At 53.0% G+C, this 53,038-nt stretch carries 70 protein-coding genes and 3 pseudogenes (1 of these 73 cut by a window edge); 48 read left to right on the top strand and 25 right to left on the bottom strand.

Annotation, left to right across the window (positions count from 1 at the left end):
• Positions 1-17: 17 nt before the first annotated feature.
• From B4M48_RS18040 to rlmA, 3 genes and pseudogenes are all read left to right on the top strand, one after another.
• Positions 18-89 (top strand): annotated as a pseudogene (locus tag B4M48_RS18040) (DUF2627 domain-containing protein); the annotation flags it as partial.
• An 84-nt stretch (positions 90-173) separates the two neighbouring features.
• Positions 174-383: a transcription antiterminator/RNA stability regulator CspE gene (gene cspE, locus B4M48_RS10490; RefSeq protein ID WP_021510024.1), complete on the top strand. Its 210-nt coding sequence runs from the start codon at positions 174-176 to the stop codon at positions 381-383.
• 138 nt (positions 384-521) lie between these two features.
• The gene (rlmA, locus tag B4M48_RS10485; RefSeq protein WP_071668874.1) at positions 522-1,328 is read left to right on the top strand and encodes a 23S rRNA (guanine(745)-N(1))-methyltransferase; all 807 of its coding nucleotides are present in this window, start codon (positions 522-524) and stop codon (positions 1,326-1,328) included.
• Here the strand turns inward: rlmA and B4M48_RS10480 are convergent.
• Genes B4M48_RS10480 through manX form a run of 4 tightly spaced genes read right to left on the bottom strand, consistent with a single transcriptional unit; the run spans position 1,325 to position 4,500 of the window.
• Positions 1,325-1,783 (bottom strand): DUF986 family protein, encoded by a 459-nt coding sequence (locus B4M48_RS10480; protein WP_039384768.1) that lies wholly within the window; start codon positions 1,781-1,783, stop codon positions 1,325-1,327. The two genes, rlmA and B4M48_RS10480, sit on opposite strands and share 4 nt — an antisense overlap.
• A gap of 52 nt (positions 1,784-1,835) precedes the next feature.
• The gene (locus B4M48_RS10475) at positions 1,836-2,681 is read right to left on the bottom strand and encodes a PTS mannose transporter subunit IID (RefSeq protein ID WP_071668873.1); all 846 of its coding nucleotides are present in this window, start codon (positions 2,679-2,681) and stop codon (positions 1,836-1,838) included.
• Between the two features lie 14 nt (positions 2,682-2,695).
• On the bottom strand, positions 2,696-3,496 hold the full coding sequence (locus tag B4M48_RS10470; RefSeq protein WP_104085085.1) for a PTS mannose/fructose/sorbose transporter subunit IIC: 801 nt from the start codon (positions 3,494-3,496) through the stop codon (positions 2,696-2,698).
• Positions 3,497-3,543: 47 nt separating this feature from the next.
• A complete protein-coding gene (manX, locus tag B4M48_RS10465; protein WP_288656633.1) occupies positions 3,544-4,500 on the bottom strand; it encodes a PTS mannose transporter subunit IIAB in 957 nt (318 codons plus the stop codon).
• 493 nt (positions 4,501-4,993) lie between these two features.
• Between manX and B4M48_RS10460 the strand changes: the two genes are divergently transcribed.
• Positions 4,994-6,559 carry a TerC family protein gene (locus tag B4M48_RS10460; RefSeq protein WP_039384757.1) on the top strand — a complete coding sequence of 522 codons (1,566 nt, stop codon included), beginning with the start codon at positions 4,994-4,996 and terminating at the stop codon, positions 6,557-6,559.
• 47 nt (positions 6,560-6,606) lie between these two features.
• On the opposite strand, the gene B4M48_RS10455 is transcribed toward B4M48_RS10460, so the two are convergent.
• The 4 genes from B4M48_RS10455 to pabB all read right to left on the bottom strand — a co-directional run bounded on the left by B4M48_RS10455 (position 6,607) and on the right by pabB (position 11,875).
• Positions 6,607-8,166 (bottom strand): EAL domain-containing protein, encoded by a 1,560-nt coding sequence (locus B4M48_RS10455; protein ID WP_039384755.1) that lies wholly within the window; start codon positions 8,164-8,166, stop codon positions 6,607-6,609.
• A gap of 229 nt (positions 8,167-8,395) precedes the next feature.
• A complete protein-coding gene (locus B4M48_RS10450) occupies positions 8,396-9,760 on the bottom strand; it encodes an L-serine ammonia-lyase (RefSeq protein ID WP_039384754.1) in 1,365 nt (454 codons plus the stop codon).
• 188 nt (positions 9,761-9,948) lie between these two features.
• Entirely contained in the window at positions 9,949-10,515 is a 567-nt protein-coding gene (locus tag B4M48_RS10445; RefSeq protein WP_288656630.1) for a CoA pyrophosphatase, read from the bottom strand.
• A 1-nt stretch (position 10,516) separates the two neighbouring features.
• Complete coding sequence (pabB, locus tag B4M48_RS10440) at positions 10,517-11,875, bottom strand: aminodeoxychorismate synthase component 1 (protein WP_288656629.1); 1,359 nt, start codon at positions 11,873-11,875, stop codon at positions 10,517-10,519.
• Between the two features lie 111 nt (positions 11,876-11,986).
• Here pabB and B4M48_RS10435 point away from each other — a divergent pair, with 111 nt between their 5' ends.
• Positions 11,987-12,172, top strand: a complete 186-nt coding sequence (locus tag B4M48_RS10435; protein ID WP_039384746.1) for a YoaH family protein — start codon at positions 11,987-11,989, stop codon at positions 12,170-12,172.
• A 12-nt stretch (positions 12,173-12,184) separates the two neighbouring features.
• On the opposite strand, the gene B4M48_RS10430 is transcribed toward B4M48_RS10435, so the two are convergent.
• The 14 genes from B4M48_RS10430 to B4M48_RS10365 all read right to left on the bottom strand — a co-directional run bounded on the left by B4M48_RS10430 (position 12,185) and on the right by B4M48_RS10365 (position 21,138).
• On the bottom strand, positions 12,185-12,538 hold the full coding sequence (locus B4M48_RS10430; protein WP_288656627.1) for a RidA family protein: 354 nt from the start codon (positions 12,536-12,538) through the stop codon (positions 12,185-12,187).
• Positions 12,539-12,547: 9 nt separating this feature from the next.
• Positions 12,548-13,705, bottom strand: a complete 1,158-nt coding sequence (locus B4M48_RS10425) for a site-specific integrase (protein WP_233496271.1) — start codon at positions 13,703-13,705, stop codon at positions 12,548-12,550.
• Positions 13,588-13,938, bottom strand: coding sequence for a helix-turn-helix domain-containing protein (locus B4M48_RS10420; protein ID WP_113655105.1), 351 nt, complete (start codon positions 13,936-13,938; stop codon positions 13,588-13,590). Before B4M48_RS10420 ends, B4M48_RS10425 begins: the two co-directional genes overlap by 118 nt.
• An 80-nt stretch (positions 13,939-14,018) precedes the next feature.
• Positions 14,019-14,684: an MT-A70 family methyltransferase gene (locus B4M48_RS10415; RefSeq protein WP_288656625.1), complete on the bottom strand. Its 666-nt coding sequence runs from the start codon at positions 14,682-14,684 to the stop codon at positions 14,019-14,021.
• Between the two features lie 46 nt (positions 14,685-14,730).
• Positions 14,731-14,940 carry a hypothetical protein gene (locus B4M48_RS10410; RefSeq protein WP_288656623.1) on the bottom strand — a complete coding sequence of 70 codons (210 nt, stop codon included), beginning with the start codon at positions 14,938-14,940 and terminating at the stop codon, positions 14,731-14,733.
• Between the two features lie 262 nt (positions 14,941-15,202).
• Positions 15,203-15,487 (bottom strand): hypothetical protein, encoded by a 285-nt coding sequence (locus B4M48_RS10405; protein ID WP_288656620.1) that lies wholly within the window; start codon positions 15,485-15,487, stop codon positions 15,203-15,205.
• A 59-nt stretch (positions 15,488-15,546) separates the two neighbouring features.
• Positions 15,547-15,750, bottom strand: coding sequence for a hypothetical protein (locus B4M48_RS10400; RefSeq protein ID WP_288656618.1), 204 nt, complete (start codon positions 15,748-15,750; stop codon positions 15,547-15,549).
• Between the two features lie 71 nt (positions 15,751-15,821).
• Positions 15,822-16,508, bottom strand: coding sequence for a DUF4145 domain-containing protein (locus tag B4M48_RS10395; protein WP_288656617.1), 687 nt, complete (start codon positions 16,506-16,508; stop codon positions 15,822-15,824).
• Between the two features lie 563 nt (positions 16,509-17,071).
• Entirely contained in the window at positions 17,072-17,977 is a 906-nt protein-coding gene (locus B4M48_RS10390) for a RecT family recombinase (RefSeq protein WP_288656616.1), read from the bottom strand.
• A complete protein-coding gene (locus B4M48_RS10385) occupies positions 17,974-18,792 on the bottom strand; it encodes a PD-(D/E)XK nuclease-like domain-containing protein (RefSeq protein WP_288656615.1) in 819 nt (272 codons plus the stop codon). The genes B4M48_RS10390 and B4M48_RS10385 overlap by 4 nt, the downstream gene beginning before the upstream one ends.
• Entirely contained in the window at positions 18,792-19,109 is a 318-nt protein-coding gene (locus B4M48_RS10380) for a hypothetical protein (RefSeq protein ID WP_288656614.1), read from the bottom strand. The genes B4M48_RS10385 and B4M48_RS10380 overlap by 1 nt, the downstream gene beginning before the upstream one ends.
• A complete protein-coding gene (locus B4M48_RS10375) occupies positions 19,106-19,249 on the bottom strand; it encodes a hypothetical protein (RefSeq protein ID WP_288656613.1) in 144 nt (47 codons plus the stop codon). The genes B4M48_RS10380 and B4M48_RS10375 overlap by 4 nt, the downstream gene beginning before the upstream one ends.
• Positions 19,246-19,395, bottom strand: coding sequence for a hypothetical protein (locus B4M48_RS10370; RefSeq protein WP_158530705.1), 150 nt, complete (start codon positions 19,393-19,395; stop codon positions 19,246-19,248). The genes B4M48_RS10375 and B4M48_RS10370 overlap by 4 nt, the downstream gene beginning before the upstream one ends.
• A gap of 1,053 nt (positions 19,396-20,448) precedes the next feature.
• Entirely contained in the window at positions 20,449-21,138 is a 690-nt protein-coding gene (locus B4M48_RS10365; RefSeq protein WP_288656612.1) for an XRE family transcriptional regulator, read from the bottom strand.
• 129 nt (positions 21,139-21,267) lie between these two features.
• On the opposite strand from B4M48_RS10365, the gene B4M48_RS10360 reads away from it, so the two are divergent.
• From B4M48_RS10360 to B4M48_RS10285, 17 genes and pseudogenes are all read left to right on the top strand, one after another.
• Complete coding sequence (locus B4M48_RS10360; protein WP_094111407.1) at positions 21,268-21,498, top strand: transcriptional regulator; 231 nt, start codon at positions 21,268-21,270, stop codon at positions 21,496-21,498.
• Between the two features lie 109 nt (positions 21,499-21,607).
• The gene (locus tag B4M48_RS10355; RefSeq protein ID WP_286876726.1) at positions 21,608-21,910 is read left to right on the top strand and encodes a CII family transcriptional regulator; all 303 of its coding nucleotides are present in this window, start codon (positions 21,608-21,610) and stop codon (positions 21,908-21,910) included.
• A 34-nt stretch (positions 21,911-21,944) separates the two neighbouring features.
• On the top strand, positions 21,945-22,772 hold the full coding sequence (locus B4M48_RS10350; protein ID WP_286876725.1) for a ParB/RepB/Spo0J family partition protein: 828 nt from the start codon (positions 21,945-21,947) through the stop codon (positions 22,770-22,772).
• Complete coding sequence (locus B4M48_RS10345; RefSeq protein ID WP_288656610.1) at positions 22,769-23,689, top strand: replication protein; 921 nt, start codon at positions 22,769-22,771, stop codon at positions 23,687-23,689. Before B4M48_RS10350 ends, B4M48_RS10345 begins: the two co-directional genes overlap by 4 nt.
• Positions 23,686-24,387 (top strand): replication protein P, encoded by a 702-nt coding sequence (locus tag B4M48_RS10340; RefSeq protein WP_288656607.1) that lies wholly within the window; start codon positions 23,686-23,688, stop codon positions 24,385-24,387. Before B4M48_RS10345 ends, B4M48_RS10340 begins: the two co-directional genes overlap by 4 nt.
• On the top strand, positions 24,384-24,629 hold the full coding sequence (locus B4M48_RS10335; protein ID WP_288656604.1) for a hypothetical protein: 246 nt from the start codon (positions 24,384-24,386) through the stop codon (positions 24,627-24,629). The genes B4M48_RS10340 and B4M48_RS10335 overlap by 4 nt, the downstream gene beginning before the upstream one ends.
• Complete coding sequence (locus B4M48_RS10330) at positions 24,595-25,050, top strand: YbcN family protein (RefSeq protein WP_288656602.1); 456 nt, start codon at positions 24,595-24,597, stop codon at positions 25,048-25,050. Before B4M48_RS10335 ends, B4M48_RS10330 begins: the two co-directional genes overlap by 35 nt.
• A complete protein-coding gene (locus B4M48_RS10325) occupies positions 25,043-25,279 on the top strand; it encodes a hypothetical protein (protein ID WP_288656600.1) in 237 nt (78 codons plus the stop codon). Before B4M48_RS10330 ends, B4M48_RS10325 begins: the two co-directional genes overlap by 8 nt.
• Positions 25,254-25,454 carry a hypothetical protein gene (locus B4M48_RS10320; RefSeq protein WP_288656598.1) on the top strand — a complete coding sequence of 67 codons (201 nt, stop codon included), beginning with the start codon at positions 25,254-25,256 and terminating at the stop codon, positions 25,452-25,454. Before B4M48_RS10325 ends, B4M48_RS10320 begins: the two co-directional genes overlap by 26 nt.
• Positions 25,455-25,712: 258 nt before the next feature.
• Positions 25,713-26,354 carry a recombination protein NinG gene (locus B4M48_RS10315; RefSeq protein ID WP_288656596.1) on the top strand — a complete coding sequence of 214 codons (642 nt, stop codon included), beginning with the start codon at positions 25,713-25,715 and terminating at the stop codon, positions 26,352-26,354.
• Positions 26,351-27,118 (top strand): antitermination protein, encoded by a 768-nt coding sequence (locus tag B4M48_RS10310; protein WP_288656594.1) that lies wholly within the window; start codon positions 26,351-26,353, stop codon positions 27,116-27,118. Before B4M48_RS10315 ends, B4M48_RS10310 begins: the two co-directional genes overlap by 4 nt.
• A 246-nt stretch (positions 27,119-27,364) precedes the next feature.
• Entirely contained in the window at positions 27,365-28,204 is an 840-nt protein-coding gene (locus B4M48_RS10305; RefSeq protein WP_288656593.1) for a hypothetical protein, read from the top strand.
• 299 nt (positions 28,205-28,503) lie between these two features.
• Positions 28,504-28,818 (top strand): phage holin family protein, encoded by a 315-nt coding sequence (locus B4M48_RS10300; RefSeq protein WP_094111422.1) that lies wholly within the window; start codon positions 28,504-28,506, stop codon positions 28,816-28,818.
• Positions 28,815-29,447, top strand: a complete 633-nt coding sequence (locus B4M48_RS10295; RefSeq protein ID WP_288656591.1) for a glycoside hydrolase family 19 protein — start codon at positions 28,815-28,817, stop codon at positions 29,445-29,447. The genes B4M48_RS10300 and B4M48_RS10295 overlap by 4 nt, the downstream gene beginning before the upstream one ends.
• Positions 29,435-29,851 (top strand): DUF2570 domain-containing protein, encoded by a 417-nt coding sequence (locus B4M48_RS10290; protein ID WP_288656589.1) that lies wholly within the window; start codon positions 29,435-29,437, stop codon positions 29,849-29,851. Before B4M48_RS10295 ends, B4M48_RS10290 begins: the two co-directional genes overlap by 13 nt.
• On the top strand, positions 29,760-29,987 hold the full coding sequence (gene lysC / locus B4M48_RS18060; protein ID WP_422662154.1) for an Rz1-like lysis system protein LysC: 228 nt from the start codon (positions 29,760-29,762) through the stop codon (positions 29,985-29,987). The genes B4M48_RS10290 and lysC overlap by 92 nt, the downstream gene beginning before the upstream one ends.
• 168 nt (positions 29,988-30,155) lie before the next feature.
• Positions 30,156-30,686, top strand: a pseudogene (locus B4M48_RS10285) (KilA-N domain-containing protein).
• 53 nt (positions 30,687-30,739) lie between these two features.
• Here B4M48_RS10285 and B4M48_RS10280 read toward each other — a convergent pair.
• Positions 30,740-30,979, bottom strand: coding sequence for a hypothetical protein (locus tag B4M48_RS10280; RefSeq protein ID WP_288656588.1), 240 nt, complete (start codon positions 30,977-30,979; stop codon positions 30,740-30,742).
• Positions 30,980-31,063: 84 nt separating this feature from the next.
• Here B4M48_RS10280 and B4M48_RS10275 point away from each other — a divergent pair.
• The 5 genes and pseudogenes from B4M48_RS10275 to B4M48_RS10260 all read left to right on the top strand — a co-directional run bounded on the left by B4M48_RS10275 (position 31,064) and on the right by B4M48_RS10260 (position 33,094).
• Positions 31,064-31,282, top strand: a pseudogene (locus B4M48_RS10275) (hypothetical protein).
• A 110-nt stretch (positions 31,283-31,392) separates the two neighbouring features.
• Entirely contained in the window at positions 31,393-31,545 is a 153-nt protein-coding gene (locus B4M48_RS18010; protein ID WP_349681452.1) for a GIY-YIG nuclease family protein, read from the top strand.
• A gap of 438 nt (positions 31,546-31,983) precedes the next feature.
• The gene (locus B4M48_RS10270; protein ID WP_288656586.1) at positions 31,984-32,412 is read left to right on the top strand and encodes a cell envelope integrity TolA C-terminal domain-containing protein; all 429 of its coding nucleotides are present in this window, start codon (positions 31,984-31,986) and stop codon (positions 32,410-32,412) included.
• Between the two features lie 125 nt (positions 32,413-32,537).
• Positions 32,538-32,870 (top strand): hypothetical protein, encoded by a 333-nt coding sequence (locus B4M48_RS10265; protein ID WP_288656584.1) that lies wholly within the window; start codon positions 32,538-32,540, stop codon positions 32,868-32,870.
• 32 nt (positions 32,871-32,902) lie between these two features.
• Positions 32,903-33,094, top strand: a complete 192-nt coding sequence (locus tag B4M48_RS10260) for a hypothetical protein (RefSeq protein ID WP_288656582.1) — start codon at positions 32,903-32,905, stop codon at positions 33,092-33,094.
• Between the two features lie 12 nt (positions 33,095-33,106).
• On the opposite strand, the gene B4M48_RS10255 is transcribed toward B4M48_RS10260, so the two are convergent.
• Positions 33,107-33,376 (bottom strand): hypothetical protein, encoded by a 270-nt coding sequence (locus B4M48_RS10255; RefSeq protein WP_288656579.1) that lies wholly within the window; start codon positions 33,374-33,376, stop codon positions 33,107-33,109.
• 106 nt (positions 33,377-33,482) lie between these two features.
• A complete protein-coding gene (locus B4M48_RS10250) occupies positions 33,483-33,929 on the bottom strand; it encodes a hypothetical protein (RefSeq protein ID WP_288656576.1) in 447 nt (148 codons plus the stop codon).
• Positions 33,930-33,995: 66 nt separating this feature from the next.
• On the opposite strand from B4M48_RS10250, the gene B4M48_RS10245 reads away from it, so the two are divergent.
• The 21 genes from B4M48_RS10245 to B4M48_RS10145 form a co-directional block, all read left to right on the top strand.
• A complete protein-coding gene (locus tag B4M48_RS10245) occupies positions 33,996-34,595 on the top strand; it encodes a hypothetical protein (RefSeq protein ID WP_288656573.1) in 600 nt (199 codons plus the stop codon).
• A gap of 2 nt (positions 34,596-34,597) precedes the next feature.
• Positions 34,598-36,070 carry a terminase gene (locus B4M48_RS10240; RefSeq protein WP_288656571.1) on the top strand — a complete coding sequence of 491 codons (1,473 nt, stop codon included), beginning with the start codon at positions 34,598-34,600 and terminating at the stop codon, positions 36,068-36,070.
• Positions 36,071-36,081: 11 nt separating this feature from the next.
• A complete protein-coding gene (locus tag B4M48_RS10235) occupies positions 36,082-37,539 on the top strand; it encodes a DUF1073 domain-containing protein (RefSeq protein ID WP_288656568.1) in 1,458 nt (485 codons plus the stop codon).
• Entirely contained in the window at positions 37,478-38,440 is a 963-nt protein-coding gene (locus B4M48_RS10230) for a phage minor head protein (protein ID WP_288656566.1), read from the top strand. Before B4M48_RS10235 ends, B4M48_RS10230 begins: the two co-directional genes overlap by 62 nt.
• A 27-nt stretch (positions 38,441-38,467) precedes the next feature.
• Positions 38,468-39,205: a hypothetical protein gene (locus B4M48_RS10225; RefSeq protein WP_288656564.1), complete on the top strand. Its 738-nt coding sequence runs from the start codon at positions 38,468-38,470 to the stop codon at positions 39,203-39,205.
• Between the two features lie 60 nt (positions 39,206-39,265).
• On the top strand, positions 39,266-40,660 hold the full coding sequence (locus B4M48_RS10220; RefSeq protein ID WP_288656562.1) for a DUF2213 domain-containing protein: 1,395 nt from the start codon (positions 39,266-39,268) through the stop codon (positions 40,658-40,660).
• A gap of 3 nt (positions 40,661-40,663) precedes the next feature.
• Positions 40,664-41,095: a hypothetical protein gene (locus B4M48_RS10215; protein ID WP_288656559.1), complete on the top strand. Its 432-nt coding sequence runs from the start codon at positions 40,664-40,666 to the stop codon at positions 41,093-41,095.
• Positions 41,096-41,106: 11 nt separating this feature from the next.
• Complete coding sequence (locus B4M48_RS10210) at positions 41,107-42,174, top strand: major capsid protein (protein WP_288656557.1); 1,068 nt, start codon at positions 41,107-41,109, stop codon at positions 42,172-42,174.
• A gap of 10 nt (positions 42,175-42,184) precedes the next feature.
• Complete coding sequence (locus tag B4M48_RS10205) at positions 42,185-42,553, top strand: hypothetical protein (protein ID WP_288656554.1); 369 nt, start codon at positions 42,185-42,187, stop codon at positions 42,551-42,553.
• A 2-nt stretch (positions 42,554-42,555) separates the two neighbouring features.
• Positions 42,556-42,933 (top strand): DUF7370 family protein, encoded by a 378-nt coding sequence (locus tag B4M48_RS10200; protein ID WP_288656552.1) that lies wholly within the window; start codon positions 42,556-42,558, stop codon positions 42,931-42,933.
• A 168-nt stretch (positions 42,934-43,101) separates the two neighbouring features.
• Positions 43,102-43,449: a hypothetical protein gene (locus B4M48_RS10195; RefSeq protein WP_288656549.1), complete on the top strand. Its 348-nt coding sequence runs from the start codon at positions 43,102-43,104 to the stop codon at positions 43,447-43,449.
• A 2-nt stretch (positions 43,450-43,451) separates the two neighbouring features.
• Positions 43,452-43,820: an HK97 gp10 family phage protein gene (locus B4M48_RS10190; RefSeq protein WP_288656546.1), complete on the top strand. Its 369-nt coding sequence runs from the start codon at positions 43,452-43,454 to the stop codon at positions 43,818-43,820.
• Positions 43,817-44,200: a phage tail termination protein gene (locus B4M48_RS10185; RefSeq protein WP_288656544.1), complete on the top strand. Its 384-nt coding sequence runs from the start codon at positions 43,817-43,819 to the stop codon at positions 44,198-44,200. Before B4M48_RS10190 ends, B4M48_RS10185 begins: the two co-directional genes overlap by 4 nt.
• 67 nt (positions 44,201-44,267) lie before the next feature.
• Positions 44,268-45,017, top strand: a complete 750-nt coding sequence (locus B4M48_RS10180) for a phage tail tube protein (protein WP_288656541.1) — start codon at positions 44,268-44,270, stop codon at positions 45,015-45,017.
• Positions 45,018-45,069: 52 nt separating this feature from the next.
• On the top strand, positions 45,070-45,744 hold the full coding sequence (locus tag B4M48_RS10175; protein WP_288656539.1) for a DUF6246 family protein: 675 nt from the start codon (positions 45,070-45,072) through the stop codon (positions 45,742-45,744).
• A gap of 72 nt (positions 45,745-45,816) precedes the next feature.
• Positions 45,817-46,317 carry a type VI secretion system-associated protein TagO gene (locus B4M48_RS10170; protein WP_082032636.1) on the top strand — a complete coding sequence of 167 codons (501 nt, stop codon included), beginning with the start codon at positions 45,817-45,819 and terminating at the stop codon, positions 46,315-46,317.
• Between the two features lie 58 nt (positions 46,318-46,375).
• Positions 46,376-49,813, top strand: coding sequence for a tape measure protein (locus tag B4M48_RS10165; protein WP_288656536.1), 3,438 nt, complete (start codon positions 46,376-46,378; stop codon positions 49,811-49,813).
• On the top strand, positions 49,813-50,310 hold the full coding sequence (locus B4M48_RS10160; protein WP_113655402.1) for a hypothetical protein: 498 nt from the start codon (positions 49,813-49,815) through the stop codon (positions 50,308-50,310). The genes B4M48_RS10165 and B4M48_RS10160 overlap by 1 nt, the downstream gene beginning before the upstream one ends.
• Entirely contained in the window at positions 50,310-50,780 is a 471-nt protein-coding gene (locus B4M48_RS10155) for a hypothetical protein (RefSeq protein ID WP_288656531.1), read from the top strand. Before B4M48_RS10160 ends, B4M48_RS10155 begins: the two co-directional genes overlap by 1 nt.
• Positions 50,781-50,793: 13 nt before the next feature.
• Positions 50,794-51,159 carry an NlpC/P60 family protein gene (locus B4M48_RS10150; protein WP_288656959.1) on the top strand — a complete coding sequence of 122 codons (366 nt, stop codon included), beginning with the start codon at positions 50,794-50,796 and terminating at the stop codon, positions 51,157-51,159.
• Positions 51,146-53,038, top strand: partial view of a host specificity factor TipJ family phage tail protein gene (locus B4M48_RS10145; RefSeq protein ID WP_288656530.1) — the 5' portion only. 585 nt of this gene lie beyond the right edge of the window; only the first 1,893 of its 2,478 coding nucleotides appear in the window; its start codon is at positions 51,146-51,148; its stop codon lies off the right edge, out of view. The genes B4M48_RS10150 and B4M48_RS10145 overlap by 14 nt, the downstream gene beginning before the upstream one ends.

Genomic DNA, 53,038 nt, shown 5'->3' with positions numbered 1-53,038 from the left:
GAGGTACAGTTCTGTTTATGCATGGCATCTTCAGTAAAGAAGTTTTGAGTAAAGACGTTGACGTTGAATACCGCTTCCTTGCCGAACCTTAAATTAGTGCCTCATTCAGTAACGTCTCTGTTTCTCTGCAATACTGCCTTCGGGCAAAATAAACATTTAAAGGAATTTGCAAAATGGCAAAGATTAAAGGTCAGGTTAAGTGGTTCAACGAGTCTAAAGGTTTTGGTTTCATTACTCCTGCTGACGGCAGCAAAGATGTGTTCGTACACTTCTCTGCTATCCAGGGTAACGGCTTCAAAACTCTGGCTGAAGGCCAGCAGGTTGAGTTTGAAATTCAGGATGGCCAGAAAGGTCCTGCAGCGGTTAACGTTACCGCTATCTGATTTTCCGCTCAGCCCGGGTCACTGTACCTGCTGAAACGAATCGTAAGCCCTGCTCTCTGAGCGGGGCTTTTCTTTATGCTTTTTGTTACTCCTGCTTCAGGGTAAACTGCGCCGCTTATCGTTGAACCGGAGTCCGCTATGTCCCTGATCTGTCCCCTGTGCCGCCAGCCATTAACCCAGCAGCCGGGCGTGTTTCGCTGTGACGCTGGTCATCAGTTTGATCGGGCCAGAGAAGGGTATGTCAATCTTCTGCCGGTGCAGCACAAGGGGTCGCGAGAGCCGGGTGACAGCCTGGAGATGCTGCAGGCGCGCCGTGCTTTCCTGGATGCCGGGCACTATCAGCCGCTGCGCGATCGCGTGGCGGCGATACTGGCGCAACGCCTGACGCAGCCTGCGGCTCAGGTTCTGGATATCGGCTGCGGTGAGGGGTATTACACCAGCGCCCTGACCAGCGCGCTGCCTGACGCCGAAATCTATGGGCTTGATGTTGCCAAACCGGCTATCCGGATGGCGGCAAAACGCTATACGCAGGTACGCTTTTGCGTTGCCTCCAGCCAGCGGCTGCCGTTTGCCAGCGCGGTGCTGGATGCGGTGGTACGCATCTATGCGCCCTGTAATGAAGAGGAGCTTAGCCGGGTGGTAAAGTCAGGCGGTTATCTGCTGACCGTTACGCCGGGTCCGCACCATCTGCAGCAGTTCAAGGCGCTAATCTATTCGCAGGTGCAGCTGCATGCTGCAGAAGAGAAAACCTATACCGGCTTTACGCTCTGCGAGTCGCAGTCTCTCAGCTATGACCTGACGCTAAGCGGCGCTGAAGCGGTAAGCCTGCTGCAGATGACACCCTTTGCCTGGCGTGCATCGGAAGCGGTATGGCAGACGCTGGCAGCGGCAGAGCAGTTCCGCTGTGACGCGGACTTTACCCTCTCTCTGTGGCAGCGCGATTAGCGAGCGGTGAGGAGCGTATGCCAGATACGCTCCAGGTCATCCAGCGTATGAACAGCAATAAGCAGCCGGCGCCGCTCCAGCTGCATCATTAAAACCCCCTCCGGCGAGAGGTTAATCGCGGCAATGCGCGCATAGCGGATCCAGATCCCGTTATCAAACAGGCCCTCCTGCTTCATCAGCAGCACCGGACGGCGCAGCCAGAATACCCAGAGCGTCAGGGCGCACAGCACCATGATAAGCGTTGTCGTCAGCACCGGCCCTGCATTGCTGATATTTTTCCACAGCAGAATCAGCAGCAGTCCGATAAAAATCGCGCTATCGGGCAGGTGACGTCGTCGCAGTGCGACCCGCAGCAGGGTGACGCCTTTACGGCGCGGCAACACTACATCATGGTAAATAGCAAACAGCAGCAGAGCGGCGATGCAGAACATCAGCAGCAGATCGGTCAGCGCCATTATCGCTCCTTTTTACACTCTGCCCATATTACGCGTCCGGCCGGAAAGCGGCTTACAGTCCCAGCAGGCCAATCGAGTAACCAATAATCCCGATCGCAAAGAAACCGATGATGATCCACAGCGCGTTAACTTTACGACGCAGCAGCCACATACAGCCAAATGTCAGCAGCAGCGGGATCAGGCCGGGCATAAGCTGGTCAAGAATAGACTGAACGGTGGTTACCGTGGTTTTACCGGTCTGGTCGGTAATACTCGATACCACCAGCGGCACGTTAACGTGGGTCCATTTATTGACCAGTGCGCCCATCACAAACAGGCCGAGGATCGAGGCGCCTTCGGTGAGCTTCTGCAGAAAACCGCCGCCCATATCGCTGACGATATCAACGCCTTTGCGATAGCCGTAAGCAACGCCGTAATAGCGGGTCAGCAGGCGCACAACGTTAAACAGCACAAAAAACAGCAGCGGGCCCAGCAGGCTGCCGCTCATGGCGATCCCTGCACCAAGCGCGGCAAACACCGGCCGTACGGTGCCCCAGAAGATGGGATCGCCTACGCCTGCCAGCGGCCCCATCAGACCCACTTTAATGCCGTTAATAGCACCATCATCAATGGCGGCGCCGTTTGCCCGCTGCTCCTCCATCGCCATAGTGACGCCCAGTACCGGCGCGGCGACATAGGGCTGCGTGTTGAAAAACTCCAGATGACGCCGGATCGCCTGTTTACGTGCGTCGTCGTTTTCCGGGTAGAGGCGACGGATCACCGGCACCATGGAAAAACAGAAACCGAGCGCCTGCATACGTTCAAAGTTCCATGACCCCTGAAGCAGGTTAGATCGTATGAACACGGCGCGGACATCACCGGAGGTGAGCTTTTTAGCCATTCGCGTGCTGTCAACCATAGTGGCACCTGCTCCTAGTCAAGTTCATTATCAAGGTCGTTTTGCGAGGCACCTGCCGGTGCTGCGCCTGCGACCCGGTTATATTTCGGGGCGAGCTGGATATAGAGAATCGCCATCACGACGCCGATAACGCCCAGCGCAACCAGATTGAAGTCAGTAAACGCGGCGGTGACAAACCCGAGATAGAAGAACGGCATCAGATAACCGGCGCGCATCATATTGATGACCATTGCGTATCCCACTACCACAATCATGCCGCCGGCGATGTTAAGGCCGTTGGTGACTACCTCCGGAATGGAACTCAGTAGCGTATGCACGGCGCTGGTGCCGACAGAGATAGCGACAATCAGCGCCGGGATGGCAATGCGCATCGCCTGCAGCAGCAGGGCAGAGACATGGATCCAGGAGATAGCGGTGAGGTTACCTTTCGCGGCCGCGTTATCTGCCGCATGCTGAAACGCCACGGTCAGCGTTCGCACGATAATGGTCAGCACCTGACCCGCTGCGGCCAGCGGGATCGCCAGAGCGATACCGGCACCGACGCTCTGTCCGCCGGCAATCACCAGGATGGTGGATATAATGGAGGCGAGAGCCGCATCGGGTGCTACCGCCGCCCCGATATTCATCCAGCCCAGCGCGATCATCTCCAGCGTGCCGCCGATAATAATGCCGGTTTTCATGTCACCCAGCACGGCACCAATCAGGGTACAGGCCACCAGCGGACGGTGAAACTGAAATTCATCCAGGATAGAACCCATACCGGCAATACAGGCCACGATAAATATCAGCACAATCTGTAACGTGGTTATTTCCATTTTGCATCTCCTCAGCACGCCCGCCATTATTGCCGGGCGGCAACAAGTCAGGCGGTGGCCTTCGCAATCAGGTCCATCATATTAAGCTTTTGATCGGTGGAGACTTTGCGTACCTCAAGCTCAATCCCGTGGGCGTTGAGCTGACGAAAAGCGGCAATATCTTTTTCATCTACTGAAACCGCATTATTGACCTGCGTCTTACCCTGACGAAACGCCATGCCGCCGATATTCACAGAGGTAATATTGACGCCCTGCGCAACCACGCGCTCAACGTCGGTGGGATTAGTAAACAGCAGCATGACGCGTTCGCCCGCATATTTGGGGTTATTCCAGACGCGGATCATTTTTGCGATATCGACCACGTGTGCGGTTACGCCCGGCGGCGCCACCTGGGTCAGCAGGGTTTTACGCACGTGATCGTTTGCCACTTCATCACTGATTACAATAATGCGACTGACGCCGGTCTCTTTAGTCCAGCGGGTCGCTACCTGGCCATGGATCAGACGATCGTCTATGCGCGCCAGCCCGATTTTCATATGCTGGCCCGGCGCCAGCGGTGGCGGCGGCGGCGCAGCAGATTTAGCCGGCGCTGCGGCAGCGGAAACCGGGTTCGCCTTTAGCGCTTTAATGCCCTCACGGCCGGCATCGGTTGCGACCTGCACCAGCGCCGCCAGTTCAGGATTGTCATCGCGGGCCATCAGCGTTTCGACCAGCATCGGAATATTCACGCCAGCAATGACCTCCTGATCCGGGCGATCCGTGACGAGACGGCTGGCGGCATTAAACGGGCTGCCTCCCCATGTATCGACCAGAAACAGGACTCCCTGAGCGGTATCAAGCTCTGCCAGCCGGGCACGATACTTATCCATCAGGGTTTCGGCGTTTTCACCGGGTGCAAAATCGATACAGGCGACATTGTGCTGTTCGCCCAGCAGCATCTCTACTGTTTTCAGGAGCGGCTCTGCTGCCCAGCCGTGTGTACCAATGACTAATGCGATGGTCACCTGCTACCTCCGTTTATGACGAAACCCTGTCATTAAAGGACGTTGACAGGAATAAAGGATGCGGCCGGGCCCGTCAGGCAATATAAGCCTGAGCCGCTACGATGGAGCCCCCATCGGTTTGCGTTAAGGTCGCCGTTTATTTTAGTTAGCGAAAGAAGAAAGAGTGTGACGCCTGTCGGTTATCTGGTGTAACGGCGGTTCAGCGGACTTTTTTATGCCGTTTTTATGCGCCAGCGCAGCTATGTGTAAATGTAAGAAAATTTTTTGATCTTGTTGAGGTAACTGATACATTAACTTTCTGTTTATTACTCAGGAGTACCGGGCTCAAGCTCACCTTTATGGACCGTCACCGACGTCGCTTCTTATCCTTACTGTGCCAGCCGGCGCAGATCGCCACGCCATTCAGCGTTATTTCGCCTTCGACTCTTCAGCTGTCTCACTTACCGGTGCAGGCTGATTTTCGTGCGTCTACTTTCTTAGCAAGGAGTCACTAATGGAGTTTCTCTTGGATCCCTCGATCTGGGCGGGGCTGTTAACGCTGATCGTGCTGGAAATTGTGCTGGGTATCGATAACCTGGTCTTTATCGCCATTCTTGCTGACAAACTGCCGCCAAAGCAGCGCGATAAAGCGCGACTGATCGGTCTGTCGCTGGCGCTGGTGATGCGCCTCGGCCTGCTCTCCCTGATCTCGTGGATGGTCACGCTGACCCGTCCGCTGTTCAGCGTGATGGATTTCAGCTTTTCCGGTCGCGATCTGATCCTGCTGTTTGGTGGCCTGTTCCTGCTTTTCAAGGCCACGATGGAGCTGCATGAGCGTCTGGAAAATAAAGGCATGGAGCAGCAGGGTAATCGCAACTATGCCAGCTTCTGGGCAGTGGTCGCACAAATCGTGGTGCTGGATGCCGTCTTCTCACTGGATGCCGTGATTACCGCAGTGGGTATGGTTAACCACCTGCCGGTGATGATGACTGCGGTGGTGATCGCAATGGGCGTAATGCTGCTGGCATCGAAGCCGCTGACTAATTTTGTCAACGCTCATCCGACGGTTGTCGTGCTCTGCCTGAGCTTCCTGCTGATGATCGGTTTGTCGCTGGTAGCGGAAGGGTTCGGTTTCCATATTCCGAAAGGTTATCTCTATGCGGCGATCGGCTTCTCAATTTTGATTGAGCTGTTTAATCAGATCGCGCGCCGTAATTTTATGCGCCATCAGGCGCGCCGGCCAATGCGTGAGCGCACGGCAGAAGCTATTTTACGCCTGATGGGCGGGCGCAATCGTCAGCAGCAGCCTTCAACGGATGAGCATACGCTGAATAACGCTATGCCGCAGGAAGCGTTTAAGGATGAAGAGCGCTATATGATTAACGGCGTACTGACGCTGTCGCAGCGCTCTATTCGCAGCATCATGACGCCGCGTGGCGATATCTCATGGGTTGATGTAACGCGTCCGCTGGATGAGATCCGTATGCAGCTGCTGGATACGCCACACAGTCTGTTTCCGGTGTGCCGCGGTGAGCTGGATGAGATTATTGGCGTGGTGCGCGCAAAAGAGCTGCTGGTGGCGCTGGAGCACGGTATGGATGTGACCACGTTCGCATCAGGCTCGCCGGCGATTGTTGTCCCTGAGACGCTGGATCCTATTAATCTGCTGGGCGTGCTGCGCCGGGCGAAAGGCAGCTTTGTTATCGTAACCAACGAATTTGGTATGGTGCAGGGTCTGATTACGCCGCTGGACGTGCTGGAAGCGATTGCCGGTGAGTTCCCGGATGAAGATGAGACGCCGGATGTGATCGCCGATGGTGATGGCTGGCTGGTCAAAGGCGGCACCGACCTGCATTCGCTTCAGCAGCTGCTCGACTACCATGAACTGGTTAAACAGGAGGACGATCACGCTTCGCTGGCGGGCCTGCTGATTGAGCAGAAAGGTCAGCTGCCGCAGCCTGGTGAGGTAATCGATCTGCCGCCGCTGCACTTTGAAATTGTTGAGGCGACAGATTACCGTATCGACCTGGTACGGGTGACCAAAGATGCGCCTCACGATGAAGATGAAGAAAACGCGTAATCGCGCGTAGCTGTTCAATCAGGGCCGTCGTGAAGACGGCCCTTTTTTTAACCCGCTGTTTCCTGATGCTGAGCCAGCCATGCCGGAAAATCTTCGATCGGCATGGGGCGCGCATAGAAGTAACCCTGCAGATGATCTACCCCGCGCTCGCGCAGATAGGAGGCCTGTTCAGCGGTCTCCACGCCTTCGGCCACCAGCGCAATCTTCAGCCGCTGCGCCAGTGAAATCACCATATCGGTTACCGTGGCGTTGATCGCGTCAGTGCCGATCGCCGCGGTAAAAATCTTGTCAATTTTCAGCACATCCGGCTGCAGATCTTTCAGGTAGGCCAGCGAACTGTGCCCGGTGCCGAAATCGTCTATCGCCAGGCGTACGCCAATGTTATGCAGCTGCGCCACGACCGACTGATCGATAACCGGCAAGGCGTCACGCTCTGTCAGCTCCACAACCAGCTGCGGATGGGGGTTAGCAGGCCACCAGATCTGCTGCAGATCTTCCACAATGGCGCGATCGTGAAAATGGCTGGCGGCGACGTTAATCGCAATATGGAACGCGCTGCTTTGCGGCAGCTGCGGCAGCGCCTCTACGGCCCGGGCAATCACGAAGCGGGTAAGGGGAGCGATCAGGTTTTGCCGTTCCGCCAGAGGGATAAAGACGTCAGGTGCAATCCATCCCTGACGCGGATTATGCCAGCGCAGCAGAAGCTCAATACCCTCACACTGTTCGCTGCGGGCATTGATCAGCGGCTGACAATAAACCATAAACTCACTGGCGGTGATGCCGTAGCTGATTTGCCAGCTGAGGCTCATGCGATTGGCCGTTGCCAGCCAGACAATATAGCCAATCAGCAGGCTCAGCATCACCGCCAGCGGCAGCTGGGAAGGCAGCGTATTTAACGCCAGGCGCGCCGGAGAAGGGCCGTAGAGCGTAATGGTGAACGGGTAGCGTAAAGATGCCTGATCGTAAGCGACCTCGTCATCCGAGGGCACCGTGTGTTCAATCATCGGATTACCATACTCAAGGCTCTGACCGCCCACGTTGAAAATAGCCCGCTCTACCCACGGCAGCTGAGGCTCAAGCAGATAATTGCTCATCAGTTCAACATTCACCACCTGCAGCAAGCCATCGCGATTATCCAGCGACTTTGGCGTCCAGAGCAGCAACACCGGCGAGCCTTTAAGCAGATAATCATCTGTGGTCAGCAGCATGCGCTGATTATTGAGCGCCAGCTCCGGATAGGTCTGACTAAAAGAGATATCGCGGGCGCCATAGATGCTGGAGCAGTAGATAGTGTCATTTTGCACCAGCAGCACGGTGCGTACCGTCTGCAGCGCAGCGATCTTTTCAATCAGCGGATAACGCACCAGCGAACAGGGCAGGCCCACCAGGCCCAGCGTGTTATTGGCGGAGACGTCCAGCGGCGAGAACATACGGTCAAAGCGCTCAATGGCGCGGCTGGCAAAGTTAAGAGACTGCTGCTCAATACGTGACTTCTCTTCGATATAACGAAAAGTCAGGGTAAGGATCAAAACCAGCGTCGCGATCACTAACGCAATAAGCAGCCGCTTACGGCGAAATTGACCCACAAATTGCTGGGGAATGAGCATCAGTAACCACCTTGTTAAGACACAGACCAGGAGCAAATTAACGTGAAGGTTATCGGCATCGGGACGGCCAGGTTTAGCGCTGCCCGTTAAAAAAGCAGGCAATAAAAATTGCGTCCTGCCGGATCCGCGCAGGAAAATTACAATATCTGGTTTGGCAACGCCGAGGTAGGTAAAAAAGCAGAAATCAGTATGAGTGCGCTGATTTTAACCAGCGCACTCCGGACAGGTATCAGTCACACTGAACTTTGATGGCCAGACCGCCACGCGAGGTTTCGCGATATTTAGCGTTCATATCTTTACCGGTCTCATACATGGTCTCAATGACTTTATCCAGCGAGACGCGCGGGGCGCTGGTCCGGCGCAGCGCCATGCGCGCTGAGTTGATGGCTTTGACCGATGCAATAGCATTGCGCTCAATGCAGGGCACCTGCACCTGACCGGCAACCGGATCGCAGGTCAGACCCAGGTTATGCTCCATACCAATTTCCGCGGCCACGCAGACCTGCTCCGGGCTGGCGCCCAGCAGCTCCGCCAGACCCGCCGCCGCCATAGAGCAGGCCACGCCCACTTCACCCTGACAGCCTACTTCGGCACCGGAGATAGAGGCGTTCATTTTATAGAGAATACCGATAGCGCCTGACGCGAGAAAATAACGGATAAAGATATCGGGCGTGACGCTTTCGATAAAGTGATCGTAATAGGCAAGCACCGCCGGCACGATGCCGCAGGCTCCGTTAGTCGGGGCCGTTACCACGCGTCCGCCTGCCGCATTCTCTTCGTTTACCGCCAGGGCAAACATATTGACCCAGTCGATAACGTTCATTGGATCATTGGAGTGCTTGGTCGATGAGACCAGCAGGCGACGCAAAGAGGCGGCACGGCGCGGAACGCGCAGCGGCCCCGGCAGCACGCCTTCGGTGTTCAGACCGCGGTCAATACACGCCTGCATGGTCTGCCAGACATCGGTAAAATAGCGGGTGATCTCTTCACGGCTGTGCAGCGCCAGCTCATTTTGCATCACCAGTCCTGAAAGCGACATGCCGGTCTCGCTGCAGTGGCTGAGCAGCTCTTTTGCCGAGTGAAACGCATAAGGTACCGCGACTTCATCCAGCACCGGCTGGCCAAAATGCGCTTCATCCACGATAAACCCGCCGCCAATTGAGTAGTAGGTTTTCGTCAGAATCAGCAGATCGCCGGCAAACGCATACAGCGTCATACCGTTTTCATGCAGCGAAAGATTCTCACTGCGGAACACCATGCCGCCTTCGCGTGGAAAGTCGACCTCATGCGCGCCCTTAGCCAGCAGCAGGCGCTCACGCGTTTCCGTATCTTTAATAAATGCCGGGATCGCATCAATATCCACGGTGGCAGGTTCATAACCCGCCAGACCCATAATGATAGCGATATCCGTATGGTGACCTTTGCCGGTCAGCGAGAGAGAGCCATACACATCCACCGCTACGCGCGTGACATCCTGCAGTTTGCCCTGCTCAGCCAGCAGATCCACAAACTGTTTGCCCGCTTTCATCGGACCTACGGTATGTGAACTGGATGGGCCGATGCCCACTTTGAACATGTCAAAAACACTAATCAACGGTAACGCTCCTCACAAATACGGGGTTCTGCGGCCTGAGCCGTAATTGCGGCTAATAGTAATCGCCACGGCGGGCGAAAGAACAGCTTTTCGCATGAAATAATCTAATTATAAACCGCAGAAATAGTTATCAATCCATACCTTTGTGAAGTGGATCGATTTTTCAGCTATGAGTTTACACACGGCATTCAGGGCAGCGCGATCTGCTGACCAAGCGCACGAATAATTCCGGCCGTCATGCCCCAGATAAAATAATCGTTATACCAGGAGAGCCATATCCGGTGCTGACGCTGGCCGCGATATAACGTCAGCGGATGATAGCGGGCCAGATGCAGTGCTTCACGCAGCGGCATGGTAAAGGCGCTTTCGACTTCATCCGGGTTCAGACGGAGCGGCATGGCTGGCAGGATCCCCACCACCGGCGTGACGGCAAAACCGGTACTGCTGGTGACCGCCGGCAGTACACCGGCTATCTGCACCTGACGGGGATCGATCCCGATCTCTTCCTGCGCTTCACGCAGCGCGGTATCGATCAATGACGTATCGCTGGCATCCTGCATGCCGCCCGGAAAAGCGACCTGGCTGGCATGTTTACGCAGCAGCGCCGAGCGCCGCGTCAGCAGCAGTGCCGGCTCGGCGCTGTTGATAATCGGCACCAGCACTGCCGCATGACGTCCGGCAGGGGCCGGCAGGCGTGCGGGTGGCGGAGGCTGCAGCATAAAACGCGTCAGAAACTGGCTGAGTTCGGCAGTCATATTACTTCTCATCGCTGAGGCAGGGCAGAATGCGGTTAACCTTATGGAAGGTCTCTTCATATTCAGATTGCAGATCGCTGTCAGCCACCAGTCCGCCACCGGCGGCGCAGTAGAGGGTATTGTTTTCAGCGATCAGCGTACGAATGGTAATACTGCTGTCCATACGGCCACACAGGCTGATATAGCCTATGCTGCCGCACCAGGCGTTGCGACGATGCGGCTCCAGCTCTTCGATAATCTCCATCGCACGGATTTTTGGCGCTCCGGTGATTGAGCCGCCCGGAAAGCAGGCGCGCAGCAGATCGGTGGCGCGCAGCCTGTCGGGCAGACGGGCCCGCACGGTGCTCACCAGATGATGCACTGCCGGAAAGGGTTCAACCACAAACAGCTCAGGCACGCTCACGCTGCCGGGTTCAGCCACCCGACCAATATCATTACGCATCAGATCAACAATCATCAGATTCTCCGCACGATCTTTCGCGGAGTGCGCCAGCTTTTCCGCCTGCAGACGATCGGCCTCTGCATCGGCCAGACGCGCCAGCGTGCCTTTGATCGGACGCGTTTCAATAACGTTTTGCTGCAGAGAGAGAAAACGTTCCGGCGACAGGCTGAGCAGCGCGCTGTCCGGCAGACGCAGAAAGGCGCTAAAGGGCGCGCGATTGGCGCGTGTAAGGCGCAGAAACGCCTGCCACTCATCCCCGCTATAGCGCGCCTCGAAACGCTGAGCAAGATTGACCTGATAGCAGTCACCTGCCTGAATATACGCCTGTACAGCATTGAAGCGTGCTGCATAGGCTTCGCGCGTCAGGTCAGAGCGCCACGCGCTGGTTAAGTGAAACGCCCGCGGCAGCGGAACCGCCTGCGCCTGCAGCCAGCGCCAGCGCGCGTCAGCATCGCTGAGAGAGACCAGCGTAAGCCGCTGCAGGTGATGATCGGCAATCAGCGCCCAGTCATAAAGGCCCACCGCCATGTCAGGCGTCTGCAGATCCTGCTGCGCTACCGCCGGCAGCTGTTCAAACCGGCGGCCGAGATCGTAGCCAAACAGGCCCAGCGCACCGCCCTGAAAAGGCAGATCGGGATGGGAGGCGGGCTGCAGGCCCAGCCGGTCAATCTGCCGCTGCAGCAGCTGCAGCGGATCCTCCCCGGAGCGCTGAATGCCGGTGCCATCATCGGTTTCGGTATACCCGCCGCGCGTGGTGAGCGTGATGCGCGGATCGGCAGTCAGAATATCAAAGCGGTTATCGGCGTGATCGGCCTGACCCGAGGTCAGCAGCATGGCCCACGGGCGATGCGCCAGCGTGGCAAAGCGGTTCAGCAGTGCATCGGGACTATAGGTAAGCGTGAGGGTTTTCGCGATCATGGGTTCAGCAGCATTCAACAGGCAGAGGCGTAGCCTGGCATATTTTTTTGCCACTGGCACCTGTTTGTTCCGCGTGGGATAATGCCCGTCCGATTTAATCTGGAGTAACGTATGTTTACAGGGCTTCCGGCACTATCTCATGAGCAGCAGCAGCAGGCGGTTGAGCGAATTCAGGAACTGATGGCGGGCGGCATGGCCAGCGGCCAGGCGATTGCGCAGGTGGCGCAGGAAATTCGTGAAACCTTTACCGGAGAGGCAATCAGGGCACGCTTCGAAGATGAAGATGAAAACGAATAGTGCCCGTGCCGCTTAACGTGCGGCGATAATTTTTATTTCTACTTTATATTTCGGATTCATCAGTCCGGCCTGTACGGTGCAGCGTACCGGCGCGTTGCCCGGTGATACCCATGCGTCCCAGGCGCGATTCATCGCCGCAAAATCCGCTTTATCCACCAAAAAAATCGTGGCGTCGAGAATATTGCTCTTGTCCGATCCGGCGCACGCCAGAATACGATCGATGACTGCCAGCGCGTTAGCCGTCTGCGCCTCCGCATCGGCATCCAGATTTTCCGGGACGCTGGTGTAGTAGATCGTATTGCCGTGTATCACGGCTTCGGACATGCGGTGTTCTATTGGCTCAAGTCTTATTATTTCTTTAGTCATTTCATAACCTTAATCATCGTTAGTTCCATTCCTGAAACTGGTGTGGGACAAATTTGGGACATTTTGCATAAAAATATCATCTATCCGCTTCGCATGTAGGGATAAATGACCAGATGAGAAGTGAGCATATCGTCTAACCATGTTGATATTTTGCCAGCCTCCCATCTCCTGCAGAACAGATATCGGCACCCCGGCCATAATCAGCCAGGATGCCCAGGTGTGTCTCAGATCGTGAAATCTAAAGTCCTCAATGCCTGCTCTGCGCAACGCCGATCTCCAGGCTCCGTTCGCGTTGCTGTTGACAGGTCGCGTGACCTTTGAAGCTTTTCCGGTATTATCTTTCTCAGTTTCCACGTAAACAAACACGTACTCGTGATGCCTGCCAATGTTCTTTCTCAGCACTGCGCAGGCCGTATCATTTAGGGCAACGCCAATTGCCCTGCCTGATTTACTTTCGTCCGCGTAAATCCACGCCATCTTTTTCTGAAGATCTATCTGCTCCCACTTTAGCCTGGTAATGTTAGATCGTCTTAACCCGGTGCTAAGCGCAAACTCAACGGTTGACTTCAGAGGCTCAGAACATTCACTGATAAGCCTTTGAGCTTCCTCAGGCTTGAGCCACCTTATCCGTCGCTCCTTTGCCACAGGGACTTTAATCACGGGGGCTTTTTCCAGAGCCTTCCAGTCTCTCTCTGCAGCCCTGAACAGCGATCTGATGAAAGAAAGCCGTTTTATCTTTGTCCCCTGCGAAGCCAGTTTTGGCTTGTACTCGGGAGCTGGCTTTCCTCTTTTTGCTAAGGCTTCAGCTTTTTGCTTCCATCGATTGAGGTGGTTGCGGTTTTCGATGCGCGCTACCGCTGCATAAACTTCTCTTTCGGTGATGTCCTTTAAATGCTTCCCTGCCATTGATTCAAGCCAGAACTTTATAATGTGCTTGTCATCGGCCAGGCTCTTCTTCTCGGACTTTTCATTGAGCCAGCGCACACAAGCCTGTTCAAACGTCATGGAGACCGGGTCACCAAGCCTTGATGTTCTCCATGATTCAGCTTTTATTTTGTCGTGCAGCTCCTGCGCTTGTTGCTTGTCGGACGTGCCAAGAGATTGCTTAACTCTTTTTCCGCCCGCCGTTGTGAAACTGGCGTACCAAATTTCACCTCTGCGGAAGATCGACATGATTTATTCTCCTCATGTGCATCTGCCGCGCTCACGGCGACAGTGTGCAATGGATTGTTCAGAGCGGCAATACATGCCTGACGAGTGAGAAGGTAGGGTGACTTCGGTTTGGACGGGTCTTTGCGCGTGGCGGCCAGCCTGCCGGTTTTAATCCACTTATTGCAGGTTGGCCGGGATATGCCGAGAAACGCGCAGGCCTCATCCAGGGTAAGCGCATATGCTTCCATGAATAGCCTCTACAGGTAGCTGAAGATAATTTTGATTACGATGATTGCTGCGATGGTGATGATCAGGCCGAGCGGGGTGATCATGCGGCGTCGCCTATAATTTTTTCTGCTGGAACTGCCACCCCGGGCAAAAGCTCTATATCGTTGCGAGGATTCTGATTTCCCCAGTGGTGCCACCCTGCAGCATTACCTCGACTAAACAACTCAATGCGCGGCACATCGCCATAAAGCAGCTCCAGCCGGTGGCGAGCCTCCCACGGCTTTGCGCTGTGCTCACCGAGCGGGCTATAAATGACCTGCTTAACTGATGCGTTAACCCTTTCAATTCCTGCGCCACGCACGGCGATCAGCATGTCTTCCGAGTTTGCCCGGGTGTAATTACCGCCGTTCATTCTGGTTTGCGCGTTGAGCAATTCCAGCAGATCGTAAAAGTCCTCTACCTCACCCGCCGCCAGCGCCTTATTGATGTGCTGCTCTGCCAGCTGGTTCAGCTTAACCCACGTAAAACCTTTCATCGTTCTGACCTTGAATCCCCATGCTTCAGCGAGCTGGACGGCTTCGGTGTTATGTGTGCCGGTGTACCACATCGCCAGCACTGCATCTTTGGCCGCAATATCCCAAACTGGTAGTCGCTTGATGTCCGCGATCTCCATCGTTGCGTAGTGGTCGGATGCTGCGCCGTTACTGATGGTGTTGCTGTATGCCCATGGCGGGTCGCAGTAAATGAGACAGTATTTCTCAGACATAACAACTCCTCACGCAGAGCGCGATAGTGAATAGGGTGGGCGGGGATTAGTGCTGAAAGTTGACTTTAAATTTGTGTTCGCACTCGGGACATACAACATCGACATCTCTGGTGCGCGGCGTATCGGTCTCGCAAACTCCAGCCCTGCCGCCATCTATCCAGAAATCATCATCCTGTTCGATTAAATCAAAGTATTCCTCGCATTCTGGGCACTCGGTATAGAGATTGATACTCCAGTTAGCGTATATCTTGCTCATGCCGACCTCCGGTTCTTCTCTGCCCAGATAACCTTTTCATGGTCCTCTGTGCACTCACAGCTGCAGTAACTGCATCCATCGCGGGAAGGTTCACCGCAATCGCCATTACGGCAGATTGGTGAACGCGGCTCCGGGCGAGGCCGGTTAGCCAGGGCGATTTCTGTATTGAGTATCTCAAGGTCTGACGCATCATCTGCAATGTCGCACATAGTGATTCTCCAGAATTTAGGCGTAAAAAAACCTGCCGGAGCAGGTTGTGATTTCATCTTGCCAGTTTTATTCTGGCGCCAGTGGAATATGCTATGTCTCCTCCTGCGCCAATAACCCGTCCAAAGCCACCATTTGAGGTGCTTTCATCCCAGATTAGCCCCTCATCTCTCAGATCTTCCAAGGCTTGATAAATCTCGTGAGAAACCTCGTCTGAAGGCATCCCCATCTCTTCAAGAATTGACCCCAAAGGTACACCAAATTTTGGTAGCTTTTGCTGGGCTTCATCCTCATAAGCTTTATGCAAACTTTTTAGCGCAGTATAGATTTTTTCTTTCACTTGCCTTGCTCCTTCTGATAAACGGCCTCAATGTGCAGATGGATAAACCTCGGTCGGTGCTAAGCAGGCCTAACATTGACTTTTGTCGGATGTCCATCAGGGCCATCATCATGAGTATGGTCAGGGTTAGGCTCGATAATAACTATATAATCTTTGCCTTTACCATCGCGTGTCAATGTCACCAGATCTCCGGCACAAGGTTTGGTGTCAAAATCATGTACCTCTTCAACGCCGGTATCTTCAAAAACCACAGTGATTTTCATATTCCGTTATTCTCCGGATGATCGCTTGAGAAATGCTGTAAGCATCTTAAGAAAATTAGTCAATAATTTTTTTATGTAAAATGTTTTTTAGCTAAAGGAGAGTGAATGTAGAGTTGTTTAAGGAGTAATTCAATAACCTCAAGGGAGATGTAAAGTTGCTCTTTGCTTGGTTTCAGTGATTCATGAGCGGATTTATTATAAACAAGCCTTAATGAGTGTAGTATGTCCCTGCTATCTTTGCTAATTTTCCCTGAGGTGAATAAGTTATCAATTTTTTTTTCTAAATTTGCTCCTTCAATTTTTTCTTCTCTACATATAGTTTCAATAAGTCCTCTTATTCCAATTCCGGCAATTGTGGGACTGCCATTATTGATGGCGTTAACAGTTTCAATATATAGATCTTCAAGGGCGGAAGGGAGTTCATAAGCTTTATCAAAAACCATCAACTGATTTCTCTTTGGATGGAAATCATATGTAATTATAGGCTCTAGACCATCTGAATGATAATCAAAATTTTCACTATCCCATGAGGAGTATCTTATAGATGGAGACATGCATCCTTGGCATTGAATCACTTCAATAGTGGTTGTTGCATCCATGCTATTTTCAAAAGCATCATCGCTGTAATAAATTACAGAAAATTTCGCGTTTGACAATATTTTATGGTTCGTCTCTTGTCTACAGCTATGACATTCAATAGCCTCATAAAGATCTTCAAGTACCTTTAATTTTGGCTCAGCCCAAACAGTTCTGGACATATTCAACTCCATTTTATTTTGATTTCAATTTATACCTTACCATGTGTTTGCAAACGCATTTAGTGATGTGGTTCAAAGAAAATTAATTTTAAAATGAATATAAGTTAAAAATTCAAAAAGTTACTAGCGATTATCTTTATTCAAAATTATTCATTACTCTTGTTCGCCAATCAGGTACAGATCAGTATTCATTAATGACGCGGTTCTATGCCACCTCATTTTATCCTTGACGTTTTTCTTCAATACGATTGACTATTTGCTTAAGGCTAACGCAGCTATCTTTGCGCATGGTCGGTAGAACGCGGCGTGGGCTGCCTGTCCTTCTGTAGGTGAGCTCTATTGCCTGATAAAACTTCAGAGAGGCAGAAGCTCCAACCTGCATTGTTTTGCAAGGTCGGCGGAGAAAGTTTTGAATGTTAATTTGGAGCTCCACGAGGTACCTTTCAAAAAGGGCGCTTAACTCGCGCCCGGCATGTGCCCGTTTGATAACTGCCAGTATACACGCTCGGTAAAGCCACTGTTTGGATGGGAGTTGCGTCTGAAGTGAGGTAACTTACGCATAATCACGCTCCGGCTTCTTCGAGCTCCGCTTTGCGAAGCAGATAGACGTCAGTTGCCTTATCCAGTTCTGCAGGCGTACCAGCCAGTACCTTTGCAGCGTATTTGTAGAATTTATCCAGGCTGGTTAGCGACATTGCGCCGCCGGCTGCTTCGGTGAAGTCTGTGAGCAGCTGATCCGGAGTGCGCGTTTGTTCGCTGGTGGCTGCAGGGTTCACCTCGCGCTCTGGCCGTGGTTCCTGCTGAGTTTCCGGCTTGCTGTTAATCAGGTTGTTCAGCTCAGCACGACTGCGCGCCGGGGTGACGTCGCGTTCTGCACGCTGAGTCGGTTCAAATTCGTCAGGCGTATAGACGCCGAGGATAACATCAGGGCAATACAGCCGCGCCCAGTATTTCACTGCCAGATAGGCCAGCTGCTGCTTTGGTGCCGTCTTCCACAATGGGGAGTTGCGGGTAGTCACGAACTCCATATAAAGCGGCTCCCCCCAGGTGATTTCTGTTTCACCGCGAAGCACCGCGCCGACGCGCACGGACAGGCCACGCTCATTATTCGCGTTTGCTGCGCCTGGTTTGAACTTCTCCCAGTCGCCGCCGTATTCGTATTTGAAGCGCCCCTGAACGGCGGTAGAGCTGGTGATTACTGCATTAACCAGCTGCGCTTCATAACCCAGCGTGCCGTTTACCAGGTGCGTTTTCTGCGCCACGGCGTACGGGTTCATGCCCCACTGAGCAGCTTGCAGAGCGATGGCCAGGCAGTCAGCTGGCTTACCTGCGAGATGTGCCGGGACGGTGGCCTTGCCCTGCGCCATGACCTCTGCAAACGCCTGCAGTTTCTGCAGACCGGTCGGGCTGAAGATGGCGGCTTTGGTGTCGGCCTCATTAACCGGCGACTGCATAATTTCGTTGCTCATACGTTATCCTTTCTCTTTGCCCAGTCCGGGCGCGTGATTTCTTCAATGCCGCCCCAGCTGCCGGACTGCATGCATTCGTGATAGGCGGCAAGGTCGCGGCGAAACAGGTCATAACCCACGGCCACATCATCCTCACCAAGCTGGAACACCCGAACCGGGTACCGGCCGCAGTCGATCGATTCGCTGACGGCGATGAAAACGAAAAGAGGGTATTCACCGAACTGTTTGCTGAATCCCTCCCGGTAGTAGGCGTCCTGGACGTGATAGCGAAACTCTTCAACGTGGCGGGCGAAGCGGCTCATATCGGCCACCTTTTTGACGTCCACAATTACCGGCTGCTGAGACAGAAACTTGTCCGGCCGGATGCGGCACAGCTCGCCGGTCTGGTCGTCATTCCAGTAGATTGACGCCTCCTGATGGCCTTCTGCCTCAAGCAGCCAGCGGGCGGCGGGATGGGCGAGGGCGCTGGCGCGCATCAGTCTCAGTTTGCGGCCCTGTTCGGCATCCATAACCGTCATGCCCATGCCTTCACAGTCCTTTAAAAAGGCTTTTTCGTTCGCCTTGCCTTCAGTGGTCCGGCGGTTGAACTCCGGCGCCACGATAAAGCGGCTATCAAACTCCTCTGGCTCCAGCAGCAGGCAGTGCAGGGCTGTTCCCATATCCAGCGCGGCTTTCTTCTCTTCATCCTCCGGCGCGCTTTTGCGCCACTGAAAGATGGCCGGGTTGATGGCGATATCATCCAGCTGGGATTTACTGATGCCGGCACTGGAGTGATAAGCCTCGTTGCTGATGTCGTAGTAGATGCCAGGCTGCATCACGCCACCTCGTCATAGCTGTGCTTGTGCTTCCAGATATCAATAGCCCGCTCGCGCTTGGCTGCAGTGATCATCATGTCTCGCATGAATGCGTCAGCGGCCATTTCGAGGTCATCATCCATGTCAAACATACCCATGGCTTCGTGATCGAAGTGGCGCAGCATAAAAGCGCAGGCTGGTGCAACGATCGGGCTGATGCGATGCTGAGCCATAATTTCATCAATGCGGGCTGCGATAATCTCCAGCTCCTCATCTGGCAGGCTGTCAGCTATCTGCTGAACTTCTTTACCGTCTTTCTCATGCAGGCGAAATTTCATTTGCGGTCTCCCATAATCAGACGCTGCAGGAACAGATTGATGAAGGTGAAGCCGTTCGACTTTTCCAGCAGCTGTGCGCGCTGGCGCTCAAAGTCATTCTGGTGCTTGCGGTATTGATCCGCCGGGGCTGTCTTTTTCACGGGCGCGTCTCCTGCGATACAACTTCAACCAGACGCTCCCACAGCTGCTGCAGGCGGCTCTTGGGACGCCAGTGCAGAACGTCTGCGCCTGATAAACGGAATGCGAACTGGTTTACTACGGGTGTGACGGTTTGAGAGCTACCCATGTGGGCAGCCCCAGCAGTTGCAAATTGCATGGGTAACTCCTGATTAATTTGAGGGGTGGTTGTTAAAAAAATGCCCCGAACATTCCTGCCGGGGCCAATAGATGGTAGTGAGTACAACTGGAATGCCCTCACAGAAAGGCATTGCGCTTGCACCATGAGAAATTGCTATGGATCTAGCTATGTGCTGCGTACACGTTGTGAATAAAAAAGGCCGCCCTCAGGCAGCCTTAAGTGCGTACTCACGAGCTTGCCGGCGATTCTTCCAAGCCAGCTGCAAATAACACTGACGCAGAACTTCGCTATCGCGATGACGCACCGCTGACTGCCGGTACTCAAGCACCGCTGCGCGGCATTCACTGGCGTAATAAGCGTTTCTGTTCATGACTACCTCATTTAATAATGTGTGTTGCGTCCTTCCGGACTTTGCGGTGACCAGCCTGAAATAAGGCTACCTGTGGTAAGCACATCGCTGTGCTCTTATGCTTCTCACGCAGACTTGGCGCTGATGTGGCGCGGGCTACGTTTAAGCTGCATCCCATAAGGGTGGTGACGATTCCGTTCTCAAACTGGCGATCTGCTGCTTTCTTTGCACGATGCTCAGCTGCACGCTTTGCGTTGTAACGCTGCTTCGAATTCATGGTGTTTCTCCAAGTGAGTGCTTTGGTGATTGGATGGCCGGTGCTCCTCGCCGTTCACGTGCGCTGGTTTTGCCACCGTTCAAGACGGATTTGTTATCCAGCGACTTCAGCCGACGCCGGGGTTACTACAGCTGCCCCCAACCATGCGTTTGCATTCATCCAATCCCAGAGCACTCGCTCCGGCCTACCTGCATCAGGTAGGAATCTAATTGTTAAAGAGCTGACTTCCGTTTCTTACTGCCCCAGCGTCCTGCTGATGGGATAAATATATCCAAAGCTATTATTACTGTAAATAGCCAAAGATATATATTTATAGCTTTGGTGATATTCATGTTGATTCCTAAAGGAATTTATTTTTGTCCAGACGAAAAAAATCCCGCCGAAGCGGGATCATTTAATACTTTTGCGTTTTGCTTCAGCCTAACCTTTTGTAGTCAACGGACTGACGGAGAAGCACTTTTGCCATGATATGAAACTCTCCCTCGTCACTCTCCTCAATGAACCATTCTTTATAGCGCTGGTTATCCGATAGAACTGCAAGGCGATGCTTTTGCATTTGGAGTCGTTTTACATGCATTGTTTTGCCAAACACGAATACATAGACGCCGTCGCCATCGAAATGGGTTACGGCAAGATCTACAAAAATCTGATCGCCCGGCTCAATGGTTCCCTCCATGCTGTCGCCGCGCACGGTGATGACTTTGATTGTATTGGCAGGACGTGGGCCAAATAACGCTTTAGCCTGCTCATTGGTGTATTCAATAGCTCTTATGGTTTCAACGAATTCAGTAGACACAAGATAACCATCCCCCGCGCTGGCTTGGACATCCAATACATCTACACGATAGTAGTCAGGTTCCGCCTGTCTTTCTTTCTTAGGGGTATGGATCTGAGGAGCACCCCTCATCTCACCTTCGCCTGAAGAGAGCCATTCAGGACTCACTTCTAGAACCTTTGCTATCTCATAAAGCTTTCTGGTGTTTTTGGTAATGCCCTGCGTCAATTTCCATACGCTTGGCTGTGCCATTCCTACAGCTTCAGCTAAGGACGCCTGAGTATGCCCGCTTGCCCTCATGGCAGCGTTAAGTCTGTCTGCAAAAGTCATTTTAGATTTCCCTTTTGTCCTCCCTGAAAGATATAGCCATAGGTATTATTCATCAAATAACCAAAGCTATTTACTTCTTGGATAGCTTTAGCTATTATTACAATAGCCAAGCAAAGCAGGAGCTATTTTATGGTCAACAAAGCTATTAAGCGGGCTATTGACATTGTAGGCAGCCAGCAGAAGTTAGCTGATGCATGCCTCGTCAAGCAGCCCTCAGTTTGGGCTTGGTTGCACGGGAAGAAAAAGGTGTCCGCTGAGAATGCAAAGCGCATTGAGAAAGCCACCGATGGAAAGATCCCAGCTTACCAAGTACGCCCAGATTTAACTGACCTGTTTCCTCATCCGAATCAGGCAGCGTAAGTAACACCGCTCTTTGTCAATTTAGCCGCCCGCCTGCTTCAGGAGGGCAAAAACCAAGTGACTAGCTCGCTGCAAAGTCACGCAAGTTTTTCAACGAAAGGAATATTACATGATTGAAATTACAAGCTATCGCAAGAAAGCGAGAGAAATTGAAGGCCAGCTGCTGAACAAACTGGCTGAGCTAGGGCAGGGTCCACTGGCAAAAGTCATGGGTCTGGATGAGGCAGCAGTAAGCCGCATGAAGCGCCCGTCAGGAAAGCAGCGTCACAGCTTTTTCCAGATGATGAGTCTGGCAATGGCCTATCTGGATGTGGTGTCGCCGGAGTCTGAAGTAGCGAAGAGGCTGCTGAGGATTGAGGAATTACTGACAAAAGAAAAGCCCCAAAGCAGCGGTAACTGTTTTGAGGCCTGATGCGAAATGACTGGATCAATTCACAGGAATAATTATGAGTAGTTTATCGCTGTATTACAAGGGCAAAGAGAAGAATGGCACGGATACCACGGTGCGTAAAACGTTCCTGGTTCCGCTGTCAGAGTTGTATGTCGAACCGGGTTATAACGTTCGTGATATCGATCAGCAGCACGTTGAGGAATTCCGCGACGCATTTATTGCCGGCGAATTTGTGCCGCCTCTGGCGGTGCAGGTGACAGGCGACCGCGTTAAGGTTATCGACGGTCATCACCGCTATCACGGCGCCCTGATGGCTACCGAAGCCGGTCACGAAATCCCCCGCCTTGAGTGCAAAGATTTTACCGGTACTGAAGCCGATCGCATCGCATTCATGGTTACCAGCAGCCAGGGTAAGCCGCTTACAGCACTTGAACGGGCAGCAGCCTATCAGCGCCTGTCTAATCAGGGATGGTCAGTAAGCGAAATCGCCAGCAAGGTTAAGCGTTCGGTCGCTGATGTTGATCACCACCTTCAGCTGCTGACGTGTGGCGATGAGCTGATAGCCATGGTCAGAACCGGCGAGGTAGCAGCAACGACTGCTGTTGCTCTGGCTCGTGAGCACGGCGCTAACGCTGGGGCTATTGCAACTGAGCAGATGGGTAAGGCTAAAGCCGCTGGTAAGAAAAAGCTCTCACGCAGCGCAGCAATCCCGCTGTTCAGTGCTGCAAAAGCCCGTCGCCTGGCTGAGCTGCTGGTGGGTGCTGAGATGTCCGGAGAAGCCGGTAAGGCACACCTGGTGCTGGCAGAAGGAACGGCAGAGGAGGTAGGGCAGATCATTGCTGACTATCGCGCCGGGTCGCCCGGCAGGTGGGAAGAGTCATGAATCTTGCATATGAAAACGTAACACCAATCAGGCCCGAACTACGGGCCGTGGAGCGTCGCGTGGCAGATTTGGAGGATGGTTACACGCGCATCGCCAATGAACTGCTGGAAGCTGTCATGCTGGCCGGAATGACACAGCATCAGCTTCTTGTTTTCATGGCCGTCATGCGCAAAACATACGGCTTCAACAAGAAGGTTGACTGGGTTAGCAATGAGCAGCTATCTCAGCTTACAGGTATGTTGCCGCACAAGTGCTCAGCTGCAAAAAGCTCCCTCGTAAAGCGAAATATCCTGACGCAGGAAGGGCGCTTAACAGGGATAAATAAAGAGCTGAGCCAGTGGATAAATGAACCTTACCCGAAAAAGGTAAATTCACCCGAATCAGGTAAGAAAACATTACCCGAATCAGGTAACGGGTCTTACCCGAATCGGGTAACCACAAAAGACAATATTACAAAAGACAATAAAGACAGTAATTCTTCGTCAGAGAATTCTGTCGAATCCCCTGACTCACCTCCGGCAAATCTTCCTGCTCTTCGTCCTGAAGCAGCAGTCCAGACACCGAAGGGTGACAAGTGGGGAACCGAAGACGACCTGAAGGCGGCGGAGTGGATTTTCAAGCGGGTGCAGATCGTCTCACCCAATGCCCGCCAGCCTAACTGGCCCGCCTGGTCAAACGACATCAGGCTGCTGCGCACGGCTCTGCAGGTAACGCACCACGATATCTGCGAGGTGTTTCTCTGGGCCAGCCGCGATCACTTCTGGCAGTCGAACGTGCTCAGCCCCGCGAAGCTGCGGGAAAAGTGGGACACCCTCAAAATCCAGATGAACCAGCCAAACCGTAACCGGGCGGCGCCAGCGGATCAGCAGCCTGCTGCCCACTGGAACAGCCAGGAAGCATGGGAGAATTTCATATGAGACATCTCGTAGCGGCAGTAAACAATCGCGACAGCAGCGCGCTGGCCCGCATGGCCGGTGATACCCCGCAGCCGGCGGATCGTCGCCTGCATCAGGAGGTCGAAAAGCTGATGAATGAGTTTTTCGACGGACTCAAACAGGTCTTTCCCGCCTCAGTCAGCACCGCCTGGCGGACTCCGGCAGACGAAGCCGCCGCCAAACGCCAGTGGATCGCTGCCTTTGCGGAGAACGGCGTGACCAATAAGCAGCAGCTCTCTGCCGGCATGCGGCAGGCGCGCGCCAGCGGATCACCGTTCCTGCCGTCTCCGGGCCAGTTTATCAGCTGGTGCAGGCAGGGCGCTTTCGCCGCTGCGGGGCTGCCGGAAGAAGACACGCTGTACGGCATGGTGATGACCTACTGCGCGAAACGCGGCGATTACGCATCTCCGGAGCTGTATCCGTGGAGGAGCAACGCCGATTACTGGATGGTCACCGGCCTGTACAGCCTGATGCGCGCTAACAACCTGAGCGAGTCAGAGCTGCGTATCAAGTGCCGCTCTGAGCTGCGCAAAATGTCCGAACGGATCGAGGCTGGCGAAGACATTCCGGAACCGCGTAAGCAGCTGCTGAAGCTTTCCATCCCGTCCACCAGCGAAAAGGCGATGGAAGGTGTGGCCCTGCTGCGCGCCACACTTAAAGCAAAACGGAGTGCATCATGACCCAGGTTATTCAGCTGTACATCGAAACCCCGCTGCTGCGGCAGGCACGCAACCTGACAGAGTCCATCATCAACCTGGCTAAGGTTTCCGGTCTGACGCCCGAGCAGTTTCAGTCTCACCTGCGGGCTATCGATCTGCTGGCGCGCGAGACGCACGACCTGATTGTTGATGCTGAGTTTGAACAGGAAGACGATCGGGAGAAGGCCGGTGGATATACCGAAAGAGGGCATACGCCTACATAAATCAAACTTCAGAGCCATCGGGCAACAGCTTCAGCCACTGCTCGAATCCGGCGAATGCTACCGGCTCACCCTCAGGCCGTGGAAAGAAAAGCGCAGCCTCTCACAGAACGCACTCAGTCACATGTGGTACGCCGAAATCAGCGTCTACCTGATTAAATCCGGCCGCACCGATGCAACACCTGAGTGGGTAAAGCGCAATCTCAAGCGCACGTATCTGGGCTGTGAAGCCATCACCTACACCGATTTCATCACGGGCGAAAAGTCCACGACCTACGAACCCCGGCACACGGCCGATCTTGATACCGGAGAGATGCATTTCTTCCTGAATCAGGTTGAGAGCTGGTGCATGCAGTTTGGTCTGGTGCTTACGGTCCCGCATGACTCGGAATATCAGAAACTGAAGGACAAACAAAATGGGTAGACCAAACACCTGGACACAGCAGGAAATTGACTACATCGAGCGTGTGGCCGGAAAGGTCCCGCCGCAGGTTATGGCCGACGCGCTTAACAAACCGCTTAGCACGCTCAAAACCAAAGCCACCGTTCTGGGGCTGGGGTTAAACGTACCGAAACATATTCTTGAGAAGCACTGGCCGGAGTATCTGAAGAAAAAGGAGAGCAGCCATGCGTCAAACGTGGTTCACCCATGACCCTGTAGACACCGATACCGCCAACGAACTCCTTCACCGATATGCCGCCCGCAACATCCAGACCCAAAAGATGCTCGCCACTGATCCCCGCCTGTGGCTGGTCAGCGCGCTGCTGCCTGAAAGCAAACGAGAACCACGGAGAGATTACACCTATGAGCAGAGATGCTGGCAATAAGCGCTGCTGCCGCTGCCACACCATTCTCACCAGCGAGGACAAATATCATCACGGCATATCGTGCTGGAAGTGCGAAGAGGACCTGTTCTATGCAGATAAATTCGATTACTTCCCCCTGATCTGCGCCTGGCGATATGCAGGCTATCAGGTGCGATGGCTGAAGTGCGTATCCGGTCACCTCATGAGTCTGTTTCTGCGTGGCGCGCACCGATTTTTTGATGCCTGCCGATCCGGACTGAAGCATCACAGGAGGGGGCGATGAGAAAAATCAGGCGCCGCTGCAAAAATCCGGGCTGCCGTGAATGGTTCCACCCAGGCTTCCAGAATCACTGGTGGTGCAGCGCAGACTGCGGAACCGTAATAGCAATGGCGAAGAGGGAGAAAGACCGGCAGAAAGCGATACAGGAAGCAGAGCGACGACGCAAAGCAGAAACCCAGCAGGAAAAGCGCCACACCAAAATCCGCAAGTTAGCCCTCAAGCCAGACAGTTACTTCAAAAAGCAAGCCCAGCAAGCCTTCAACAAGTTCATACGCCTTCGTGACCATGATCAGCCGTGCATCAGTTGTGGCGAGACCAATCCGCCCGATCTGCATGGCGGGCAGTGGGACTGTGGCCACTTCAAAACGGTCGGTGGCTTCCCTGAGTTGCGGTTTGAAGAGCGCAACGCTTATCGCCAATGCAAATCGTGCAACGCCGGATCGGCAAAACATGGCGCCAAGGCGGCGACGGTGGTGCAGCAGTACGAAGCAAACCTAGCTGAGCGATATGGGCAGGCGCTGGTCGACTGGCTGAATGGGCCGCATGAAATGACGCGTTACCGCCGCGATGACTTCATCCGGATCCGTGATATGTACCGGGCTAAATGCCGTGAACTTACAAAGCAGAGGGAGGCAGCATGAGCCTTGAAGCAACCGTGAAATACCATTTTCCAAAGGGGCAGAACTTCAGCGGTACCGCGCCGCAGACGTCGCCTGACACGCTCACAGGGACTGATTACATCGCTGCTATGGGAATGACGCAGAGCCGCGCTCCGCTGGGTTACAGCGCTTTCATGGGAAAGGTGGGAGTAAGTGAGAACGACGCCGCACGCGCCGTATCCCTGTTAACTGAATATGCACTTCAGACCTGCGACAGGGTTCCAGCCTTTCGCAAACTCGACGCTGATATTAAACCAGCCGTTATGCAAACACTCGCAACTTATGCCTACATGGATTACTGCCGCAGCGCTGCCAGCGTTAAGCCCTGCGATTGTTGTGATGCGAAAGGGTTTATCAAAGCCGATGTGTTCTCAATGAAATCGCCACTGTCTGGCGGCGAGACCAGAAACGTCAAAGAAACCGTGCGCGTGCTCTGTAAGTTGTGCAAAGGGAAGGGTGTCGTATCAACCGCATGCCGTGACTGCAATGGTCGTGGGCGCGCAGTGATGAAAGCGGAGACGGAAAAGCAGGGCGTGCCTGTCATGGGTGACTGCAAGCGCTGCTGCGGGCGTGGATATGAGCGAATACCTGCGGTCGATGCGCACAGAGCAATCAGCGACATTACTGATAGCATCAGCCTCGCCACGTGGGATCGAAGCGGAAAGCCATTCTACGATCAGCTGATAGCAAAGCTGGAAACGGAAGAGTCATGGGCGAACGCTGCGCTGAATAAGGTAACTGCGTAGAAACAAATTAAATAGCTCATTATTTTATCGTGAGCTATTTACTTTTCAGGAAGCTGGGGATATGATTCCCAACAGTTGAAGTTGCGCGCTGTTGTTAAGTGCGCTGAAAATACAAGTTCCATCACTCTGTGATAATTAGAAAGCCCTCCGGACTCACCATCTGCGAGGGCTCTTTTATGAATAATATGTTCTTACACTGAAGGGATTTGTCATAACATGATTTCCTCAACAAAGGGAGGTTATGTTATGAACGAGGATTTGCAGCCTGATCCAGTATCAAAGGAAGATTATCACTTGGCCCTGAGAGAGTTAGATATAGCCGTTTGTGAAGCAAAGGCGGTCAGTAATGCTATTGGGACTCGACAGGCTGATAAACCTAATCATGCTTGGTCAACATATATATTTCTACGTATTTGTATTAACGCTGGAATAATGATTGCAAATGTCCCCGGGTCGCGTTGGGTAAAAAAAGATTATGAGCTTTGGGACTTTTCATCTGTAGCTCCTCAGGCGAGAGCTATTATGGAAGCAAGGCTTTTGTTATTTTACATATCCAAGGAAAATAAAAGCGATGATGAGTGGCGTGTAAAATTAAACACTATGCATATGAATGACTGCATGAAAAGAATTGATATGTTTTCTGCAGGCGACAATACAAAAATTCTTGATTTCTATCTTGAACAAAAACAAGAAATTGAATCTGTATTAATGTCTAGCGATTACTTCCAAACATTAGATAATGGCACTAGGAAACGCATTTTAGCTGGAAAAATTATGACCATCCAATCTCGTGATGAATTGATTCAAGAGATTGGAGATGATCCGGATTCATTTAGGAAGTTGTTTGATTTTCTTTCGCATTACACTCACATACTTCCAATGTCTTATTATAAGGCGGAAGCTAATGGAAGGGGGACAGGGTGTTTCAATATTTACGATCATGCCTATATATATATGGCTATGATATTAGTAAAAGATTGCTTGGTCTTTTGTACCGACATAATTTGTGAAATGTTCCCTGATACATCTCGCGCAAGAAAAGGGCTTAAATCCAAGATCACCATCGGACCGAAACCTCGAAAATAGCATTAGTAAATTTATAAAGGCTCACCACGGTGGGCCTTTTCTTTTTGCGCCCTCCCAAAACCAAATCGGATGACCCTCATTGCTGTGATGGGGAGGAGCGCTTTTTTCTACAACGAATAGCTGCAATCGTGGCGTTCTCATTGTGATCAACTAAAGCTGCGTCGGGCATTTAGCGGCGGGAAGGCTCGGGGAAGTTTCTCAGGTGACATTGAGAAGTTTAACCGGGCTTGTTCTGTTCACAATGTCATCAATTCCTAAACAGAATAAGCCCCGCTCAGGGGAATAGGATGAAACGACGCATGCCTTACAAATCTGATCCGGGCTTTATAGCTGCACTGCTGGCACTCGGTATGACCGTGCTGGGTTCAGTGGCGGCTTATGCCTATAAAGTTTTAAGCGGAGAGAGCTTCAGTTGGCGCACCCTGTGCCTGCAGATGATTGTCTCCATTTTTGCCGGGTTCCTGATGATGCTGCTGGCCGTTTACTGGCAGTGGCCGCAGGAAGTGACCGGCGCAATCTGCGGTATGGCCGGCTGGTCTGGTTCATCTCTTATCAAAGCACTGGAAAAGCGTTTTCTGCAGAAAGCCGCAGGTGATGCGGGAGCGGCTGAATGATTACTCTCGATCAGTTCCGGCGCGCAACCGGCATCAGCCTGGCGCTGGCGGATATGTGGTTTCCTCACGTATCTGCGGCAATGCATGAATTCGGTATCAGCACGCCAAAGCGTCAGGCACACTTTCTGGCGCAGGTGGGGCACGAGTCCGCCGGCTTCACTAAAACCGAAGAGGGGCTGAACTACAGCGAGAGCGCCCTGAACGCCATGTTCGGAAAGCGCATCACTCCCTCACAGGCGAAAGCGTACGGCAGAAACAGCGCTCACCCCGCTGACCAGTGCATGATAGCCAGCATTATCTACGCAAACCGCAACGGAAACGGCAGCATCGAATCCGGTGACGGCTACCGGTATCGCGGGCGCGGCCTGATTCAGATTACCGGGAAGAAAAACTACTCGGCCCTGAATGCTCAACTGAGTGCTGACCTCATTGCAGAACCGGGCCTGTTATCGGGCAGGGCGCTCGCGGCACGGTCAGCTGCGGCATGGTGGAAGAATCACGGCCTGAATGAGCTGGCAGACGCGGGGAATGTCGATCGCATCACGCAGGTTATCAACGGCGGCCTGAACGGTATCGATGACCGACGCCAGCGTACTGCCCGCGCACTGGAGGTGCTATGCAGAACATGAACGTTATCCGCATCCTGATCCCCGTCATCTTCGTGGTCATCATCATCGGCTTCATTGCAAAGCTCGGCTATGACAATCAGATCCTCACGCAAAGGAACGATCGTCTGCGCCTGCAGAACACTGAGCTGATGTCCAAAAACACCGACCTTGCCGGCACCATTAAAACGCTGGCGGCGTACGTCGGTGAGCAAAACGAAATCGTCCGTGCTGAGACAAAGCGCCGGGCGGCAGCAGAGATGAAGCAGCAGGGGCTACAGGATGAGGTTAAGCAGGTGTTACGCGACAGCACGTGCAGCGTTGTGCTTGTCCCTGATGATGTCACTGACAAGCTGCGCGACCAGGCAGATTCAGTACGAAGCGGTAAAGGAGCCACAGCTACCGATACCGGCAAGCCTGCTAAGTGAGTGCCCGGTACCACACATCCGGAAGCCCATGACCTACGGTGACAGTATCCTGCTCAACTTCTGGTTGCTGGATTCGCTGGATGAGTGCAACGGCAAGCTGAGAGCTATCAGCAGGATTGAAGAAAGCAGAGCCTGACTTCGGTCGGGCTTTTTTGTACCTGCAGTTAATCACGCGCCATGCCCGGCGCATCAAACCACACAAAGCCTTTCAGGAATCAGCTTCGGAGATAACCGTTATAAGCGGCGGCTTCTCTGTGGGCGGTTATCTGGGCAACGAGGCTTATTCGCTAAAAGGTAGAACGCAATGACATACCCAACAGTCACAGTTAACGGTGTCTCCGTTCGTGTTGATGACGAGGGGCGGTATAACCTCAACGATCTTCATGCAGCAGCAGTTTCAAATGGAGAGGCATCTGAATAACAGCGTCCGAGTAACTTCATCAAAAGCGCTCAGATTAGACGCTTCGCCGACGAACTGACCGAAGCTACGAAAATAGCTTCGACCCGAGTTATTAAGGGCGGCACGGAATCAGGCGTGTGGGGCCTCGAGCTACTGGCGATTCGATATGCGGCGTGGCTGAACCCTAAATTTGAAATTCGGGTATACAACACCTTCCGGGAAGCGGTACTTAGCGGCATCACTAACATTTCCCATCTAAACCGCCTTGATCTGCTGATAGCAAATGAGGCCAAGGAAGTGAGCGCCTGTGCAAGGGCAATGAATAAATGGGGTGTTGGTGGGCGCAAGAAACTACTCAACGGTGCGCGTGAGCGGATCGTCAGCCAGATGGTTCCTGACATGGTGGCGTTGATGGAAGGCAATACAACACAGTGAAAATGGGGAAATTATTGCCCACTTTTATAGCGGGCAATAAACACCTCTAAGAATTAGAGATTAGGGTCAAAAGCCAGAACAATCGCTGCTATAACGGGTATTGCTTTAGTTATAGTAAGCCCGACTTTTTTTGGAATGCCATCCTGAATTCCAGACCAGTCTATAAATAACTCAGTACACGCAAAAGCAGCGAATAAAAAAGCAAAAGAAACTGCCGTTCGCTCTGAGAAGTAGATTGCAAAACCAAGGGCGACCAAGAACAACAATCCAGACAACCAAGCCATCATCTTCATTTAGTTCATCCTTATGAAATGAGATGCTTAATATATACAAACAACACTTAATACTTTACAAAAAATAACATATTAGGCATTGGCATGTCCGACATCTATCAAATCGCGCTAACCATCCAAACAGGCGAAACCTTCACGGGCAAGATGTCACGACGTCAGCCTGAGTTGGTGAACGGTTTTATACCGCTGGCGACCGAAACTGGTCAGTAGCTGTATTTCGCACCTGCTGACGTGAAGCACGTGGAGTTCACGTCGGTACCGGCGGAGGAAACACTGGCAGAAACCGAGGAGCCCGCATCATGAATAGCTCATTTATCCCGGTAACCCTAAGTCCGGATGTTTCAGCGGCGGGCGAAGAGGCCCAAGCTAGCTACTGCGCCGAACCAATGGACTAAGCCCGCACATCTCTGAAGATGATTGCAAAGATACCGGCGCAGAGGGATTTGGAAACTGAATTGCACCAGAAGTATGGCGGGTTCAGAGCGCATGGAGAGTGGTTTTGTCTAATGAAAGAGCATCTTTCCGAATTGGCATCAGATCCCGGAAACCTCATTGCCAACAAGTGATCATCACAAGACGCATTTGCGAGTGCGCCTGATGATGCTTGCCCAATTGTATGTCGTGATGGAATCATTACCTTTCCAATTTGAGAGGAGAGAAGTATGGACTGGAAAGTATTCGCAGAGATTCCACCACCCGATGACAAGTGGCAAAGATACCATGTCACCTTAGCCTCTGGTGAGGTAGGTACGGCTACTTACAGTTGTAACTCAGGTTTCTATGACATAGATATTAGTGGCGAAAAAAAGCCAACTGGAACCGTTATACACCTGTGGGCTCTGATACAAGAGCAATAAGAATTTAACCGCCTACGGGCGGTTTTTTATTGGCCTTACAATGCGCTTTCTAAGCAGAGTGCCTGATGATGAGGCATGATGGCATGTAGCTTTCTCTGTGAGTAATTGAGTGATATAAGAAACCAAATTACTTGCATGGAAGCCATAATGAGAAAATCGCTCTGTTTAGCTCTTATTGTCCTGCTGGCCGGCTGCCAGTCCAACCCGCAATCTCAGGCCAGACTAAAGGCAAAACAATCTTATAAATTTCCAACTGCGGTCGAGATGAAGAATCAATGTGAGTCGCAAACTCCTGAGGGGAAAGCAGACAGAGATACACTTGTATGGGTATGCCAGTTTGCTTCTGCCATACAACATCGCCTCTTTGATATTGATTTATACCGTGGCAAGACCTGCATCCTGCAAGTCACACAGCCATTGGGTCAGCAGCCTACGGATGTGATGGTGCTCGATGGAAACCAAAAGCTCTGTACTGCAGCAGTCGAAGCTATAAAGGGAGCCATAGAAGCAGAAACATTCCCTATGCGCCCGAAAAGCATGAATGAAGTCATACCAGTCCGTTTCGCACCGCAGTAATTTAACAAAAGATTTTAGAGGCTCTCAGCTAATGAATCTCTCCGACAAGGGATAGCGGTAAGCCGCGCTGTAAAGCGTTACTAAGCTGGCTTATACTGCCATTTGAATAACGGGTAGGAGAACTAATGAAACTGTCATTCAGAAATGCCGCTTTACCTTTCGGTGAAAGAATAAAAACGACTTTCATATCGGGAGATACAGAGCGAGCTAGCTCTATATATGCATTTATCACTGGGCCAGCTGCAGAAATCGAGCGCACCAACGACAATGCTGACCCTAATGGCGTGTGGTCTATAAATTTTGATGGATCAGCCAAGATTAACTTTGAGCGTGGTGTTTATCATTTTAGAAGCGCAACGGTGATACAAAGAGGCACATCTTATGAGATGTTCGTTACTGTCCTGTTCAGGGATACCCCTACCGGAGAACGTTTAATTTACACCATAAAAGAACTGTAACCGCCTCCGGGCGGTTTTTTATTGGAGAAAACATGCCAGACACCTACCGCATCACAGTTACCACTAAATCCGGTGAAACGCATGAAGGCCTGATGAACCGATCGCAGCCAGAAATCGTTAACGGCTTCATCGGCATTGCCCGTGAAGATGGTGGCTGGGTTTATCTGGCGCCTGATGACGTGCTCAAGATGGAGTATGTTCCGGAGGTTAAGGTTGGTGATTAGTGATGGATCATCTCACAAACCAAGAACCTGAAATAATGCAGTGACGGCCGCTGATAAAGCTGCGAAGGAATTGTATTTTGACTGAAGCCTGGCTGTTGCAAAGAAATCATGTAAGTTCACATTTAGGGCTGGGTCTTCATATGTGACCATCACAATCTTTTTGCCAAGCTTAATCTTTGCAGTGGCTGATTTAATCCACAAAATAGCGGAAAGAACACCAAAAGTTAGGGATGCAACATGGTGCTCTTTGAACCAACCTAATATTGACAAAAACTCTTCCATACTGAACCTTTCAGATGAATTTAATGGCACTCACTAACAAACAAGAGATGTTCTGTCGCGAGCACCTCGTAGGTTAGCGTCAGCAGACGATCAGGCACCTGATTCGTCAATTTAATACTATGGTCAGCTTCATTGAAGTAGAGTTTGCAAATTTTATCTTGAACCTAACCAGCGCCATATCGAGTGGGATAGAAAAGCGCTGCCATTTTGGAGTGTGGAATTCGCTTACGTTGGTGACTGAATAGCCATGTTTTCTGGCAAGGCGGTAAACAGACCCCATCCTTTTGTTATCTATCAGATGAGATTCTAAGGTAGCGCTTTTATAGCCGTTTGTTTTGAGGTGCTGAAGGCAGCGTTCAAGGGATTTAACCACTTTGTATGCGCCAGATTTTTTTCGAGGTGTTCTAAAAATCATTAAGTGCAAGTTCACATGTTTCTGGCGCTTATCTACATACAAAAAGCGTTCATACACGCCATGAGAGCGAGCACTAATAGCAATAAAAACAGCCAAGAAAGCCAGCAAAGCTGCCTCAAAATAAATAAAATAATCCATGTTTCCTCCGTGATTGTTAACCGTTAAATCGGTCAGTCTTTCAAAAAACTTTAGAGCGAAAATACTATGGCAACACCAGATTGGGAGGCCATCGAGTCGGCTTACCGTGCTGGCTTGTTGTCCGTAAGAGAGATTGCCTCGCAGCATGGCATCACCCATACCGCGATTAACAAGCGGGCGAAAAAAGAGGGATGGGAGCGCGACCTAAAAGCGAAGATAAAAGCTAAGGCTGAATTACTGGTTTCCAAACGTGAGGTTTCCAAGCAGGTTTCCAGTGAAAAGATGGTTTCCGAAAGGCAGCTCATTGAGGCCAATGCCGAGGTAATCGCCAACGTCCGTATGGAGCATCGCGGAGATATTCGCCGTGCTCGTAACATCGCCAATTCTCTCTTTGATGAACTGGAAGCCGAGTGCACCGACGTAGCAGCGCTTCAGCGGCTGGGTGACCTGATGTATGAGCCTGACGATAAGGGTTATGACAAGCTCAACGAGATTTATCACAAGGTCATCAGCATGCCAGGGCGAGTGAAGTCGATGAAGGATTTATCCGACACACTCAAAACGCTGATTGGCCTTGAGCGGCAGGCATATGACATCGACGGGCCCACCGGCGACGAGTCAACGAAGAAACTTTCCGATCTGATGGACGATTTAGCCAAGGGGTAATCATGAAGCCAGAACATCTCGCGCTTCTTCGTGACAAGCTCTGGCGCCTGAACAACCTGTACTGGATCACCGACAAAGAAGGTAAGCCGGTACGATTCAGGATGACGCCGGAGCAGCTCGAATACTTTGAAGGCATGCATACACGCAACATCATCCTGAAGGCTCGCCAGCTGGGTTTCACCACCGAAGTCTGCATCATACAGCTGGACGCGGCATTATTTGAGGCTGCCAAGTGCGCCCTGATAGCCCACACCCTGAACGATGCCAAACGCCTGTTCCGCGAAAAGGTGAAGTACGCCTATGATCGACTTCCGGCAGAAATCAGAGCGGCCAACCCGGCGAGCAATGATTCTGCAGGTGAGCTGGTTTTCAGAAAGGGCGGCTCAATCTACGTCAGCACCTCATTTCGTGGCGGCACACTGCGCTTCCTGCACGTTTCCGAGTTCGGGAAGATATGCGCTAAGTTCCCCGACAAAGCCCGTGAGATTGTCACTGGTGCGTTTGAGGCGGTATCAAGCGACTGCTTTACCACAATTGAGAGCACGGCGGAGGGGCGCGCCAGTTACTTCTTCGACTACTGCCAGACAGCTGAGAAAGCGCAGCTGCAGGGCAAGCCGCTGTCTAACCTCGACTGGAAGTTCTTCTTCTTCTCGTGGTGGAAGAACCCACTCTATGCAATCGACCCGGTAGAGGCTCTGCCACAACGCCTGAGCGATTATTTCGCTGATATTGAGGCAAAGCATGGCGTGAGTCTTAGCGAGCGCCAGAAAGCCTGGTATTACGCTAAAGAGAAAACACTCGGCGACGACATGAAGCGCGAGTATCCATCGATACCGGCTGAAGCCTTTGAGCAGTCTGTCGAGGGCGCCTACTATGCCAAGCAATTCCGCTGGCTCTATACCAACAAGCGTGTTGGAGAGCTGCCAGATAACTCACACCAGCTCGTTCACACGTTCTGGGATATCGGAGTAGGCGACTCAACTGCAATCTGGTTTGTTCGTGAGGTAGGGGATGAATTCCACGTTATCGACTACTACGAGAACAGCGGTGAAGGCCTCCGCCATTACATGAAGGTGCTGAAAGACCGCGGCTATGAATATGGCGATCACTGGGCGCCACACGATATCGACAACCGGGAGTTTGCTGGTGACGGCAAAAGCCGTAAGCAGATAGCAGCTGAAGGCTTTGAGATAGACGGGCAGGTTTACTCCATCCGGTTTAAGGTCGCGCCGAAGCTTGGCGTTGATACCGGTATCGATTCAGTGCGTGAAATCCTCCCGCGATGCGCCTTTGACTCTGCTAAATGCGAGCTGGGTATATCTCATCTTGAAGGTTACCGCAAAGAGTGGGACGACAAGCGCGGCTGCTGGAAAGATAAACCCCTGCACGACTTCACATCGCACGGTGCTGATGCCTTCCGCTACTTCGCTGTAGCGAAAACGAACCACAAACAGACCGGCGCAATCTTCTTCTAAGGAGCTCATCAGTGAGTGAACAAAGCAACGAGGTTACATTCCTCGTTAATGCCCTTGCTGATGCTATGGGCCGTCAGCGGATGTTGTACGGTGGTCATCAGGGCAATACCAAGCGAACGAAGCTCTATGAAGAGTTTGGTTATCCCAACGATCTGGATTTTGACCGCTACTACCGTGCCTATGAGCGCAACCCGGTGGCTTACGCCGCGGTGCATAAGCTGCTGGACTCCTGCTGGGTTGACCGGCCTGTCATTATCGACGGTGATGAGAAAAAAGAGTCGACCTCTACAACACCATGGGAGGCTGCGGCAACAAAGCTACTGGCGCGGCACTGGGCGAAGATCAAAGACGCTGACAGGCGCAACCTGATCGGTAAATACTCCGCGCTGCTGATTCAGTTCCGTGATGGGCGAGAGTGGAAAGAGGCTGTAGACAGCACCGTGATTAAGCGGCTGGGTGACCGGGCGGTCGTTAAGCTCATCCCGGCATGGGAGTCGCAGATTAAGCCCGGCAATTTCGACACCGACACCATGTCGGAAACCTACGGTGAACCGGTGAGTTACCAGTTCAACGAGCAACCTGTTGGTGACGACGGCACATACGGGCCCGTTCGTAGCGTTACAGTGCATCCCGATCGGGTCATCATTCTGTGTGAAGGCTCAGAGGATGAAAACATGCTGTCTGGCGTCCCTTATCTGCGCGCCGGCTACAACAAGTTGCTCGACCTTGAGAAGATTTCCGGCGGCAGCGCTGAAGGGTTTCTGAAAAACGCCAGTCGCCAGCTGGGGATCGCCTTCGACTCAACGACAGACATGGCCACCATTGCTGCTCAGGCTAAAGAGGCCGGTTACGCCAATATCGGCGAGGCGATGAACGATAAAATCGCCAGGATGAACCGTGGTACCGATGCTGCGCTGGTCATGCAGGCCGGCACGCCTTCTGTGCTGTCTGTGGCTGCGGCTGACCCGTCCCCCTCATGGACGGTAACCGCGAATGAGTTTTCATCGTCGATTCAGTGCCCGTTCACCATCCTGTTTGGACAGCAAACCGGCCGCCTGGCATCCGATGAGGATAAAGCAGACTGGGCGAAGCGCTGTAACGGTCGTCGGTGGGGATTCATGACGGCTGCAATTAAATCCGTTCTTGAGCGCTTCTGGACGCTGGGGGTCATTGATGCGCCCCGGTCTGGAGAGGTCACACTGGCATGGTCTGACCTGCTTGCACCAAGCGAGAAAGAAAAGATCGCCAACATGCAGGCAATGGCCTCTGTAGCCAAAGACACGCAGCAGGCATTCGGAACATCAGCTGTTGATGAAAACGAAGTACGTACTGTAGGAGAGCTTGAGCCACGCAAGGCTCCATCCACTCCAGACCCGAACAAAAAGCTAAACGATAAGGACCCGCTGAATGACGACGACGCCAGCGAGAACCCGGAGCGGGACGCCAATAATACCCCGCAACAAAGCTGACCCGACGCAATCGGCCCGGCAGGTGGGCCGGGTGTATCGCGATATTGATGACCGCTACTACCGGGTAAAGTTGGCTCTAAAGCAGTTGCTCGATGAGCGGCTGAGCGGCACTGAGCGCATTGGTAACGCATCGCATGCTGTATACGGCGATGTTATTTACCAGGTGAATGCCGGCACCTACATCTACGACATGACAGCCGCACAGCTGGCGGACCTGCTGCAACGCGTACAGTTGATTCTCGACGATCATCTGCTTGACGGTGGGAGTCTGAATCTCTGGGCGCTGACCTATATTGCTGAAGAGTATGAGCGCGGCACTCTGCAGGCATTCACCAATCTGTCAGTGCAATCGGCTGTGTATGAGCAGGAGACCACGCTGGCGCAGCTACTGAGCAGTCCGGCATATCAGAATCAGATCGCCGCGGCTTATGTCTCCACTTACAGCGACTGGAAGGGCATCAGTGATGCTGCCCGGGCTGACCTTGCTAATGTCATATCCGATTCAATAGGTCGTGGCGTTAACCCGCGTGAAACGGCTCGCATAATCAGCAAGCGGCTTGATGTGTCGATGGCACAGGCAAAGAACATCGCTCAGACCGAGCAGGTTGGTGCTTTGCGGAAAGCCCAATGGCTGGAAACCGACTGGGCACGTGAGAGGCTCGGGCTCAATACGGCCGTGATGTGGCTGTCAGCGCTTAAGCCTACAACCAGAGCATGGCACGCGGCGCGACATGGCCGGGTTTACACCACTGAAGAGGTTGAGGCTTTCTATTCGGTGAGCGGCAACCGGTATCACTGCTACTGCAGTCAGGTTCCTGTGCTGCTCAATGACAACGGTAGCATTTATAACAAAGGGTTAACTGAAAAGTTAGCCAAAGAGAAAGCTAACTGGTATCAGTAGAGCGAAACATTTACTGAGATAACTACGATGCCAAAGAAAATAGGGATTTTGTTTAAGGTATTCTCCAGCAAAGATTACAAGGATAATTTTCTTGATGGTCAATTATATATGAACACAATTGACTACTTCCGGAAATATGAAGAAGAGCTGGACGGGAACATTGCAGATAGGTTTGAGGCGCTTACAGGGTGGCTGCAGCCGCATGATTTCATACTAGATCTAGAAGTTAATGGCGAAAAATATACCTTGAACCCGGACGATATGGCTGCGCCGGCGACAATAAGCATGAAAAAACATGACCATGCAAATGTATATTGCATGACTCAGCTGCACTCTCATGACATAGACATGTCGTGTGTCAGAGGCGTGGAAGAAGAGCAGCTTCTGAGAGAATATTTTACCTTACCTAAAGAAAGCGAAAACCTAGGTGCATATCTTGTAATCATACTAAATCCTGCAGCTTTTCTCGAAAGGGTAAGGTTGAAGGTTCGGGAGCATATAGAGAGGGGAGAGATATATGCTTACCAGGCAAAACAGGTGATTTATTATGATGAAAGTACTGCCAGCCTAACCTTAAAGAACGATATGGAGGCACCTTTCTACAAGCAAAGTAAATATGCACATCAATCTGAATTCCGATTGTGTCTCTTAAGAGATAATCATGATAACAAGGCTTTTCCACTAGAGATTGGAAGCATCAGAGACATAGCAATAGAGATACGCACTGAAGAATTTAACAGCTTGATAGAAATAAAAAGAAACTAATCCTCAAAGCCGGCTATAGCCGGCTTTTTAATGACTGAAAACCACAAATGAGGCAACAGCATGAAGCGCAATCGCGTTAACGTGCTGACCGTCGTCAACTCCGCTTCAAACATCACGACTGAAACCATCGACGGCAAGCCACATATCGTGGTTCGAGGCATCACGCCTGTTGTCGACGATATCGTGATGAACCGGAAGTTGTACCCGGCAGCAGAAATTAGCAAGGCGTATAACACGCTGGAGCGTAATCCGATGCCGCTCGGCCACCCGAAGGTGGACGGCAAGCACGTATCGGCGCGCGATGTTAGGGCAGTCAACAACTACCACGTCGGAGCTTGGCTGCAGAACGTGAGTCACACCTACGGCAAGGTAACAGGCGACATGTACGTTGACCGCCGCTATGCCGAATCCAGCGAAAAGGGTAAGCGCCTGATTAACCGCCTGGATGAAATGGCCGCCGGCACCAACGCCGAGCCGATCCACATCTCAACCGGCCTGTTGTATTCCGGCATCGCTGCTAACGGCGAGTCGAAAGGGAAAAAGTACAACGAGATCGCAACCAACATGATGTTTGACCATGTGGCGGTGCTTCTGGATGAGCCGGGTGCCGGAACGCCTGACGAAGGCGTTGGCATCTTCGTTAACTCTGATGGTGAAGACCAGAAGATTGAAGTAGCCAGCCTCTCTGAGGCATCCAACTGCACCAAAGAGGGCCTCGTTAACAAAACGAAGTTCTTCTTCACCAACGCCTCAAATTTCAGCTTTGACGACATTCAGCGCGCCCTGAGCGACAAACTCCGCGAAGGACGCACTGATGACAAATGGCTGTGGCCCGAATCGGTCTGGCCGGACACATTCATCTACCGCGATGACGCGGAATATTTCAAACAGAAGTACCTCATCGGCGATGACGGCAAGGCCGTGTTCGTCGGCGAACCTGTAGAAGTCGTGCGCAAACCAACTGAGTACGAAATTAAAACCAACGGAGAAAACGATCCGATGAAAAATCTGATTATCAATGCGCTGAAAGCCGCTGGTAAGCCGACCGAAGGCAAGTCTGATGCCGAGCTGATGGACGCTTACAACCAGATGGCAGCCGAAAAGGCAGCGCCGAAAGAAACGCCAGAAGAGAAAGCCGCGCGCGAGAAAAAAGAAGCGGACGACAAGAAGGCCAAAGAGACCGCAACCAATAGTGAAGAAATGCCAGCTTGGGCGAAATTGCTTGCTGATGACTTAGCTGCCGTTAAGTCAGGCTTGGCTGTTAACGCTGACAAAGAAAAGTCAGATAAACGCGCAGCCGTTAAAGCCAAGTTTCAGCTCGACGATCTGGCAGTTAACGCACTGGACGGCGCGGCGCTGGATGGCTTGTATGCGCAATGCCAGACATCTGTAGGCCTGATTGGCGGTATGCGTCATCAGGTAAATACCCAATCCCTCAGCGAAATGCCGGAGTAAAAAATGGCTAAAGATGGAAAGCATGTAATTCACGCTGGCGGCGTGTTCCCTAATCCGCTGCTCAACCGTGAAGGCGCAGCAGCCGCTGCAACTAAGCCCGGCACCATCGGCTTCTTTGATGCAGGAAAGTTCACTGCATCGGTTGATGGTAATGAAGAAGCGATTCTTTATGTCGCCAACTACGACTATCTGCGCTGCCTGACGGTAGATGACAGCATTCCTGCTGGCGAGCTGGTCGTTGGCATTCAGCCAATGCAGGGCATGTTCCTGAACGTACGCGCAGCGGCAGGGACCTATAAAAAAGGCCAGCCACTTTCAATCGCTGACGGACAGGTGAAAGCACAGGCCGACGGCGAATCAATCCGCTGCTTCGTCGAAGAAGATAAAGCGTACACCACTGCTGCAGGCGATCTGCTGCGTGTCGTGATCAAGTAAGGAGCACCTGAATGTTTGTATTTTCTCGTTCCATTGGCGAGCGCACCGGAAACCTTGAAGTTAACCAGGCGCAATTCGCTGAGCTGCACATGGCGCGCAACGAAGGTGCTCAGGCCGCTGCCGATTTTCTCGGTCGCGTTCGTGGCATTCGTGAAGATGCCGGCCGACTGGATGCTGTCAACGCCGTTGACGATATCCGCCGCCTGTATCGCGCATTTGATACCACCGTTCTGGCGCAGTTTGAGCCAACCACTCAGTTCACTCTGCTGAATGACCTGATGCCACTGGCTCGCTCTGTGCGCATCGAGCAGTCGCGCTACGACTACGCTCGCACCGGCGGTCGTGGCTGGGCTCACACATCCATGAGCGGCCAGATTGGCGCGGCACTGGATGCGAAGTCCTACACCTTCGACGGCACCATGGTTCCTATCCATGATTCCGGCTTCAAGTTCACTTGGCGTGATCCGATCTTCAACAGTCCGTCAGCGCTTCAGTCGCAGGCCGATGCACAGCGCGGCTCTGTAGAGGATGTGCAGCGTCAGTACGTTGACTACATGTTCAACGGCTTCCGTGACTCAGAGGGCAACTACGTTAAGTTCGACGGCCTGACATGGAAAGGCCTGAAAGAAGATGAGCGCGTGGCTCAGGTAACACTGACCTTTGACTTTGCTACCAGCACTGACCCGGTTGCACTGCGCACCAATGCTATCGCGCTGCGCGACGTGGTTCGTGTAACCAACAGCCAGTATGCGCCGCAAACCTGGTATGTCTCTGCTGAGATCATGTCGAACCTTGAGCGTTATTTCGACGTGAACGCGACCCGCACCGTGCTGGAAGAGCTCCTGAAGCTTTCCGGCATTGCGGCCATCAAAGAAGATGCTCAGCTGTCCGGCAACGAAATCCTGATTGTTCCGCTGACCGCAGGCGTTATCGCACCGGTTGTCGGTCAGGCTATCGGCACCGTTGCGGATCCGCGCCCGTTCTACAACAGCGATTACATCTGGCGCACATGGGGCGCGATGGGCCTGATGGTTAAGCAGGACATCAATAACAAATTTTCCGTCATCCACGCCTCTTAAGGAGCAGATAATGGCACTCGTAAAGATTCTGGCTTCAAACCTCTTTGCCGGTGCCAACTTCCAGAAACTGGAGGTTGGTACGGTTTATGACGTTGACGGCGCGATCGCTGAGAAGTGGGTTAAGCAGGGTAAGGCTGAAACATCCAAAGAGAAGGGCGGCGAGAAGCTGTCATTTGAAGTGGCAACGCCGTCTGCTCCGGTCAGCAAAGACAACTCTGTGCTGGAGTCGAAACTGAATGATGCGCTGGATCAGCTGAAAGCCTCGCAGGATGCGGCTGAAGCGAAAGACAAAGAGCACGCTGATGCACTGGCGGCGGCTAACAAGCGCGCTGATGATGCAGAGGCAGCGCTGGCAGCGGTAACCAAAAAGGATAGGTAACCATGGCAGCCCAAATCACGCTGGATGACGTTAAGCCGCTGATGGCTGAGCTGGGCTTCACGGTTCCTGACGCCGTTCTGCAGCTGTTGATTGAACAGGTCAGTGCTGCTTCGGCCTGTATGGACGGGGCGGGCTACTCCGAAAGCCTGCAAAAGCTGTTGCTCATCTATGCAGCCGCGCGATTAGCCGCCCTGTCCGGCGCCCGTAAAATATCATCACAGTCTGCTCCTTCTGGTGCATCCCGCTCGTTCACCTATGACAGTGCAGGCACAGATCATCTGTATAAGCAGATTCTGGCGTGGGATACCAATGGTTGTCTTGGCGGCCTGCCGATATCTGGAGTGGCTGTCGGCTTCTTTGACGTCGTGGGAGGCTGCTGATGAACTGGCAATCACCTGAAGCCAAGCCAAAAGCATTTGAGCGCGTCTGGCTGAAAACGTCTGATGGCCGGCAGACAACCGGGTACGTGAACAGCAGCGGTGAATGGGTTTTTAACTGCAAGCGCATAGCGGCTGAGAAGCCTGCTGTAATCGGCTGGAGGGCCTGACATGTCGTCACTTGCTAACTGGTCATACACCGCGCAGGCGACGGTCTGGAGGCGCTCCGGTGCCAGCAATGATTACGGTGACCCGGTGTTTGATGCGCCTGTCGTTATCGCCTGTGATTATCAGGGCGGGCTGGCAAAACGGCTGGGTGACATTGGTACGGAGCGGGTGGTCAAAAACACGATCTGGACCGAGTATGCGCTGGCGGATGCAGGAGATTACATTCTGATAGGCGTCTCTGCTGAGACTGACCCCATTGGCGCAGGTGCGGATGAGGTGATGCAGGCCATCCGCTACGCAGACACCTTTGAGCGTCTTGCTGACGACTTTGCCATCATAACCGGAGCATAACCATGGGCGTGAAAGTGAAAGGTGTGAGCAAGGTCAGCAGGAGCGTTAATCGGGCTATCGACAGCATTCAGGACCGACGCGTCATTCGTGCACTGACAGGGGCGATGATTGTTGGTGCGGCGCAGGCGGCACTCTATACCCCAATCGACACCTCGTATCTGCTAAACAGCCAGTTCCGGGAGATTGTCGTCAACGGTGCGCTGATAACCGGCAGAGTGGGCTACACGGCAAGTTATGCCGCTTACGTGCATGACCCGGCCGTTCCTCAGCGCTTCCGCCGCCCAACCGCTCAGAAAGAATTCCTGACGAAAGGCTTTGAAGAAAGCCGGGATGCGATTGAGCGCGTGATACACAGGGAGATGACGCTTTGACACCTCCTATGCATACGCGGGTTCGCGACCTGTTTGCTTCAGCAGGCCTCACAGATGGTTTTGTCACCCAGCTGCTGGTCTGGAAGGACACGGGAAAGCTGACGGATAGATTTCTCGTTTTCCGGCCAAATGGCGGCTCCGCCATCCGTAACGACCTGGGCTCTGAGTATTACGTGCTGGTGGATGTGATCGGCGCGAAGGACGGAATCGGGGCGGCCGATGCTGCTGCGCAGGCGATTACTGACTATGTGCAGCAGAACCCGATGCCGAATGACTGTATCGGCCATATCGAAAACGTAGGCGGCATGCCTGCACCCGTTCTCACCACTGAAGGAAGGCTGGTTTACCGGCTGCTATTCGCTTGCCTCTATGGAGAGTAAGCAACACCCACTCAAACAAGGTCGCCCGGTGCGGCCTTTTTTATTATCTGAAATGAGGTAAGCAATTATGCAAGGTTGCCCAACCGAGAACGGCAAGCTCTTTGGCCGTAACGTTGTGCTGGAAGTAGCGCTCGGCTGCCCGGATACGGTACCGGCCGAGTCGGAATGGAAAGCGCTGGCGGCAGGCACGTCAAAGACGCTGGATTTCTCCCCTAACACCACCAACTCTGACGCTGATGACACCGGCGGCTGGGTGGAAAACCTGACCACCAACGCAGATGGTACCGTGAGCTTTGAGGGCGAGGTGCGTAAACGCGATCGCCTGGACCAGTTTGGTTTCGGTAACTTCGTGAACTACTTCACCACTGAAATCGGCGCCGGCCGCCAGCCAACCATCTGGGTGCGCGTAGAGATCGGCCCGGTTGAGTTTCAGGGCTACATGGTGATCACCGCGCTCAGCACTGACGGTGGTACCAATGACATCGTAACGTTCAGCACTGAGTTTAAAGTTGCCGACGGTACCACTGTTAAGGTCACCAAGGTTGAAGACGAAGATACTGTGGCAGTAACCGGCGTGACCGTTTCTCCACAGACCACCTCCGTTGTTGTTGGCGCAACGCGTCAGCTGAACGCGACTGTCAGCCCATCAGACGCTACTGATAAATCTGGCGTATGGACGTCTTCCGATCCGACTAAGTTCACTATCAACAGCAGCGGTCTGATTACCGGCGTAGCCGCCGGCACCGGTACCGCCACGTTTACTACCAATGATGGTGCGAAAACGGCGCAAACCGCTGTCACTGTTACCGCTTCCTGATCCATTACAAAGGGCGGTCACGACTGCCCTTGATAATGAACCAGGAGAATTTATGGCCCCGGTAAAAGAAATAGGTGAATGCCTGATTACAGTGGGCGAAGAGGATTACTTCTTCAGGCCCTCATTCGCGAACATGATGAAGATTGGCGAGCCGCAGGAAATCGTTCAGGCGTTCTACGACCTGCACCATGATGAAGTCACGCCACTGCTGCAGCGCGCGCTGCATGCCTACGGTGTTATCCCTGCCTGGCTGAGTGAGCATATTGGCAGAACCAGTTACGGACGGCGCGCATATCAGGCCGCCATGACGGTGCTGTCTGCCTGCTGCGATCGTGACGCCACAAAGCTGACGGGCGAGTATGTTCTAGGCAGAAGTGGGCGGCGTGCGATCATGCTCAGGCCCGGCATTATGGATGCTTTCGCGCTGCTGGCTGTCGGGCAATCGCTGATTACGCACGGCATCATCGGTAAGGCTAAAATCAGGCAGTTGCAGCGCTATGAAACCGGGCAGGCAGTATCTGAGTTCCGCGCCTTTGACTACATCAACGCGGCGCGCAATCACTTCAGCATTTCACGCGCTGAAGCAGAATCACTGACCATGACTGAGTTTCAGTTACTTCTGGCAGCCAAATATCCAGACCAGAAAGGCTTCACGCGTGAAGAGTACGATGCGGCCACCGATAAATATCTTGCCCGTCAGGCGAAAAGGCGCGCAAAAGCCGCGTAATTTTGCGAGTAGTTGCGTTTTTCTCTTGCTAGGATTTATCCTATGCTTTTGCATTCATAGGCAGGGAAATCCATGAAATATCTTTTTGCTGTGCTCCTGGCTGCATCATTTTCCACAATGGCTAATGATGAGCTTCAGAATGAGGGTAATTGGTTCTTTAAATCGCAAGTCAATAAAATGACTGATGCAACTGATGTAGTTGCCATTAACGGCTCCAAAGATGTTTATACAAAAAGGGGGCTTGAAAGAAATACATCCCTTGTGCTGAGGTGTAATGAAAACCAAACAGATGCCTATTTGTCTGTTTATGACTATCTTGGCTCCGGCTCGCCACGAATAACAATTCGTTACGATGGTGGGAAGCCTAAAAAATCAATATGGCAAGGCGGAGAGAGAGGAAACTCCGCCTTTGCTCCAAATGCTGTGTCATTTATTAAAGAGTTAATGAAGCACAAGACAGCAGTAATAGGCTTTGAGCCCTATGGCTCTACAATGCAGGCCGTAGAGTTTGATTTGTCAGGTGTTGATGTTATGGCAAAGAAGATAGCTGAAGCCTGTAACTGGAAGCTCTAACCTCACTTGAATTATAAACCTCGCTCAGGCGGGGTTTTTTTATGTCCGGAGATTAGCAATGGCAGGCACCCTTAACGCTGGCAGCATCGTTTATGAAGTAGACATGGACACAGCTAAGCTTCTTGCTGCGCGCCGTGAGGTAGATGCGGCGCTCAATGGCCTGTCAGGCAATATGGGTCGCCTTGAAGCCAGCGTGACACGCACGGAGCGGTCTGTCAGTGCCATGCAGGGCAGCCTTTCCAGCCTGTCGAATATTGCCAAAGGACTGGCTGCTGCGCTTTCTGTACAGCAGGTTGCAGCATGGGGTAATGAGTGGGTTACGGTTAACAACAAACTCGCCAACTCTGTGCGGGCAACTGAACAACTGGCGGACGTCACTCAGCGCGTATTCGATATTTCGCAGAGCACCATGAGTGGCCTGCAGGCAACGGCGACATTATATGGCCGACTGGAGCGCGCCACCCGCAGCGCCGGCACCAGCACAGAAGACCTGATAAAGCTGACGTCCACCATTAATAAAGGCCTGGCGGTTTCCGGCGCGACAACTGAAGAAGCCAGCTCGACTATGGTTCAGCTGTCGCAGGCCCTCGCATCTGGCGTTCTGCGCGGCGAGGAGTTTAACTCTATCTCTGAAAACGGCAGCCGTCTGGCTGTCGCACTGGCTGACTCGCTGGGGGTGACTATCGGTCAGCTGCGAGGGATGGCGGCACAGGGCGCGCTGACTACTGAAGTGGTGGTAAACGGCCTGCTGAAGCAGGGCGACGCAATCGCAAAAGAGTTTGCGAATACCACTATGACAATGGGGCAGGCGTTTACTGTTGCCACCAACAACATTACGAAGTTTGTAGGTGAGTCCTCTTCTGTTCAGTCAACTATCAACGTTTTCAATACCGGCATCGTTTCGCTCAGCCAGAATCTTGATGCTATAGGCGGCGTGCTGGCAACCGTCGCCACGATAATGGGAAGCCGTTTTGTTGGCGCCCTTACTATGGCAACCACTGAGAAAGTCAGAAAGGTCATAGCGACTCGCGAAGAAATTGTTGCTGAAAATCAGGCCGCACAGGCTGCAGCCAACAAGGCTACCGCCGATTTGCGGGCATCAGCAGTTGCTAAAGAAAGAGCCCTTGATGAAGTTCGTATCGCCCAGGTCATGAGAAATTCGTCGATTACAGCTGCGAATCTGGCGGCGGCAGAGGTCAGGTTGTCAGCTGCAAGGACTGAGGCTGCCACCCTGACTGACAATTACAACCGGGCGCTGGTGGCAAATGCAGCAGCACAGGATGCAGCCGCTGCTGCGGCAGCGCGGGCAAGTCTGGGCGTACGGAATCTGGCTCTCAGGGCGCTCGGGCTGATTGGCGGTCCAGCCGGAGCGGCCATGCTTGCCGGTGCTGCAATTTATTATTTTTATCAGAAAGCGCAGCAGGCCAAGCAGGAAGCAGTCGACTTTACGGACAAGCTGACCGGGCTTGTGAGCAAGATGAAAGACATGTCTCAGACGCAGATAGCAGCTGAGATTGCCAAATCAGCTCAGGCAATGCGCATACAGTCAGAGATGATTGATGATCAGCGGCAGAAGGTTGATGGCCTGATTGGTGCTGTCGAAAGCTACAAGCGGTCTCAGCGCATATATGGCGAGTCTACCCGCCAGATGGAGAATATGCGTGATGCACAGGAAAGGCTGGCAATTGAGCAGGGCAAGCTTGAGGAGATGGAAAGTCGGTACAGTAAGACCAAGAATCTCACCAGCATACTCCAGGCGCAATACAACGGCGTTCTGGAGCAGGGTATCGACCTGTTGAAGCGTGATGGGCATGAGGCCGGGGTAGCATCAGGACTGATGAACCAGCTGGGAAATTCAATAAATTTCGCTGCAAAAGCAAAAGAGAAGTTCAACGCTTCAAGCCTGCAGGTACAGCGTCCGGCAAAGGTGCAGGACTACCTAGATAAGCTGCTCGAACAGGTTGAGATTGAAGGTGAGATCGATGCGCGCAAGCGCTCCCAGCTGAAAGCCGAAAAAGAGATTCGGGCTCTGGGTGGCGATGATGCTGCAGTCAATCTGGCACGCCAGCGTGCTGGCGCCGAATATGACGCACAGCAGGCGCAGCGTGATCTGAAAAAGGAAACCAGCGCTGCTGCCAGTGAGCAGAAAAAAGCAGCCAGTCAGGCGGAGAGCATTGCGCAGAAGCTGGCGAATCTGAAGCAGCAGTCAGAGCTTGCCGGAGAGGGCACAAAAGAGCTGAGCCGGGAGCAGGCCATCCTGACCGCGCAGCAGTCTCTGGGCAAGGGCGCTACGGAGGCGCAGATCGCTCAGGCAGGCGAATACGCGGCCCGCAAGTGGGACGTGGCTAATGCAATCAAGGCACAGGCTGCGGCTGAAAAACTGTTGCCTGAATCACGTGAGAATGCGAGCTACAAGCAGGACCAGGCAGATTTGAATGCAGCCCTGAGCGCCAAAAAAATCACTCAGGAGCAGTACAACGCTACGGCTGAAAAGCTGGAGCAGGATCACCAGGCGAAAATGGCGCAGATACGCGCTGACCAGGCTGTCACCCCGCAACAGCAGTCAGCCGGAACGGTAGACCCGGTACAGGCGCTGGCAAACGAGCATGCGCGGAAGCTCGCCCTGATACAGCAGTTTGAGCAGCAAAAGACGCTGACGGAGCAGCAGGGACTGGCGCTGCGAAATGCGGCCAACACTGAGTATGAGCAGAAGCGGGTAGCGGCGCAGTGGGAGATCTGGCGGAACCAGAGTGCGGGCAATGAGGCGCTGGCTGCTTCTTTCGATGCGCTGGCAGGCAATGCCTCAAATGCGCTCACCGGCATCATCACCGGCAGCATGTCTGCTGAAGAGGCGATGCGCTCAATAGGCAGTACTGTCCTGAACAGCCTGGTTAATACATTTGTGCAGATGGGCGTTGAGTGGGTCAAATCCGCAATCATGGGACAGGCGGCGCAGACGGCGGCAATCGGCACGGTAACTGCTGTGCAGACGGCAGCAACTGCGACGCAGACAGCCACCAGCGTAGCCGCAGCAGCAACGACTACTGCAGCATGGACACCTGCCGCGCTGCTTGCGTCAATTGCTTCGATGGGTACCGCGGCTGCAATCGGCCTCGGTGCCGTTGCCGGTATCGTTGGTATGAGCCTGCTCGGTAAACGGAAGAATGGCGGACCGGTCACCGCCGGCGGTATGTATCAGGTGGGGGAAAGCGGCCTGCCTGAGATATATCAGGCCAGCACCGGCAAGCAGTACATGATACCGGGCGATAACGGCAAGGTGATCAGCAATAAGGATTTGCAGGCATCAGGCGGCGGAGGTGTGGTTATTAACATCCAGAATTACACCTCTGCTTCGATTGATGCACAGGCAGGCAATGATGGGAAAGGTGGCCTGACCGTAGATGTGATTGTTGCTGACCTGAACAGCGGCGGACCAATCAGTAATGGCATAACCAGCAACTTCAATGTTAAACGCACGCCAAGGGGGCAGGGCTGATGCCAATTATCGACTATCCCGACTGGCTGCCGCTGGCGCAGAAAGCCAGCAAGAATATGACGCTGGATACCGGATTTCAGTCGGATCAACCGGCGGTCGGTCCGGCCATTTTTCAGCAGATGACGGACGACCTCAAAGTGACCTGGTCACTGACGTGGATATTCACGCTGGCAGAGGAAAGAGCCTTTCAGCAATGGCTGCGCAGCCCAAATTACCTCAATCGCGGCCTGAACTGGTTTCGCATGCGGGTGGACATTGGCGGCAGCGGGCCACAGCTGCAGGAGCTTCACTTCACGCAGATGCCGGTGCAGACCAGCATTGACGGCGGCGTTGTCAGATGGACGGGAACGGTGATAGCCAATCGCCTCAACAATCCTGATGACGACTTTGACGACATCATTGTTGAGCTGCCGCCGCCGTGGGATTCATGGCTGGATATTGTTGTGACCGGTTATCCTGATAATCGCGATCCGGAGTCATTACCGAGGGTTCCCTGATGCCATCATTTCGTGAATACCGGCAGCAACGTCCATCGCGGGCGCTGTATGACACGCTGACCTTTTATCATCCGTCTTTTGGCTATGTCAGGCTGGTTGATAAACAGTTCTACGATAAAACGCTGGCCGGGGTGGTATACCGCCCGGCGCGCTTTGAAATTGAGGAAAGTCAGCAGAGCGGAATCCCGGTGATTGACGCAACCGTAAAGCTCGGTCGTGTCTCTATGGACGTGAAAACGCAGATGAAGAAGTGGCGCGGCACCACCCGCCTGACGCCTATCGTGGCAACGCGGCAGGTATTTGACAGCGGAGATACCTCAGCGCCGATTAAGTCGTGGACGCTGTACGTCAAAACGGTGGATATCGATGCGGAGAGCGCCTCCGTAACGCTGTCCGTTACTAACCCGCTCAATAACAATGTTGGCCGCCTTTATGACCCGCGAGAATACACCGGACTGCAGTACCTCTGATTTTATTGCACGTATGATCGGCGTGCCATGGTCAAACCGTGCCTGCACGTCTGATGCCGTGGACTGCTGGGGGCTGGTGGTTCTCTATTACCGGCAGGTGATGGGGATTGAGCTGCACCAGACTCCTGACTACGAATCCGGCGCAGACTTCTTTACCTGCTATCAGGGTGACGTGGTTTTCTGGCAGCAGGTGCCGCATCCTGCAGAGGGCGGGATATTCGTTGGCTATACCGGCGCGCAGCCGGCGCATGTCGGCCTTATCCTCGGAAGGCAGGCGCTGCACTCGCGCGGCGAAAACGGCAGCGTCAGGCAGGATTCTCTGATGTTAATTCAGCGGGTATTCACCAAAGTGGAGTATTTCAGATATGGCGCTGGTTGAACTGCAGCGATTTCCCGGAACGCCGAAAGAGCGTTACAGGGTGCCTAACGGCACCTTTTTTTATGCCTGGCTGACAGATAATGACAGCGCGCTGCATCGTGATCTGCTGATCGTGCGCAACGGCGTGAAGCTGGAGGATGATGATGAGCTTGATTTTGAACTGACCGAACTTGACCACGTTCAGATATTCGACCAGCCCAAAGGCGTCTTAGGCGACATCCTGAGCCCGATATTCAAGGTGGTGGGGCAGGTGTTTTCGTTTCTGATGCCAAAGCCAGCCATTGCCAATACCGGCGGCAATTCGGTGGATTCACCAAATAACTCCCTGACCGGCCAGACTAACACCGCACGCGTATATAAGGCCAAGCCTGACATCTACGGGCAGGTACGATCGTTCCCTGACCTGATTCAGGAGTCGGTGTTTGAGTACGTTACGCAGAACGCAAAAAGTGGCGGCCTGAAGTATGTCACCGAGTGGATGTGTATTGGCATCGGGAGCTATGACTACGACTCCGTGCGCTATTCAGAGTCCAGTCTCGGATCGCTTGCCGGCGCGGAATACCAGATTTATCAGCCAGGGCAGGTTATACCCGAAATTGTGGAGGGGTATGGTTTTGATGATGTGGACGGGCAGGAGATACCCGGACAGAACGAGGCCAGTGACTTCCCGATCCAGTCAGCTACTGCAAAGACCATGGTCAGCGGCAGCTATTCCGGCGGCCAGATGGCGATTAAAATCGTCAAGCAAGCAGAATTCGACTACTTCAAAAATCTGGTTCTGCCGCATGCAGTGACATTTACCATCAACGTCACGTACAGCACCGCATCAGGAAACGTCACAACAGACGCCACCTACTCAGGGACGCTGATATCTGCGGTTGAAACAACAGACGGCGCCACAACCAATCCGGTCCGCTGGTACACATTTACCTTCAGCCAGTTGGAAGGACCGCAGGACATTCCGGCCAGCGCCACAATCAACACGTCTAAATTCGTGCTGAACGACAATGAAGCACTGGTGGTGGGGCCGTTCTTCTCTCCGGTTGCATCAAGTCAGCTGTGGCTGCACACGCAGTCCAGCCTAGGCGGAAAGAAAGAGACCAACTGGAAGGTGGTGATCTGGAAGATTAATGATGACTACTCGCAGGTGCCTGGAACAACCCAGACTTTCACATACAGGCAGCCCACACCTCACCAGTCAACCAGCGAAGTGTTTTACCGCACAGACAAGCTGACGCCAGCAGCAGGGTTTGGAAAGTATGCCGTCAGCCTCCAGCGTACTGACAACTCCAGCGATGCTTCTATCCTGAAGGTGGAAGAGATTCACAGCATCAACGTGCGGCGTAACGTAGTGCATCCTGACGATACGCTGGTGCGGGTTAAGGTCAGGGCTACAGAAAACGCGCTGGGCAGCCGCGAGCGAAAATATAACCTGCTGGCTACGCGCAAAACCATCAGCTACAACCTCGACACACGGGCAGTTGATTACACGCTACGTGCCTCCCGATCATTTGCTGACGCCGTCGCACATCAATGGCTGATTATCGGTGGGCAGCCGGTCAGCAGCATTGACCTTTACGGGCTGTACGCCATCGCAGAGGCATTGCCGGATGCGCGACTGGGATATTTTGACTACACGTTTGACGATGAAAACGACTCGCTTGGAGACCGCATTCAGGCCATCTGTAATGCCGCAAGTGTCATCGCATTCATGGATGACAACGTGCTGACGTTCACACGCGATCAGCGCGTTGCGAACCCGGCAGCCGTATTTAACCGTGCCAACATGAAAACGGATGAGTACAAAATAACGTATGAAGCGACGCTTCCTGGCGGCTACGACGGCGTGCAGGTCTCCTACGTACATCCGACTACGAAT

The organism is Pantoea sp. UBA6567 (assembly GCF_002434165.1).
GTDB classification, from domain to species: Bacteria; Pseudomonadota; Gammaproteobacteria; order Enterobacterales; family Enterobacteriaceae; genus Pantoea; species Pantoea eucrina.
Note: the sequence above shows the minus strand (reverse complement) of the source record. Positions and strands in the feature narration are given on the sequence as shown.

What these genes read in the sequence shown, in the direction of transcription:
- B4M48_RS10245 (WP_288656573.1), top strand. Translation starts at nt 33,996, where the DNA reads ATGGCAACACCAGATTGGGAGGCCATCGAGTCGGCTTACCGTGCTGGC.
- rlmA (WP_071668874.1), top strand. Translation starts at nt 522, where the DNA reads ATGTCCCTGATCTGTCCCCTGTGCCGCCAGCCATTAACCCAGCAGCCG.
- B4M48_RS10470 (WP_104085085.1), bottom strand. Translation starts at nt 3,496, where the DNA reads ATGGAAATAACCACGTTACAGATTGTGCTGATATTTATCGTGGCCTGT.
- B4M48_RS10315 (WP_288656596.1), top strand. Translation starts at nt 25,713, where the DNA reads ATGAGAAAAATCAGGCGCCGCTGCAAAAATCCGGGCTGCCGTGAATGG.
- B4M48_RS10310 (WP_288656594.1), top strand. Translation starts at nt 26,351, where the DNA reads ATGAGCCTTGAAGCAACCGTGAAATACCATTTTCCAAAGGGGCAGAAC.
- B4M48_RS10150 (WP_288656959.1), top strand. Translation starts at nt 50,794, where the DNA reads ATGATCGGCGTGCCATGGTCAAACCGTGCCTGCACGTCTGATGCCGTG.
- B4M48_RS10160 (WP_113655402.1), top strand. Translation starts at nt 49,813, where the DNA reads ATGCCAATTATCGACTATCCCGACTGGCTGCCGCTGGCGCAGAAAGCC.
- B4M48_RS10225 (WP_288656564.1), top strand. Translation starts at nt 38,468, where the DNA reads ATGCCAAAGAAAATAGGGATTTTGTTTAAGGTATTCTCCAGCAAAGAT.
- B4M48_RS10455 (WP_039384755.1), bottom strand. Translation starts at nt 8,166, where the DNA reads ATGCTCATTCCCCAGCAATTTGTGGGTCAATTTCGCCGTAAGCGGCTG.
- B4M48_RS10190 (WP_288656546.1), top strand. Translation starts at nt 43,452, where the DNA reads ATGGGCGTGAAAGTGAAAGGTGTGAGCAAGGTCAGCAGGAGCGTTAAT.
- B4M48_RS10230 (WP_288656566.1), top strand. Translation starts at nt 37,478, where the DNA reads ATGACGACGACGCCAGCGAGAACCCGGAGCGGGACGCCAATAATACCC.
- B4M48_RS10300 (WP_094111422.1), top strand. Translation starts at nt 28,504, where the DNA reads ATGCCTTACAAATCTGATCCGGGCTTTATAGCTGCACTGCTGGCACTC.
- B4M48_RS10350 (WP_286876725.1), top strand. Translation starts at nt 21,945, where the DNA reads ATGAGTAGTTTATCGCTGTATTACAAGGGCAAAGAGAAGAATGGCACG.
- B4M48_RS10410 (WP_288656623.1), bottom strand. Translation starts at nt 14,940, where the DNA reads ATGAGCAAGATATACGCTAACTGGAGTATCAATCTCTATACCGAGTGC.
- B4M48_RS10380 (WP_288656614.1), bottom strand. Translation starts at nt 19,109, where the DNA reads ATGAAATTTCGCCTGCATGAGAAAGACGGTAAAGAAGTTCAGCAGATA.
- cspE (WP_021510024.1), top strand. Translation starts at nt 174, where the DNA reads ATGGCAAAGATTAAAGGTCAGGTTAAGTGGTTCAACGAGTCTAAAGGT.
- B4M48_RS10215 (WP_288656559.1), top strand. Translation starts at nt 40,664, where the DNA reads ATGGCTAAAGATGGAAAGCATGTAATTCACGCTGGCGGCGTGTTCCCT.
- B4M48_RS10210 (WP_288656557.1), top strand. Translation starts at nt 41,107, where the DNA reads ATGTTTGTATTTTCTCGTTCCATTGGCGAGCGCACCGGAAACCTTGAA.
- B4M48_RS10305 (WP_288656593.1), top strand. Translation starts at nt 27,365, where the DNA reads ATGAACGAGGATTTGCAGCCTGATCCAGTATCAAAGGAAGATTATCAC.
- lysC (WP_422662154.1), top strand. Translation starts at nt 29,760, where the DNA reads ATGATGTCACTGACAAGCTGCGCGACCAGGCAGATTCAGTACGAAGCG.
- pabB (WP_288656629.1), bottom strand. Translation starts at nt 11,875, where the DNA reads ATGATCGCGAAAACCCTCACGCTTACCTATAGTCCCGATGCACTGCTG.
- B4M48_RS10240 (WP_288656571.1), top strand. Translation starts at nt 34,598, where the DNA reads ATGAAGCCAGAACATCTCGCGCTTCTTCGTGACAAGCTCTGGCGCCTG.
- B4M48_RS10355 (WP_286876726.1), top strand. Translation starts at nt 21,608, where the DNA reads ATGATTGAAATTACAAGCTATCGCAAGAAAGCGAGAGAAATTGAAGGC.
- B4M48_RS10270 (WP_288656586.1), top strand. Translation starts at nt 31,984, where the DNA reads ATGAGAAAATCGCTCTGTTTAGCTCTTATTGTCCTGCTGGCCGGCTGC.
- B4M48_RS10340 (WP_288656607.1), top strand. Translation starts at nt 23,686, where the DNA reads ATGAGACATCTCGTAGCGGCAGTAAACAATCGCGACAGCAGCGCGCTG.
- B4M48_RS10445 (WP_288656630.1), bottom strand. Translation starts at nt 10,515, where the DNA reads ATGACTGCCGAACTCAGCCAGTTTCTGACGCGTTTTATGCTGCAGCCT.
- B4M48_RS10435 (WP_039384746.1), top strand. Translation starts at nt 11,987, where the DNA reads ATGTTTACAGGGCTTCCGGCACTATCTCATGAGCAGCAGCAGCAGGCG.
- B4M48_RS10155 (WP_288656531.1), top strand. Translation starts at nt 50,310, where the DNA reads ATGCCATCATTTCGTGAATACCGGCAGCAACGTCCATCGCGGGCGCTG.
- B4M48_RS10290 (WP_288656589.1), top strand. Translation starts at nt 29,435, where the DNA reads ATGCAGAACATGAACGTTATCCGCATCCTGATCCCCGTCATCTTCGTG.
- B4M48_RS10430 (WP_288656627.1), bottom strand. Translation starts at nt 12,538, where the DNA reads ATGACTAAAGAAATAATAAGACTTGAGCCAATAGAACACCGCATGTCC.
- B4M48_RS10395 (WP_288656617.1), bottom strand. Translation starts at nt 16,508, where the DNA reads ATGTCCAGAACTGTTTGGGCTGAGCCAAAATTAAAGGTACTTGAAGAT.
- B4M48_RS10265 (WP_288656584.1), top strand. Translation starts at nt 32,538, where the DNA reads ATGAAACTGTCATTCAGAAATGCCGCTTTACCTTTCGGTGAAAGAATA.
- B4M48_RS10360 (WP_094111407.1), top strand. Translation starts at nt 21,268, where the DNA reads ATGGTCAACAAAGCTATTAAGCGGGCTATTGACATTGTAGGCAGCCAG.
- B4M48_RS10195 (WP_288656549.1), top strand. Translation starts at nt 43,102, where the DNA reads ATGTCGTCACTTGCTAACTGGTCATACACCGCGCAGGCGACGGTCTGG.
- B4M48_RS10325 (WP_288656600.1), top strand. Translation starts at nt 25,043, where the DNA reads ATGGGTAGACCAAACACCTGGACACAGCAGGAAATTGACTACATCGAG.
- B4M48_RS10220 (WP_288656562.1), top strand. Translation starts at nt 39,266, where the DNA reads ATGAAGCGCAATCGCGTTAACGTGCTGACCGTCGTCAACTCCGCTTCA.
- B4M48_RS10480 (WP_039384768.1), bottom strand. Translation starts at nt 1,783, where the DNA reads ATGGCGCTGACCGATCTGCTGCTGATGTTCTGCATCGCCGCTCTGCTG.
- B4M48_RS10335 (WP_288656604.1), top strand. Translation starts at nt 24,384, where the DNA reads ATGACCCAGGTTATTCAGCTGTACATCGAAACCCCGCTGCTGCGGCAG.
- B4M48_RS10255 (WP_288656579.1), bottom strand. Translation starts at nt 33,376, where the DNA reads ATGGAAGAGTTTTTGTCAATATTAGGTTGGTTCAAAGAGCACCATGTT.
- B4M48_RS10280 (WP_288656588.1), bottom strand. Translation starts at nt 30,979, where the DNA reads ATGAAGATGATGGCTTGGTTGTCTGGATTGTTGTTCTTGGTCGCCCTT.
- B4M48_RS10475 (WP_071668873.1), bottom strand. Translation starts at nt 2,681, where the DNA reads ATGGTTGACAGCACGCGAATGGCTAAAAAGCTCACCTCCGGTGATGTC.
- B4M48_RS10400 (WP_288656618.1), bottom strand. Translation starts at nt 15,750, where the DNA reads ATGAAAATCACTGTGGTTTTTGAAGATACCGGCGTTGAAGAGGTACAT.
- B4M48_RS10175 (WP_288656539.1), top strand. Translation starts at nt 45,070, where the DNA reads ATGGCCCCGGTAAAAGAAATAGGTGAATGCCTGATTACAGTGGGCGAA.
- B4M48_RS10320 (WP_288656598.1), top strand. Translation starts at nt 25,254, where the DNA reads ATGCGTCAAACGTGGTTCACCCATGACCCTGTAGACACCGATACCGCC.
- B4M48_RS10365 (WP_288656612.1), bottom strand. Translation starts at nt 21,138, where the DNA reads ATGACTTTTGCAGACAGACTTAACGCTGCCATGAGGGCAAGCGGGCAT.
- B4M48_RS10390 (WP_288656616.1), bottom strand. Translation starts at nt 17,977, where the DNA reads ATGAGCAACGAAATTATGCAGTCGCCGGTTAATGAGGCCGACACCAAA.
- B4M48_RS10345 (WP_288656610.1), top strand. Translation starts at nt 22,769, where the DNA reads ATGAATCTTGCATATGAAAACGTAACACCAATCAGGCCCGAACTACGG.
- B4M48_RS10295 (WP_288656591.1), top strand. Translation starts at nt 28,815, where the DNA reads ATGATTACTCTCGATCAGTTCCGGCGCGCAACCGGCATCAGCCTGGCG.
- B4M48_RS18010 (WP_349681452.1), top strand. Translation starts at nt 31,393, where the DNA reads ATGATTGCAAAGATACCGGCGCAGAGGGATTTGGAAACTGAATTGCAC.
- B4M48_RS10460 (WP_039384757.1), top strand. Translation starts at nt 4,994, where the DNA reads ATGGAGTTTCTCTTGGATCCCTCGATCTGGGCGGGGCTGTTAACGCTG.
- B4M48_RS10370 (WP_158530705.1), bottom strand. Translation starts at nt 19,395, where the DNA reads ATGGGTAGCTCTCAAACCGTCACACCCGTAGTAAACCAGTTCGCATTC.
- B4M48_RS10170 (WP_082032636.1), top strand. Translation starts at nt 45,817, where the DNA reads ATGAAATATCTTTTTGCTGTGCTCCTGGCTGCATCATTTTCCACAATG.
- B4M48_RS10260 (WP_288656582.1), top strand. Translation starts at nt 32,903, where the DNA reads ATGCCAGACACCTACCGCATCACAGTTACCACTAAATCCGGTGAAACG.
- B4M48_RS10165 (WP_288656536.1), top strand. Translation starts at nt 46,376, where the DNA reads ATGGCAGGCACCCTTAACGCTGGCAGCATCGTTTATGAAGTAGACATG.
- B4M48_RS10420 (WP_113655105.1), bottom strand. Translation starts at nt 13,938, where the DNA reads ATGGAAGCATATGCGCTTACCCTGGATGAGGCCTGCGCGTTTCTCGGC.
- B4M48_RS10385 (WP_288656615.1), bottom strand. Translation starts at nt 18,792, where the DNA reads ATGCAGCCTGGCATCTACTACGACATCAGCAACGAGGCTTATCACTCC.
- B4M48_RS10415 (WP_288656625.1), bottom strand. Translation starts at nt 14,684, where the DNA reads ATGTCTGAGAAATACTGTCTCATTTACTGCGACCCGCCATGGGCATAC.
- B4M48_RS10205 (WP_288656554.1), top strand. Translation starts at nt 42,185, where the DNA reads ATGGCACTCGTAAAGATTCTGGCTTCAAACCTCTTTGCCGGTGCCAAC.
- B4M48_RS10180 (WP_288656541.1), top strand. Translation starts at nt 44,268, where the DNA reads ATGCAAGGTTGCCCAACCGAGAACGGCAAGCTCTTTGGCCGTAACGTT.
- B4M48_RS10200 (WP_288656552.1), top strand. Translation starts at nt 42,556, where the DNA reads ATGGCAGCCCAAATCACGCTGGATGACGTTAAGCCGCTGATGGCTGAG.
- B4M48_RS10250 (WP_288656576.1), bottom strand. Translation starts at nt 33,929, where the DNA reads ATGGATTATTTTATTTATTTTGAGGCAGCTTTGCTGGCTTTCTTGGCT.